We start from the raw sequence: 43,127 nt of genomic DNA, 5'->3' as shown, positions 1-43,127 counted from the left end.
CTAATAATCAGTGGGGGATGAACAAAACCCCCACTGATTAAAGTTTCACTTTATAAGGGATAGAACCACATCGCTATCAAGCTAACTAGACAAAATACCCTCTAAAAAGAGCAAGGCGTTATTCTTTCTGAGAAATCATAGGAAAGGATAACGCCTTTATATCAATTTTAATATAATCGATTCACTTCTTTATAAAAAGTTTGGTTATTTTATTGAAGCTTATTCCACAAACACACCCGTTTGTTCACTTTTTTACTGTTTGAAAGCCATACTTTTTATATTGATTCATTTATTGGAAAAACCGAAAGTTTTAAACTCTCTCTATTACATATTTATTTTTGGAAAAATAGCCTAACTCCAAATACTAATAATACTGTGCCAGTAATACCCTCTATTGTACGGTTCACCTTTTCTTTTCTTAAAAAAGTTCTTAATTGACGTATTAGAGAGATATAAAGTAAATACCATATTGCTGTCAAAGTCGTAAATGTGAATCCCAACAAAAGAAATTGGAAGAAATGACTTTGATTACTCACAATAAATTGGGGTAGAAAACTAAGGAAAAATACAGCCGTTTTTGGGTTTAAGATTGCCGTGGTAAATCCTTGTCTAAAACTTTTAACCGTTCCAATATCCTTAGAGTTTATTTCCACTGAACCTGACATATCTTCTTTTTTAGAAAAGGCACTTTTAATTGACTTTACAGCTAAATAAATTAAATAAAATGCCCCAGCATATTTTATTAATGTAAATAGCATAGCGAATTTCATTAAGATAGCAGAGAGCCCTAGTGTAGCCATTATTGTATGAATCATCATTCCAGATACCGTTCCTAAGACGGTCTTTATCCCACCATTTCTACCATGAGAGATAGTGTTTTTTGTAACTAAAGCAAAACCGGGACCAGGCATCATTATAATAAGGATTGCTGTAAGGATAAATAGCATATAACTTTCCATTTTATGGTATTTCCTTTCTGATTTTTAGTTTCGCTTATAGTATAGCTTTTTTCCTTAAAACATTAAATATAAAAAGTGTGATCAGGATAGTATCATAAACTTTCAAGGAGTTGTAATTGAATTATAGAGGGCTTCACTTGAATAATGTTCTTCTGTAAATGAGCGTTTTAATAGAATGCCAATTACATAAATAATCAGATTTTTATATAAAAGGATAACTCAATTAAATAAATTAAGAGCGTTTTTTAATTACTTTTTCCCGGAACACTCTTAATTTTCTTTCGTTTATCGAGGGTATTAGTATCAACTTGACCAAACATTATCCAAAAACTACATTTAACATTTACGAAAGCATATTCGAATAATCATTCATTAAATTTCTTATCAATCAACAAAAATTAATTATCATAAGGAAGAGGTACGTGAACTTCTATTTAAGAAATTACTTATTCTTGAAAAAAACGAATTAACTCCCCATAAATAATTGTAAAGATATAAAATTCTATAATTCCCTCGGAACAAAAAAGTTGTCTTTTATAGAAACGAAGTTCATTTTTATCGTTTTGGGGTAGTGTATTCTTGTTAGCATGATGGGCATGGAGAGCTTTGAGTCTTTAGCTTGATAGTGATGTGACGCTATCCAGAAATTAATGATTTTACACCCTAAATGTTATTTAACAAAAAAATCTTGAATTCGAGATTTTTCACTTGCTTTTCAATCACTTGAGGTGTAAAGTGATAGTAACGAAAGCGATTGAGTCATATGAAAAACATACACTCAGTTGTTTTCGATTAAAAAACAAAGTAACTTATACAGTAAAAACTAAGATGAATTTACAAAAACATAATTAAGAATAAATTGAAAAGCTAAAAACCATATTAGTTGTGGGAAATGTTATTTTTTTAGTTATCACTTGACTAGTAAAACGAAACGGAGGAATAAACAATGTATGAAATTAAAGGACATCATCACATTTCAATGGTTACGAAAAATGCAAATGAAAATAATCACTTTTATAAAAACGTGCTTGGCTTACGTCGTGTGAAAATGACAGTAAACCAAGATGATCCGTCAATGTACCACTTATTTTATGGAGATAAAACAGGAAGTCCAGGTACGGAATTATCATTTTTTGAAATTCCATTAGTAGGAAGAACATATCGCGGCACGAATGCGATTACTCGAATTGGATTACTCGTTCCTTCAGAGGATAGCTTGCATTACTGGAAAGAACGCTTTGAAAAATTTGATGTGAAACATAGTGAAATGACAACATATGCAAATCGTCCTGCTTTGCAATTTGAGGATACTGAAGGTCTTCGCTTAGTACTACTCGTTTCAAACGGAGAAAAAGTGGAGCACTGGGAAGCTTGGGAGAAATCAGAAGTTCCTGCAGAGCATCAAATTCAAGGAATGGGTTCTGTGGAAATGACAGTTCGTAGACTTGATAAAATGTCGAGTACACTTACAGAGATGTTTGGTTATACAGAGGTTAGCCGCAGCGAAGAGGAAGCAATTTTCCAGTCCATTAAAGGAGAGGCTTTTGGAGAAATCGTTGTGAAATATTTAGATGGTCCTTCTGAAAAGCCGGGCCGAGGCAGCATTCACCATTTAGCAATTCGCGTGAAAAACGATGCAGAGCTTGCCTATTGGGAAGAACAGGTGAAACAAAGAGGCTTCCAGTCTTCAGGAATCATCGACCGTTTCTACTTTAAAAGCTTATATTTCCGTGAATCAAACGGAATCCTTTTTGAAATTGCGACAGATGGACCAGGATTTACAGTTGATGGAGACGTGGAACATTTAGGAGAAAAACTTGATTTACCACCGTTCTTAGAAGACCAGCGTGCAGAGATTGAAGCGAATTTAGCACCTATTGAAGAGAAGTAATAGGAGAGAAAATATAAATTAAAAACTATTGGAGGAATATAAAATGAACCAATTAAAAGGAATTCACCACGTTACAGCGATTACAAGTAGTGCAGAAAAGAACTATGAGTTTTTCACTCACGTTTTAGGAATGCGTTTAGTTAAGAAAACAGTAAACCAAGATGACATTCAAACGTATCATTTATTCTTTGCAGATGATAAAGGTAGTGCAGGAACAGATATGACATTCTTTGATTTCCCAGGTGTTCCGAAAGGAGTACACGGTACAAATGAAATTTCAAAAACTTCATTCCGTGTTCCGACTGATGCAGCATTAGAGTATTGGGTGAAACGCTTTGACCGTCTTGAAGTAGAACATACAGGAATTAAAGAGCAATTTGGTAAGAAAACTCTTTCTTTCGTTGACTTTGATGACCAACAATATCAATTAATCTCAGATGAACTTGATAAAGGAATCGAATCAGGTACACCGTGGCAAAACGGGCCAGTACCATTAGAATATGCAATCACTGGTTTAGGACCTGTATTTATCCGTATTGCAAACTTTAGCTTCTTCAAAGAAGTGTTAGAAAAAGTTCTATTATTTAAAGAGGTTGCGCAAGAAGGGGAATTCTATTTATTTGAAGTGAACGAAGGTGGAAACGGTGCCTCTGTCATCGTAGAACATAATACAGTTCTTCCTGAAGCACAACAAGGTTTTGGTACAGTGCACCATGCGGCATTCCGCGTAGAAGATCGCGCTGTATTAGAAGAATGGATTGAGAGAATCAGTAGCGTAGGACTTCCTTCATCTGGATATGTAAACCGTCACTTCTTCGAATCATTATATGCAAGAGTTGCACCACAAATTTTATTTGAATTCGCAACAGATGGCCCAGGATTTATGGGAGATGAGCCATACGAAACACTTGGCGAAAAATTATCTTTACCTCCATTCCTAGAGCCAAAACGTGAAGAAATTGAAAAATTAGTTCGTCCAATTGATACAGTGAGAAGTACGAAGGAATTTATTAAAGAGTAAAAATAGAGATAATAAGTAGGAGAGCAAGTAGTTTTAGCGGAGTGCTGGAACTGCTTGCTTTTTTATGTGGATAATCATTAAAATGTTTAATCTTTATGAATTAATAAAAGAATTGTCAGTCAATTGTGGAGAAATATTTATTTTTAGGATGATTGGAATTAGTATTTGAATTTTCTGTTATTGTTTATGGAAGAGTACATAACAGATGATTAGGAGGGGTTTCATGATTACATCTACTACAAACGAAATATTGACGCAGCTATTGAATGAATGGTATCTAGAAATTAGATCAAGACGTATAAGTAATGCAGAACGTCTAAAACAAGAAATTGATTTTAAACTTACTAAACTAAAAAAAGAGACTGAAGAAGGTTTGCAGGACCAAAATCTATTACTTTATTATTATTTGCTAGAATTTCGATATAACTATTTAATAGATAATCTAGGCTTATCTCAAGAGAGTTTTAACAAGATAGATTCTTTTAATCAACCAACAGATCATTTTTTAACTTATTATTATCACTTTTTTAAAGCAATACATTCTAGTGAGTTAGGAAATTTTCATCTCGCTAAGGAACATTACGAAAAAGCTGAAAGCTTTCTAAAGTATGTTCCTGATCAATTAGAAAAAGCTGAATTTTATTATAAGTTAGCTACATTTCATTATGATATACAACAAGCTTTGGTATCTATTAAACATGCAACGAAAGCAAAGGATATGTATTCAAATCATGATGGATATGAATTAAATGTAGCTTTTTGTGATAATGTTTTAGGCTTAGCCTGTATGAACTTAAAGGAATGGGAATTAGCTGAAGAGCATTTCACAGCTGCTATGGATCAATTTCAAAAGATTGGTGAAGAAAAATTTATTATTATGGTTCGTCATAATTTAGGATGGATGTATTCTACGCAAAATTTATCTGCATTGGCAATTCGTTATCTTACTGAAGTAGTAGAAAAATCTCCCCAACATTATAAATCTCTTTATGTAAAAGCAAAAGAGCATTACAAGTTAAAAGAGCATGAGATTGCAAATAAGCTTATAGAAAAAGGATTGAAGATCTGTAGAGATTCGAAAATTGAAGGATATCAACACCATTATGAAATTTTAAATGCATTAAATCAAGGTGTAAAAGCAGAAGAATTAGAAGTCATTATTCTTAGAGGAATTACGTATTTTGAAAGAGAAGAGTTATATGATTATACTCAGGAGTATAAGGAAAAATTAGCAATAAAATTTTATGAAGAAAACCTTTGGGAAGAGGCAAGTAAGTATTTTTATCTTAGTAAAAAAGCAAGAGAAAAACTTTTTGATAAGGGGGCTTTAAAATGAAAAAAATGGTGATTAAATTATTAGGGATTGTAACAGTATTTACACTGACTTTAGGAGTATATAGTTCAACAAATCATCAAGAAAGTCCAACAATAATGAAAGCTGAACATGGGGATTATGGTGGCTAAAATAGAAAAAGGGATCTCACAATGAGGTCTCTTTTTTCTTTTTAGTTGTAAAAGAATTGACTTACTTTAAATATGTAACTATAATAGTTACAGAATAACCATTAGTAATAGAAATGAGTTATATTTTTTTAGTATAATTGTAACTGTTCCAGTTACAATTAAAAAGAGAACATAAAATAACCAAAAAATGTAAAAACTTTAAATAGCAACAAGAGAAAGGAGACGGGAACTTTGAAACGGTTTAAGTTTTATATGATTAGCGGTATTGTGCTCGTTTTGTTAATTGTTTGTAATTTCGTCGATAAGCCGATTGCGAAGGTTGGAGAAGTGAAAGATACTGTTATGATGAAGCTGAATACGAAAGAGAGTATGGCGCAAATTGATGGGCAGACGATTTATTTTAAACAAATTGGTGAGGGGAAACCTCCGTTACTTATGCTGCATGGGTTTGGTGGTTCTTCTGATGGGTTTAGTGATATTTATCCGGAACTAGCGCGAGACCATACGATTATTGCGGTTGATATTTTAGGGTTTGGGCGTTCTTCTAAGCCAGTTGATTTTCAGTATTCGTTTCCTGCGCAAGTGAATTTATATTATAAGTTAATGAAGAAGCTCGGATACGATCAGTTTGCAGTGCTCGGCCATTCAATGGGCGGAGAGATGTCCCTTAATTTAGCGTATTTATATCCGGATGCAGTGACGCATCTCGTTTTGGCGGATGCTACAGGGATAGAGTCTTTCCAGCAAAAAGAAAGTTATGAAGTACCAGCGCTATCGACGGACTTACAAACTGTAACTGAAATTGCGAAGTATAATAAAAATGAAGTGAAAAATAGTCGTGATGATAAAGAGCATTATGATCAGCTTACGAAAATGAGAGAGCGCCGCATTGCGATGGAAGCAGATAAAATTAAGGTACCGATTTTAATTATATGGGGACGACATGATAAGAGTGTTTCTTGGAAAAATGGTGAACTGTATCATGGGCTATTTGCGAATAGTACGTTTCATATTATTGAAAAAGGATACCACGCACCGTTTCGTCAGGAACCAATTGAGTTTATGGAATATGTACAAGCATTTTTCGCGAAGCATCCACAATAAAAATTTTAAGCATAAATCCACTTCTTTCCTCATAAAGTGAAACTAATAAGGCTTGTCTAAGGAAAGGAATGAAGTGATTTGGAAACTTTACCATGGTGGGTGTATCTTGTGATTGTCGGGATTGTACTAAGTGGCTACATGGTTTTATATACTTCGAAAAAAGAGCAAGATATGGATAATGAGTTTATCGAAAAAGAAGGCGAAGTGTATATGAAGCGCTTAGAAGAAGAGCGCGAGAAACGTAATCAGGATAGTGATAAAGATTCGGTATTGCTTTAATAAAAATTTTGAAAGACTACCACCTAGTAGAATTTTACAACTAGGTGGTAGCTTTTTTTCTTCTGGGGGAGCAGTATATGTTCATCAAGCTAAGGTTATATTAGTTTAATTTTACATGTATAAGAGAGTCATCATAAACTTTTATTGCTGGTATTTATATATATTTTTACTCATAAGAATGGAACTAGCGGGGATTTTACTGGGGGGGATTAACAATGCATAGGGATGAAACTTCATTACATCCTGATACAGGTGTTACATCTGTAATGTTTGTTGAGCGTTCATTAAATGAAATTCGTTTTTGGTCTAGAATCATGAAAGAGCATTCTTTTTTTCTTCGCTTGGGATTTAGATGCGAGGATACTCAACTAATCGAAGAGGCGAATCAATTTTATCGATTGTTTGAACATATTGAACAAATAGCGCATTCCTATACAAATGAAACAGATCCTGAGCAAATAAAAAGATTTAATGCAGAAGTACAACAAGCCGCAACTAATATTTGGGGATTTAAACGAAAAATTTTAGGATTAATTCTCACATGTAAATTGCCAGGACAAAATAACTTTCCACTTTTAGTTGACCATACAAGTAGGGAAGCTGATTATTTTAGAAAACGTTTAATACAATTAAATGAAGGTAAATTAGATGCTCTTCCTGATGCTATTATTAAAGAAAATGTTTTCTTTTTACGGATTATGGCAGACCATGCTAAATTTATTGGCCATCTTCTTGATCCATCGGAAAGAAAGCTTGTAGATACAGCACGGAATTTTAGCAATGATTTTGATGAATTGATGTATCAAGCAATTGACTTAGAATCTATGAAACCACAATCCCAAACAGCGCCTCTTTTAGATCAATTTTTAGATCAAAATCGCGTGTCGGTTGCATCTCTTCGGGATTTTAAGAAAACAGCACGTGATTTAATTGAGCAATGCAAAATAAAGAGCATCATTCATCCATTATTGGCAGACCATGTCTTCCGTGAAGCTGATAGATTTCTTGAAATCATTGATATGTATGATGTTCATCTTACAAATATTCAATCACAACCTAGATATTAGAAGATAAGGAAAGATAGTATTTTTTCCTTAAGCTGAGAAGTTAACAATTTATTGTTAGCTTCTTTTCTTTGCTATTAAAATTTCCTTTTAAGGACTACATAAATCCCTTTGACCAAATATGTAATTCTTTGTAAAATGATATATATATGGAAAGATTATGAATATACAGGTAATATATGGTAGATAGATTTTAATGAATTATTCGGAGGAAATTTATTAGTTAAGTATATTAACTTGTTTGCACTACATTTTACAAATAAAGGGGTATTAGTAATCATGAAAGCAAAGAAATTAGTAAGTTTAGCGTTACCAGTTATGTTATTGAGTGGTTGTATTACAATTGAAACTGATGGTAAGAAAGCTGAAACAAAGAAAGAAGAGACGCAAAAGGTAGAGAAAGAGAATAAGACTTCTGAAAAAGAGAGTAAGTCAACTGATAGCAAGAAAGAGGATAGCTTATCTGTAGCGAAAGGTGAAGGTACAAACAGTAGTTCATCAAGTAGTCAACAAAGTTCCTCTTCTAATCCTTCAACTGGTAAGGTAACTGGTTCTGATGTTGAAAGGTATAAGGCAGATATCATAAACAGTGCTACTCAAATTGAAGATACAATGAAATTAATTGAAGGAATAGCAGATTCAGACGTAAAATCATACAAACAAAAGAAAAGTGAAGTACAACTAAGTTTAGGTGGAGCAAAGGCAACAACGAAGAAACTGAAGAATTTACAAGCGCCCCCTGAGTTACAGGGAGAACAGGCGAAGATAAAGCAATCGATGGAACTGTATGCGGATTGTTTTCAACTTCTCTTTGATGCATTGGACCAAGAAGACGAAAGTAAAATGCATCAATCAGTAAGTAAAGCACAAGAAGGTTCGAAACTGTTTGAAGAGGCAGCGAAGAGTATCGGTAGTAAAACTAACTAAGAATACATTAATGTAAGGGGTATGAGGTATGAAAGTGAAGAAACTAATAGCTGCTGCAGTTTCAGTTACATTGTTAATATCGTGACTTTATTTCAAACTCGCCTGCTACTTAATATATTTTTACTACATATAGAAAAGAAACCCTAACTTCATTTTTTATAGTGAATTTAGATTAATTACGAAGTAGTAATATTGAAGAATTATGAGATCGTTTTAAAAGCATTTCATTTAGTAGAAGAAGAACCAAATGGATGCTGTTAGCTATCACAAAAAGCCAATGTGCATATGCGAATGGAGACAAAGACAGGCCATAATATAGAAAAAATCTATATTATGGCCTGTTTTTATATGTAATTTGGTTTTCTTGAGTATATGTATTTTTAGATAATCAAATAGATTAACGTAAAAATGAAAATGTAATTGATTTTTACTAGAGAGTAATTCATATTTTAATAATATAATATATAGTTTTAATGTTATCAGGAGGGATGTATTATGAAAAAAGTAAATTTCTTAATTTAACAACGGCCGCCACACTAAGTTTAAGCCTTTTATTCACAGGAGCTGTATCCGCCGCTACTGAAGAAAATTTCAGTCCAAAAAAAATTAGTTTAGATAAAGTTACATCTGAAAAAATTGATATGTATCAACTAAATCAAATTCAAGATACATTTACAAAAAACACTGAAAATCAGGTAACTTTTTATTGGAAAAATACACAAGGTATAGAGGAAGCAATTGATCTATCTGTTCGAACAGATGCTAGAGGAAATATAACTTCCGTAAACGAAGTCGCTACACATGACAACCTAGTTGATTCTCTAGTTAAAAAGAAAAAACCAGGGAAACCAGGGAAAGGTTCGAGTCCAAAGGTACCATATAAATTAAATGGTGGAACAAATAAATCTAACTTTATTAACGAACACGCTTATAATAGACATAAATATAATCCAAAAGAAAAATCTACTTCTAGCAAAACTCAGTATGGTCGAGATGTTGACGTGAAGAAGTTAAGGGAGGAAACAATGCATAATTATGAAAATAAGTGGAGTCAAACGGATAACAAGGGTAACAGAACAACAACTTATGCTAAACAATTTGATGGTAATATAAGCACTTCTGATTCATCAACAAGTCATCATAGGGTTATAATCAATCATTCTGACTCATCAAGAAGTACACAATTCCCATTGTACTTAAAGAACTAACATGAATACAAAAAAATTTCAAACCTATGTGGCGTTGTCAACAAAAGACTGGAGTGCTGAAACATTTGTAAGAACCTTAGAAGAGATTGTATCTTCGGCAAAAGAATATGAAAATGATTATATTGAAGTCCATCAAGTACTAGAAATGGTAGTAACAGAAGTTGAAGTTGAGTATGTAATCATTCTAAATCATACGAGAAACTTAGATGATTTGGGGAAATACCTTAAATAATAATTTTTAAATACTGTTTATAAAAAGGAATGCTGTTCTATTTGGATAGAATGGTATTCCTTTTTGTCGCTGTTAATAATATAAGGGATTTTGATATGGAATTTTAAAAAGAGAGTGTTAATATTGGCCCTCTAAAAAAGGGTGTAATCAGTATGACAAAGGAAAGACTTTTTTTACGTAAAGTCTTTGTTGTCCATCTTCTGTTTTAAATAGTAATGGGTAGTAGACTGTTAGAGCGAAAATTGCCGAATCTATAGTAAAAGTAACCATTCAAAGCCCAATTCATACACTATGATGGAGGATTTTTACTTCATAACCGGATGAAAAAGGAGTGTAATTATGAAGAAACGTACTGTTAATGAAGCGGGAGGGAATGTGCCACAACCAATCCGCAGCGACGGAGCAGGTGCGATTGATTCTGGACCTCGTAATGTTATGCGAGATATTCAAAATCCGAATATGCTTGTTCCGCCTATAACGGATGCAGGGTTAGTTCCTAACTTGAAGTTTTCATTCTCGGACACTTCTATGATTTTGAAACACGGCGGGTGGTCTCGGGAGATTACCGCTCGGGAACTACCAGTTTCGACGACGATTGCTGGGGTAAATATGAGCTTAACGGCCGGTGGAATACGAGAACTTCATTGGCATAAAGAAGCGGAATGGGCGTATATGCTTTTAGGACGGGCACGCATAACGGCTGTTGATCAAAATGGACGGAATTTTATTGCTGATGTTGGACCAGGTGATCTTTGGTATTTTCCGCCTGGTATTCCCCATTCCATTCAAGGATTGGAACATTGTGAATTTCTACTCGTTTTCGATGATGGGCATTTTTCTGATTTATCTACTTTAGCTATTTCTGATTGGTTTGCGCATACGCCAAAAGAAGTGTTGTCGGCTAATTTTGGAGTACCTGAGAGTGTTTTTCGTTCTCTCCCTTCAGATCAAGTTTATATTTATCAAGGAGAGGTGCCAGGTTCGCTTGAAAGTCAGGAAGTTCAATCACCGAAAGGAGAAGTTCCTTTAACATTTAAACATGAATTGTTAAAACAAAAGCCGATTAAGAGGCCTGGTGGTAGCGTTCGAATTGTAGATTCCACAAATTTCCCTATTTCCAAAACGATCGCAGCAGCGCTCGTTGAGGTTGAGCCTGGTGGAATGAGAGAACTTCATTGGCACCCGAATAATGATGAATGGCAATATTATTTGACAGGGGAAGCGAGAATGACTGTGTTTCTTGGAAATGGTACCGCTCGTACATTTGATTATAGAGCTGGCGATGTCGGATATGTACCGTTTGCGACGGGGCATTATATTCAAAATACAGGTACCGAAACATTATGGTTTTTAGAGATGTTCAGAAGCAATCGTTTTGAAGATGTATCGTTAAATCAATGGATGGCACTGACTCCTAAAGAAATAGTGGAGAGTAATATACATGTTGGCCCGCAAGTAATGGATTCTCTGCGTAAGAAGAAGTGGCCTGTTGTGAAATATCCGGGGTTTTCATATAGTCCGAAAAATGATGAGTAAAAATGAAAATTTGCGTTATTCTTTCTGGAGACTGATAAGAAGGGATGGCGTATTTTTTATGCCTAATCTAGTCTTTATTAGTATCCGTTCTTTGTATTATTGTTCGGGAAATTATTATTGGAGCATAGTATAGGGAAGATACATATAAAATAGCGCCATTATAAGCTGTAACGCATAAGTTGCGCAGGAAATGAAACGATAACTAGCTTTACTCTTCATCATTTATTTGAACATAATGGGCATAGAGAGGTGATAAACACAGTATGATTTTTAGTGAGCGTTTAAAAGAAGAAAGGGAAAAAAGAAATTGGTCGCAAAATGATTTGGCTGAAAAACTTCATGTGAGCAGGCAATCTGTTTCGAAATGGGAGACGGGAAAGAACTATCCGAGCATTGAAATTATTATTCATTTAAGTGATCTGTTCGGTATTACAATTGATGAACTGCTAAGGAGTGATGAAGAATTGACGCAGAAAATAATTGAAGATAGTAAGCAATTGGCGTATCCAAAATGGAAGGTGTTTTTTGATAGTCTATTTATGATAGGAGTATTTTTGTTTATTGCAAAAATCGTTGTATGGATGCTAAATAAGTTTGCTGGAGCAAGTATTACAATTGTAGCAGATGCGCCATATGTAATGAATCTTTTGCCCCTTGTATTCATGATTATAGGTGGTATAGGTTCCGATAAGTTGAAGAAAATATATAAATAGAGGAAAGATTTGAAAGAAATCCCCAACACTGGCTGTTCTTTTCACTTAAATTGTGTACTATAAAGGATAGGATGACATAAAGAAGGGGACATTTAGAATGGAATTTCATGAACAGAAAATTTTGCCGGCAGTGAGGCAAATTAAAGATTTGGAAAAGCTATTACATAGTTCGTATGAATATATCGTTATTTTAGATATTCATGTCGGCCAATTGAAGAGTGTTATATCACTTGCGAAGCAATATTGTAAAAAGGTGTTTTTACATGTGGATTTAATTCATGGCTTGCAGAGTGATGGGCATGCGACGGAATATTTATGTCAGGAGTTTAGACCGTACGGGTTACTTTCGACAAAGGCCGGCGTAATTATGAAGGCGAAGCAAAAAGGTGTTGTGGCAATACAACGCATCTTTTTAATCGATTCGAGTGCGATGGAGAAGAGCTGCAATCTTTTAGATAAGACGAAACCGGATTATATTGAGGTGCTTCCAGGAGCAATGACGGATATTATCGCTGAAGTGAAAGAGCGTACTGGTGTACCGATTTTAGCAGGTGGTTTTATTCGTACTGTAGAAGATGTGGAAAGAGCTTTAAACGCTGGTGCGACAGCGATTACGACGTCAAAACGCGAACTATGGAAACATTACCAAAAAAAGTGACGAAAATGTGAAAAAATTCTGTTGACACCGCTTTCATAAGAGGTTAACATTATAGACAAGTTAATAAACGTGACGGAGAAAAGAAGAGATCCACATTTCATTGTTTCTATATAAATTTATATAGAAGCGTGCAAAGCTGTGGGTCTTTTTCTTTTGACAAAAACGAATGGCCATTCATTTTACCTCTATCACATTTGGAAGCGTTTAAATTGATTGTGGAGGGATACTATGTCAGCATTTTTAGGAGAGTTAATAGGGACTGCGTTGTTAATCGTACTTGGTGGCGGCGTTTGTGCTGGTGTAAGTTTAAAGAAATCGTTTGCGAAAGATTCAGGTTGGATTGTTATTACAATGGGCTGGGGCTTAGCAGTAGCGGTTGCAGCGTATGCGGTTGGATCAATTAGTGGGGCACATTTGAATCCAGCTTTAACGATAGGACTAGCATTTAAGGGAGCGTTCCCATGGAGTGACGTACCAGGTTATATCGTAGCACAAATGATTGGGGCAATTATTGGGGCAGTTATCGTATATTTACATTACTTACCACACTGGAAAGAAACAGAAGATCCAGGAACAAAGTTAGGCGTATTTGCAACAGGTCCAGCAATTCCGAACACATTTGCAAACCTTTTAAGTGAAATGATTGGAACATTCGTTTTAGTATTTGGTATATTAGCAATTGGTGCAAATAAATTTGCAGATGGATTAAATCCATTTATCGTAGGTTTCTTAATTGTAAGTATTGGTTTATCATTAGGTGGGACAACAGGATACGCAATTAACCCGGCTCGTGATTTAGGTCCGCGTATCGCACACTTCTTCCTTCCGATTGCAGGAAAAGGCGGTTCAAACTGGAAGTATGCATGGATTCCAGTAGTTGGTCCAATTCTAGGTGGATCACTTGCAGGATTATTCCATCAAGTTGTATTTGAAGGAAAACAAAATGCAGCACTTATTTATGTGATTATCGCAACTGTGATTGTACTAGCAATCTCTTATATGACAAGTAAAAAAAGCGGAAGCAATACAAATAGTAGAAAAGTAGCATAAGGGGGAAACCGATATGAAAAAATATATTCTTTCATTAGACCAAGGAACAACAAGCTCACGTGCAATTTTATTCAATAAAAAAGGTGAAATTGTTCATTCAGCTCAAAAAGAGTTTACACAACATTTTCCAAAGCCAGGCTGGGTAGAGCATAATGCACAAGAAATTTGGGGATCTATTTTAGCAGTTATCGCAACTTGCTTAAGCGAAGCAGATGTAAAACCAGAACAAATCGCTGGTATCGGTATTACGAACCAACGTGAAACAACGGTTGTATGGGATAAAACAACTAGTAAACCAATTTATAACGCAATCGTATGGCAATCTCGCCAAACAGCTGAAATTTGTGATGAGTTAAAAGAAAAAGGTTATAGCGAAATGGTTCGCGAAAAAACAGGTCTTTTAATTGATGCATACTTCTCTGGTACGAAAGTAAAGTGGATTTTAGATAACGTTGAAGGTGCAAGAGAGAAAGCTGAAAACGGCGATCTATTATTCGGAACAATTGATTCGTGGCTTGTATGGAAACTATCTGGTGGTAAAGCACACGTAACAGATTATTCAAACGCATCACGTACGTTAATGTTTAACATTCACGACTTACAGTGGGATGATGAGCTTCTAGACATGTTAACAATACCAAAGAGTATGCTTCCAGAAGTACGTCCATCATCTGAAATATATGGAGAAACAATTGATTACCACTTCTTCGGTCAAAATGTACCGATTGCAGGTGTAGCTGGTGACCAGCAAGCAGCATTATTTGGACAAGCTTGTTTCGGTGAAGGTATGGCGAAGAACACTTACGGAACTGGTTGCTTTATGTTAATGAACACAGGTGAAAAAGCAGTAGCTTCTGAGCACGGTCTATTAACAACAATTGCATGGGGAATAGATGGTAAAGTAAACTACGCATTAGAAGGAAGTATTTTCGTAGCAGGTTCTGCAATTCAGTGGTTACGCGACGGAATGCGCATGTTTAAAGATGCAAGTGAGAGTGAAGTATATGCTTCTCGCGTTGAATCAACTGACGGTGTATACATTGTACCAGCGTTCGTTGGACTAGGAACACCTTACTGGGATAGTGAAGTACGCGGCGCTATGTTTGGTGTAACACGCGGTACGACGAAAGAGCATTTCATTCGTGCAACGCTAGAATCTTTAGCTTACCAAACGAAAGATGTATTATGTGCAATGGAAGCAGATTCAGGTATTGAACTGAACACATTACGTGTTGATGGCGGAGCAGTTAAAAATAACTTCTTAATGAAGTTCCAAAGTGATATTCTAGATGTTCCTGTAGAGCGTCCAGTGATCAACGAAACAACGGCTCTAGGTGCAGCGTACTTAGCGGGTCTTGCGGTTGGATATTGGAAAAACCAAGATGAAATTAAATCACAGTGGCATATGGACAAACGCTTTGAACCAACGATGGAAGCGGAAACAAGCGAAGAGCTATATGCTGGATGGAAAAAGGCAATTGAAGCAACAAAAGCTTTCAAATAATCATAAACAGTGTTATAATGGTGACAAGTTAATAATTCGGTAGGAGATTTGGAGAGACCACAACGCGCTATAGAGGCGAAATCTATAGCGGAGTTTGTGGTCTCTTTTTTCGTTATCAAAGGGAGGAATTACCATGAAATTTTCAAGTAAACAACGTAAAGACGTATTAAACGGAGTAAATAAACAAGAGTTAGATGTGATCGTAATTGGTGGAGGTATTACTGGTTCTGGTATTGCATTAGATGGAGCAACACGCGGGTTATCAACAATTGTGTTTGAAATGCAGGACTTTGCAGCAGGTACATCAAGTCGTTCAACGAAGCTTGTACACGGTGGTCTACGTTATTTAAAACAACTTGAAGTGAAAATGGTAGCAGAGGTGGGTAAAGAGCGTGCGATCGTATATGAGAACGGTCCCCATGTAACAACACCAGAGTGGATGTTACTTCCGTTCCATACAGGCGGTACGTTCGGATCATTTAGTACATCAATTGGTCTTCGTGTATACGACTTCTTAGCAGGTGTAAAACGAAGCGAGCGCAGAAAGATGTTTAACCGTGAAGAAACATTAAATAAAGAGCCTCTTGTGAAAAAAGAAGGATTAAAAGGCGGCGGTTACTACGTAGAATATCGTACAGATGATGCGCGTCTTACAATTGAAGTAATGAAAGAAGCGATTGAGCATGGTGCGAAAGCTGTTAACTACGCAAAAGTAGACAGTTTCTTATATAAAGATGGAAAAGTATGCGGTGTACGTGTAATCGATTTACTAGACGGTGAAGTATATGAAGTTTACGGTAAGAAAATTGTAAACGCAGCTGGTCCTTGGGTAGATACACTTCGTGAAAAAGATAACTCGAAAAAAGGAAAAGTACTTCAGTTATCAAAAGGTGTTCACTTAGTAATTGATCAAAAACGTTTCCCACTCGGGCAAGCAATTTACTTCGATACACCAGATAAACGTATGGTGTTCGCGATTCCTCGCGGCGGAAAAACATACGTAGGTACAACGGATACGTTCTATGATAAAGACGCAGCTGTACCACAAATGACAACAGAAGATCGCACATATATCATTAATGCGATTAACTACATGTTCCCAAGCGTGAAAATTACAGAGAAAGACATTGAATCAAGCTGGGCTGGTGTACGTCCGTTAATTTATGAAGAAGGTAAGAATGCATCTGAAATTTCTCGTAAAGATGAAATTTGGACTTCTGAATCTGGTTTAATTACAATCGCAGGTGGTAAATTAACAGGATACCGTAAAATGGCTGAAATGGTAGTAGATTACGTAACGAACTTACTACAAAAAGAAGGTCATAGCGCATATCCGAAGAGCGACACGAAACATATGCCGATCTCTGGTGGGCATGTAGATGGTTCACACGGATTCCCAGCATTCGTTGCGAAAAAAGCAGACGAAGGTACGAAATCTGGTTTAACGAAAGTACAAGCAGAAGAGTTCGCGAAATTCTACGGCTCTAACGTTGATGTACTGTTCGACTTAGCGAAAAAACATAAAGAAGAAGCGAAAGAATACAACATGCCGCTTGACGTTCTAATCCCGCTTGTATACGCAATGGATTACGAAATGACAGCAAAACCAGTTGACTTCTTCGTACGCCGCAGAGGCGCTGTATTCTTCAACATCCACTGGGTATACGAGTGGAAAGAAGCAGTAATCAACTATATGGCTGCGAAACTAGGCTGGAGCAAAGAAGAACAAATGAAATATACAGCTGAACTAGAAAAAGCATTAACAGACGCTGTAATTCCTGTAGATCAACAAGAACAGGCAGCTGCGTTAGCATAAAATAGAGAACCACCTGAAGGGAAGCCTTTAGGTGGTTTTTTCTTTTTTTATGGAATATTCTTCTAACTATATTGCGTAACGACATATGTTGTTATACGATGTATATAAGGTGGTGGTATTGTTGGATAAAGAAATCTTGAAGGGAAGTATAGATATTTTATTGCTTTCTATCATTGCAAAACGTGATACATACGGATACGAAATAGCTCAAAGTTTAAAGGATGCAAGTGAAGATTTGTATAGTATGGGACAGGGAACTTTGTATCCTGCTTTAAAGAGATTAGAGAAAAAGGAGTTTCTTGAATCTTATTGGAATGAATCTGAGAATGGGATGAAAAGGAAATTCTATACTATTACAGATAAAGGGAAAAAAGAATTGCAGAAGAAAGTGAACTCTTGGGAAAGTGTAACAGCATTAATTCAAGCTTGTCAGAAAGGAGTTATTTATGAGTGAATTTGATGAGTATATTAAGTCTATTTTAGCCTATTCAGAACTTAGTGATATTGAACAGGATGAGTTATTTCTAGAAATGTATGATCACTTGAACAGCTTGAAAGAAGAATATATGGAACAAGGTATGAATGAAAAAGAAGCGATTTATAAAGCGATTCAAAGTTTTGGAGAATCAAAAGTTATTGGCGTAGAGATTAATAAATCGGTATACGAAGTTCCTAGGCCATTAAAGGTGTTATCAAAAGTTTTATGTATTCCTTATATAATCATTTGTTTTATTGTCTTTTTAGGAACGTTTATTTCAACTTCTACATTTGACTCTGTTCGCAGTTTGACAGGTGGTGGGACTGTCTATCATCCCATTGAATTTTGGCAGCAATTTTTACATATATCTGATTTAGAAACGTTATTACAACTTTTTGGAATAACACTTTGGCAAGTTAAAGATTTTATTGCACATCCAGGTCCTTGGGGAAACTCAACTTATTGGTTAAGCGTTTTACAACATATAATATTAGTAGTTCCATTCGGATTTTTCGTTCCAGTGCTGATTAATAAAGTGACTAACTATAAGAAAGCTCGTAAGTGGTATGTTATGACCTTTCTTGTTTGGGAGATATTACATTTACTAACTTTGTCTGATGTTTTTGATGTGTGGCGGATTGCTATAAATATGCTCGGTGCGTCGGTAGGATATCTTTTATTTATAATCATAATGCAAATGGATAATAAATTTAGGGTTATGCGAAAGAAGATATTTGAAAATTAGCTCGCTATTCTGTAGTTTAAATTATACAAACTTAATTTGATGGTAATAGAGTATCGCTGAAAACATAGGTACTATATAGTGAGAGGATTTTTTATATTCGTAATAGGTGTTGTTCCTTGTTTAATCCTACTGTTATGAAGCGGGTACATAATCCGTCTTTATTGGTGCTATAAATGATGAGAGCGGCACAGCTGAACTAGAAAAAGTCTAGATCAACAAGAGCAAGCAGCTGCGTTAGCATAAAATAGAGAACCACCTGAAGGAGAGCCTTTAGGTGGTTTTTCTCTTGACTAAAAATAAATAAAATGTGTTACAATGATGATAGAGTATATAGTATGAATTTTGCATAAAATAAAAAAGACAGAAGCCTGAGAAACTTCTGCCTTGTGTAACCTAACTTGCTATTGTGGTGGTAGTAGGTGCGGTTATAAGACAATTACATTAACGTTTTAGCCGAGAACCGCCCTTACCTTTTCCACGAAGTAGGGTGGTTCTCGCTTTTTTGTATACAGAAATTAGCCACGGACCGACGTATCTTCTACCGATGATAACGCCAGTTCCGGTTAGGATACCGTACACTAATTTAATTACAAGCATCGCGATCATTTTATCACCTCCCCCCTTTTTTTCAAAATGGAAGAGATGATTACCACACCTACTAGTTATAGCTTATTAAGTTACATTTCCATTGTATTATGTTTTAAAATAGGGAACAAGACATATGGATAAAAATTCCTATCTTTAAGCAGAGCATAAGTATCAAGGGACAAGAAGCAAATAAATATACATAAAAAAACGGTATGGACATTACCATCCATATTTTTTTATGTATTTATAAAACTTTTCCATACAGTGCGTCGTCTAATATATGGGAAGGAGGAAATGATGTGGTGGATGAATTAACGATAGAAGCGTTTGAAATAGAAGATAAGGAGGACCTTATCGACGAAATAATGAACAAGTATGGACAAGAAGTCTTACAGCTTGTGTATTCGTATGTGAATAATAAAGAAATTGCGGAGGATTTAACGCAAGATATATTTGTGAAATGCTATAAATCTCTTCATACATATAAAGGGAATTCAAACTTAAAAACATGGCTATGGAGAATTGCGATTAATCATTGTAAGGACTATATAAAAAGTTGGTATAACAAAAAGGTAATCGTTACAGAGGATGAATCTGTGTATATTGGGGTTCAAAATGATAGTGTCGAACAAACTGTCATTCAAAATGCGGAGGATAGTAGGTTGGCTTTGGCAGTAATGAGTTTACCGATAAAATATCGAGAAGTCATTTATCTATTTTATTATGAAGAGTTATCAATTAAAGAGATTGCTACGGTAATAGACGTGAAAGAAAACACGATAAAAACGAGATTGAAAAAAGCGAAGGAGCTTTTGAAGGAAGGATTGGAGGAATAATCAAATGGAAGATCGATTAAAAGGCTTGCGAAAATCAATGGAGAACACAACGTTTAAACATTTGAGTTTTTCTGATCAACATCGAAAGCGGGTGCGCGAAAAAATCAAGCAATCATCCGAAAAGGAAGAAGATATCCTTTTAGCGGTGTTACAACTTCTTATGAATGAAAAAACAGGTTATGAATTGATGCAGTTGCTAAGAGGTAGAGGGATTCAAAAATTCGAAGGTGATGAAGGGTCTCTATACACTTTATTACATCGTTTAGAACAGAACCGCTTTATCCAATCTAGCTGGGATCACGCAGGAGCTAAATATTATCAATTAAATGATAAAGGAAACAAGATATTGCGAAAGGTAGAGAAAAATGCTATGAAGGCGCGATTTATATTAAAAGGATTAGTACAGGAGTGAGAAAAAATTGAATAAAAAAGGGGAGCATTTTTTAAAAGAAGTTACGAACCATATAAAATCAAAAGAAGCGAAGGACTTGGTGGCAACAGAACTAGACTTTCACTTGAAACAGGCCAAGAATATGTGGGTAGAAAAAGGGTTAAGTGAGGAAGTTGCGGAAGATAAGGCCGTTGAACAAATGGGAAGTCCAATCAAGCTTGGCCAGGAACTTAATAAACTACATAAGCCAAAGGTTGATTGGTTCTTAATTGGTTTATTAGTGGCTGCGATGGGGCTAGGATTTTTGCCAGTTTTAGCTTTTGGATATACGAATGATGTAATAATGAATAAGGTGATATTTGTTATTCTCGGTGTTGTAACAGCTTTTGGGATGATGCTGATTGATTATCGGAAATTAGAGAGAAGGGGAGGGTTGTTTTACACAATCGGAGTACTTATTCTGTTAATGCTATACTGTTTTCCGAACGCTTCGTTGACTGGAGAACCGTTAATAAAAATCGGTCCCATTGAAATTGATTGTTTAATAGCAGTACCGTTCTTTTTTCTAGCGTGGGCTTCTTTTTTCAATAATAGTAGGTTAAAGGTTATGCATCTTGTGGTTTTATATTTATTTTCTTTGTATTTATTTTTGATTGTATCAACCCTTTCGTCAATTTTTGTTTATATGACAATGGTATTCGTTATGCTTTGGTGGAGTAAGTTAGGAAAGAAAACGGCGTTGATTATTACGGTTGTACCCATTTGTTTATTTATTATCAGGGCATCGGTATCCTGGTCTTCAGGATACCACTTAGATAGAATTTTAGGGTATTTAAATCCGGAGAGTGATGCAGGTGGTGCAGGATTTATGTATATACGTTTAAAAGAGGTAATGTCATCGGCTGGTTGGTTTGGTACATCTGGAGATACAAAATTCATCCCTGCTGCGGATACTGATTTTGTATTTGCAAGTTTGACTTACTATTATGGGTATGTGCTTGCGCTAATTCTGGTTTCTGTTCTTTCTCTTTTTGTAGCAAGATTAGTAATCATATCTTATAAAATAAATGACCGATATGGTAAATTGCTTCTCATTGGAGGAATGACTCTTTTTGTAGTCCAGTTTATTTATAACGTGGGCATGATTTTAGGCTTATTGCCGATTGCTGCTATATCATTACCTTTTATTAGTTATGGATTAACACCGACTGTATTCCATGCGCTTTTAATGGGGATTGTGTTAAGTGTATATCGACGTAAAGATATGCCATTTAGAATGAAAAGAACACCTTGATGATTATCAAGGTGTTTTAGTTATTAGTTCAAAACTATCCGAATCAGCCCCAAGCACAAAAGGACTAACTTCGCCAACACTATAAAGTTGCAACTCATGCATCGCGCGCGTACAAGCGGTGTAGAACAATCTACGTACGCTCTCATCACTGTATACATCTTCAGAAGTATCATAAATAATAACAGCGTCAAATTCAATACCCTTTGCTAAATAAGCAGGTATCACGACGATGCCTTGCTCATACTCGGCTGAGTTACTCTTCACGAGTTTAATATTCTCGATATGATGGAGTGCTTCGTATGCAGCGGCGCTTTCAGTTGCGGATTTACATATAATTGCGATCGTGTTGTGATTTTGTTTTTGTAGTTCAGCAACTTTAGCAGTAATATGCTCATGAAGTTCGCTGTAATCAGCTACTTTCGTCACTATAGGTTTCTCGCCGTCACGTTCAAAGGCGTGAATGTCTTTTCCTTCTGGTACGAGATTTCGTGTAAATTCAATAATCGGTTTTGTTGAGCGATAGCTACGAGTTAAGTTAATGCCGTTCGTTTCATCTGGTCCGTATAAGCTAGTAAGTGTATTAAAATTCACTGTTTCACTCGCATGGGCAAATATTGCTTGGTTAAAGTCCCCGAGTACCGTCATTTTTGCGGCAGGGAAGAGACGTTTTAAAAACTCGAACTGGAACGGAGAGTAATCTTGTGCTTCATCTACGAGTACATGTTTAATCGATCTATTCGTTTGGAAGCCTTCAATTAATTCTTTTAAAAGTAAAAATGGAGTCGCATCCTCGTAATATAGATTTCCTTCATCGAGCATGTTCACTGTTAATGAGCAAATGTCATCCCATTCTTTCGGTTTTTCTCCAGTAACCCATGATGCATCTATGAAAAGTTGTTTATATATGCCTGTAAAATTGATAAAGCGCAATGTTTGAACGCCTTTACGAAGAGGCTTCAATTTTTTACGGACAATCATACGTCCGAGTACTTTCGTTTCTTTCTCATAATCATTAAAGGAGTTGTCGTCAAACTCGCCTTTTTTCTGCAAGTATTTATAAGCCTTTTGATATTCATCTTTACTAAGTAATTCAATTTCTTCTTCTACCCAAGGCTTTTTCAGTTCTGCTTTTTCAAGTGCATCTATTTGCTTATTTAGCCAATCCGTTAACTTCTCAATTCGACTATGGAAGCGGAGGGAGGAGTCAGTATTGTAAAATTGCTCTGTAATTTCTTTAGCAGAGGCAATCAGTTTTCCTCTAAATTTCATTCCTCTAAATAGCATGCCTGAAGTTTCAAGAGATTGTCTGTACGCTCTAATCATTTCGAAAAATTGAGTGGATGCTTTAAATCGGATGCTCGTATTTCTAATTTTGTAATTTGCGCTATTTGTTTCAGTTAGCATATATTCTAATTGTTCGTAAGGATCTTCCACATCAAATGACTTACTTAGTCTATGATTTAAATATTCTTGGAATGTTACTTGTTGCATATTTTCTTCACCGAGTTCAGGTAGTACGTTAGATACGTAGCTATTGAACATAGAGTTAGGGGAGAAGAGAATAATTTGATCCGCTTTTAGCCATTCGCGATATTTATATAGTAAGTAGGCGATTCGCTGCAGGGCAGCTGATGTTTTACCACTACCAGCAGCTCCTTGAACGATAAGGAGTCGGCCTTCATCGTGACGGATAATTTCATTTTGCTCACGCTGAATCGTAGCGACGATGCTCTGCATATGTTTGTTTGTACCTTTTCCGAGCGCTTGTTGCAGGATTTCATCACCGATTGTGAGGCTCGTATCGAACATGGAATCAATCTCGCCATTTTGAATAATGTATTGTAATTTTTTCTCCACATTACCGCGAATTACGCCGCCTGGTGTGTTGTATTCAGCCGGTCCTGGTGGATAGTCGTAATAAACACTTGAAATTGGGGCGCGCCAGTCATAAATAAGAAAGTTTTCTCCGCTTGCATCAGTAAGGGTAGAAACACCGATATAGATTTGTTCTGCGGCAGGTTCGCCTTCTTCAGTAAAATCGATGCGTCCGAAGTAAGGTGCTTTTTGCATACGTCGCAGCGCGGCAAGTCGATTAAAGGTGTGTTTATGGGTGATTTGTGTAACAGCTAGTGATTGAGCTTGTTGTCTTAAGTTGATAACTGTTTCAAGGTAATCATCAAAAGTATCTGTATTCACTTTAACGTCATCCCAGAAGTGTTTACGGATGTTGATTACTTCTGCCCGGCGTCTGCCAGTTTCGTTTTCCAGCTTATCAATTTGCTGCGTAATCGTTTCGATTACGGTATCCAATCGTTTTTGCTCTAGATCAAGTTTTTTGTTCATACGTAAGCACTCCTTTAAAAGTGAAAAATAGAGGTTGACTGAAGAAAGGTTTTGTTGTACAATTAAGATACGGATAAATACGTTCTGTGTATTTTAGAAAACGTGTTTCTGTACTAATTTAACATAGTTTCTTAATTTAATCAATAATGATGAGATAAACCCTTGGTTCCACGCGTTGTGAATCAAGGTTTTTTTGTTTTTCTGTAAGAAAGAATTGTGATTTTACCGAGGATGATCTAAGTAAAGCGTAGAAAAAATCAGGAATAGGGGATGCTGATGGAAAAATATTTTGAGGAAGCACATCGTTTTTGTTCTCGTAATAGAAAGCACTTAGAAAAGGATGTTATATGTGGTTGTTTTTATTGTTTAGAAATTTTCCATCCAGAAAAAATTACAGAGTGGTGGGATGATGATAACACAGCAGTTTGTCCGCATTGTGGGATTGACTCTATTATAGGGGAAAGTTCAGGATTTAGAATCACAGAAATGTTTTTAAGTGAAATGCATAAAAGATGGTTTTAGTTAAACGAATGACAAAATAAACTTTCGGTAACGAAGATAGTGTAAAACTAACTAAGATTTTACACTATCCATAAAATGAAAAAGACGTTATCCTTTCTATAGAATCGAAGAGTCAATCATGTAATTTCATTTACCCAATCTGTACACAATTTCCCCCTGGAAGAGGGGACATAAAAAAGCTCGGGCTTAGCCCGAGCTTTTCATTATTTCTTTTCGTCTTTTTTAGCGTCAGCTTTTGGCTCTTCGAAAAGATCTTTTAAATCTTTATCGTCAACTTTTACGTCAGCTTTTTTGATTTCTTTCATCATAAGATCGTTCATGAATTGTGCATCTTGTACTTTTTCTTGAGCTAGTGATTTTTTAATATCAGCTTTTGCTTTATCGAAAGTTGCATCTGCGTGATTATCAGTTACTTTGATGATATGGTAACCGAATTGTGTTTTTACAGGTTCGCTTACTTCACCTTTTTTCAACTTTTGAGCTGCTTCTTCAAATTCTTTTACCATTTTCCCTGGTCCGAAGAATCCTAAGTCGCCACCTTTTTCTTTTGAACCTGTATCTTCAGAGTATTGTTTTGCTAATTCTTCGAAAGATTTACCTTGAGCAAGTTCATCTTTCACTTTTTTAGCAGTTTCTTCATCTTTTACAAGGATATGACTTGCTTTCACTTCTTTTTTATAATCCTCGAATTTTGCTTTTACATCTTTATCAGTAATCGATTGTTCAATCGCTTTTTCTTGAGCTAATTGAGCACGTACACTATTTTTTATAGTTTCTTCTTTAATACCTTGTTGTTTCATTAGTGTATCGAATTGATCACCGTATTGTTTTTTCATTTCATCGAACTTTTTATCTACATCTTTGTCTTCAACTTTGTAGTTTTTAATAAGTACTTTTTCCATAACCATGTTGTTTAGTACTTGTTTACCATGTTGTTGTTTCATTTGCGTGTAGAAATCTTCTTTCGTAATATCACCAGCTTTAGAAGTAACAACTTTTTCTGATGATGATGTTCCACATGCTGATAATGCAATTACACTTGTTGCGGCTAAGGCAAGCATCGCTTTCTTCATTCAATAAACACTCCTACTATTATGTATTTTTAATTTATCCTACACCGATGAACTTTAGTTCATAAGAGCCCGATTAAGTCTCACTGATACTTTTGCTTTTTATATTTGTAAAGCGCGCTTAACAGGGCTTACCGTGGCTGAGGATAAAGTTTTGATGAATGTTATTTGTTCTATAGTATAAGCAATATGTACAAAATTTAATATATCATATTTCGACTCGTTTTCATATTGATAAAGAAAAATTAACCAGTACGTGTCAGATTTTGAAAGTGTACCATATTGGGCGTATGCCGCATATACAGAATAGAGGAGGGGATGGGGATGAATTCTCAACTTATTTTATTACTTGTACTGTTTATTTTATTGGTTATTGTAGGTATAATTTGCTTATAGAGGAAAAAAGTGAGGAAGGGGCTTTCCTTCCTCACTTTCCATGAAATATAATTTCTATATAACTAGAAATTAATAAAATTGTTATACATACATTAATAACCCGAAAGACACCGGGCTGGCGGCTCGCAGCTATTTGTTTTCGTTCACACAGTGTATGTGTCATGAAATTCGTGTAAAATATAACAAGAAGTGCGAATGCGACAAAAACAACTGTTATAAGTGTCATGAGGCGAGACCTCCTTTTGGCTAAAATACATATACATATATTGTATCACACGATATTTTGTTCGTGTTACAAAATTCAGAAATAGAAGACTTTGTGTTAGAAAGTGAGGGAGAAAATGGACGTTGTTAGAAGATTAGAACAAGCTGAATACTACGTAGACCTACTATTTAAAATGATTGATGAAGAGAAGTGTCCATTTTATTCTTTGATCATAAAGAAAAAAGCTCGTAAAAAAGATATTGAACGTATACTAAATCTTTGTGAAAAACTGAACGAGCAATATGTAGTGGAGAAAGCAGAAGGGCTTCTTTTGTTCGATGCGCTGTTAAATCAATTTGAAAAAGCGCTTCCACATCAGCTCGAAGTACACGAAACTGCGGAAGCGCTAGCAAAACAAGGTTTATTTAAGCCGCTTATGAATGAATTCTTAAGCATGATTGCGAAAAAATAAATAGATTATTTCTTAACTAACTTTTGATCGGATTCTGTAAAGTTCTCTTCAATATCTTCTAATGATTTCTCAAAAATATCGATAAAGTCTTGTCCGTAAATATTACGCAGGATTGCAATCAGTTCGATATTTTCTGGGAACTTCCCATAAAAATTACGAAGTGCAAGAGCCCCATTAAATACCGAATTATTTTCAGGATCATACTCTTCCATTAAGCGAAGTAGTAATTCTTCCCCTTTGTCTGTAATTTCAATGTACGTATTTCGTTTATCATCTTCCTTTTTTGAGAATACAAGATAGCCGCGTTCTTCAAGCTTTTTAGAGAAGTTAAACGCTGTTGATACGTGCATAACTCCAAACTTAGCAATCTCAGAAATAGAAGCCCCTTTTAAATGATAAGCGATTGTTAAAATATGATGTTCATTAATATTTAAATCGTAAGGTTTAATCCACTGCTGCCAATCTTTCTCTACACATTTCCATAACGCTTTCGATAATTGAGCAATGCGTTGGCTGAAAATCATCGCTTCTTTTACCGAGTAATCTTTTTCTCCACTTTTCATTTACTCACCCACTTTAACATTCTTTTTCATTACTATCTATTATGCCAGTAAAATAAAAATTAATAAAGTCTTTTTGTAAGAATTGTGAAAATTTTTTAACAAAATGACATTCTATACAAATCATGCATAACTATGGAAGCGTTTTATGAGTCGTGAATACATGCGTTGTCCTTACATGTTAATTGATAACATATATTGTAAATGCATAAAAACACGGCATATCTATACGATATGCCGTGTCAAGGTCAATTTATATAAAAAATATTTGTTATATGCAAAAAACTAAGCAGGAATTTGTTTACGCTTTTTCTGGAACAGCTTCTTGCAGTTTCTCAATTGACTTTTGGATGTCCAAAATTTCTTTCTCAATGTGGCGCTTGTTTTGAGAAATATCTTGTTTCCAGTTAGAAAGCGTGTCTTGCATGTCATCTTTTAGTTCTTGAAACACTTCTTTACCTTCTGAAGCAGTTTCAACAATTTGACGCTTTAATAATTTCGTATCAGCTGTAATATCAGCTAAAGTCTTTTTAATATCATTTCCTTTTTCTTTTAACTTGCCGCGCATGTCTTTACCAGAAGAAGGAGTTGAGAAAAGAACGGCTAGTCCAGCAACTGCTCCCCCGCAAATAACACCTGTAATAAAGGATTTAGCTTTTGACATAAAAGGAGACCTCCTTATTTTTTGTTCGTATTCATGATGTGAAAAAATATGCATATCTTTCTTATATGTGCTAGGCACAAACAATCATCCCTGAGCATTTTAGGTGAAGAAACAAGCCATGCGGAATTTGATGACTTCAGGGAAGTGGCTTGTTATGTATTACGCCTTCTTATAGTGTCATTATTTCACACTATTTGCAATTGTACTTGCGATGTTTTGTAAATTTTCCATAGTGTATTCATTTTGGTGTGATTTCCAAACAGCACCGAAACCATCTTTTTCACCGTAGCGTGGAATTAAATGAAGGTGGAAGTGGAACACAGTTTGTCCAGCTTTTTCACCGTTATTGTTAAGTAGGTTAAAGCCAACTGGATTAAACTCTGCTTTAATCGCATTTGAGATTTTTGGAACGACAGAAAAAATGTGTGATGCGATTTCTGGCGTTAACGCAAAAATGTCTTGTTTGTGAACTTTCGGAATAACAAGAGTATGTCCTTTTGTTACTTGACTAATATCTAAAAATGCAAGCACATGTTCATCTTCGTATACTTTTGAGCAAGGGATTTGCCCGTCAATGATTTTACAAAAAATACAATTGTCTGCTGTATGATTCATTGATCTCATCCTTTCAAATATCCTTAGCCGTATTTTACCATAATTACATAAGAGAACAAACACGAAAAACAGGAAGCTGACTCAGCTTCCTGTTTTCTGAAGAGGGATTGAAAAAGCATTATCGTAATTTACGTTTCGCAGACACCTCATTTATTTAAGAAATGCACGGTAAATCGGCTAAAGTTTCTGCCGTAGACACCCCATTTTCAAGTGAAATGAATTGCAATCTTTTTTTAAAATGAAATTGTTTATTTTTTAAAACAGTATATGCTCTTTCGGAGACACCCCGTTTCGAAAATGAAACAAATAATCTGGTTATGTGTAAATTTCATTGTCCAACATGGACACCCCATTTCATGATGACTTCACTATGTTGTTGTACTCATCAATTGGTGGTTGCTTTTTCAATGTGTTCCTTCTTCAATAATTATGATGTCCGCTTTCGGGAAAATATATGCTAATAAATTTAAATTTTTTTTTTGAGTACATGGATACTATGTAGTACAGCATAATTTTTGGTAAGATGAATATAGAATGAATACTAATGAAGAAAGTGGTGTCGTATGAGCGAGTTATTGCGTGTAGAAAATGTTACAGGAGGATATACGAAACGACCTGTATTAAAAGATGTTTCGTTCTCTGTTAATAAAGGCGAACTTGTCGGCTTAATCGGTTTAAATGGAGCTGGTAAAAGTACGACGATTAAACATATTATCGGTTTAATGGAACCGAAAAAAGGAACTGTCACAATTAATGGGAAAACAATTCGTGATGATATGACAGCGTACCGTTCTAGCTTTTCATTCATTCCAGAAACGCCGGTATTATATGATGAATTAACGTTAGAAGAGCATTTGAAATTAACAGCGATGGCGTACGGCGTTGATGAAAAACAATATGAAGAACGTGTAGGACAACTATTACATGAATTTCGCATGAAAAATCGTTTAAAATGGTTTCCATCTCATTTCTCAAAAGGGATGAAACAAAAAGTAATGATTATGAGCGCGTTTTTAGTTGAGCCATCTCTTTACATAGTAGACGAACCTTTCGTTGGATTAGATCCGTTAGCAATTCAATCTCTTCTTCAAATGATGGATCAAATGAAAAAGAGTGGAGCCGGTATTTTAATGAGCACACATATTTTAGCGACGGCAGAGCGTTATTGTGATTCGTTCATTATTCTGCATCAAGGTGAAGTAAGAGCGAAGGGAACATTAGCTGAACTGCAATCACAGTTTAATATGCCAGGTGCAACGTTAGATGATATTTACATCGCGCTAACAAAGGAAGAAGATTATGAATAGCACAGCGTTATGGAAAGAACGATTTCGTCACTTTCTAAACGAAGTTCGTACATATAGTAAATACGTATTTAATGATCATTTGAAATTTATTTTCGTGTTCATCATCGGTGCGGGAGCGTATTATTACCAGCAATGGTTACAAACGTTAACATCTTCCTTTCCAACTGCGCTCGTAATGGCAGTATTAATTGGACTCGTGTTAACAGCTGGATCCATTCAAACGTTATTAAAAGAAGCGGATCTCGTTTACTTACTGCCAGTTGAAGAAAAGTTAAAACCTTACTTCACCAAGGCATTTCTTTTTACATTTATGATTCAGTTATACATAATCGCAATCGTAGCAGCTGCGCTTGCTCCGTTATACTTCCAACAAATGAAGCAAACCGGTGCTGGCTACATATGGATTGTCCTCGCATTTGTCATTGTAAAAGCGTGGAATTTATTCGTCGCGTGGGAAAAGTCATTTTTAACAGATCAAAATATACAAAGGGCTGATTGGTCTATTCGTTTTATCTTAAACGGTTTATTTGTATATTTCCTTGTAGAACGTACTTCAGTTCTTGTTATTGGCGGAATCGTTCTGCTCATGGTGTTATATCTTGCTATCATGCATCAAATGGTAAAAGGAAAGCCGCTAAACTGGGAGTATTTAATTTCTGAAGAAGGTAAGAAAATGATGCTGCTGTACCGAATTGCGAATATGTTCGTTGATGTACCAGCATTAAAAGAAAGAGTATCTCGCCGAAAATGGCTGGATTTCATTCTGTCGATAATCGGCGAAAAGCGTACATATTTATACTTATATACGAGAACGTTTTTAAGATCAGGTAACTATTTTGGATTATATGTGCGTCTGCTCGCTCTTGGAGGAGTTATTCTTTACTTCATTCCATTTTTATATGGACGATTTATCGTAAGTTTTATCTTCCTATACTTAATCGGCTATCAGCTATTAACTTTATGGAAACATCACCGCATGAAAATTTGGCTTGATTTGTATCCAGTAAAGGTAGATGAAAAGAAGAAAGATTTTCTTACTTTATTAAATGCGATTCTAATCATCGGGAGCGTAATCTTTACAGTTATATTTGCACTAGCAACGAAAGATTTCATGATGACAGGAATTTTACTTGTCGTAAGCATATTATTTAGTATCGGTTTCGTTTACCAATACGGGGCGAAGCGCATTGAGCGTTTAAATTGAAAGGAATGAACCTATGATTACATACGAAGAGAAGGTTATAAAAGAATTGGAGCAGTGGAAAGCTACATTCATGAAAGATTCTTCTATGATGACACGGTTCTCCAAAAAAGTGCAGACGAAAGTGCAACAACTCATTCCGGCGAAAGTACAAAAAGTGCTAACAGAGACGATCCGGATGATGGTACAAACAATTAGCGCCGGATCAAACTTTATAAAGCCGAAGCTAAAAGAGACGACATGGTCACTGCAAAGACGTGACGATGAAGTTCGTAAAAAAATGGATGAGTACAAAAAAATAGCAGCGGCAGAAGGAGCAGGGACTGGAGCTGGTGGTATTCTCCTCGGTCTTGCTGACTTTCCGCTTTTACTCGGCATTAAAATTAAATTTTTATTCGATGCAGCAACATTGTACGGATTTGATACGAGCGACAAAGAAGAGCGCCTTTTTATCCTTCACGTTTTCCAGCTTGCCTTTTCAAGTGACGACCACCGAAAAGAAATATGGAAAGCAATCGAAACATGGGATACAGAAGAAGAAAATCATATGGACTGGGAAAAGTTCCAAACAGAGTACCGAGACTATATCGATTTAGCAAAAATGCTTCAGCTCGTACCCATAATCGGTGCCCCGGTCGGCGCGTATGCGAACTATCAATTATTGCAAAGACTTGGGGAAGTAACGATGAATTGTTATCGTATGCGGTTGCTGAATAGGGATTAAAAAGAAGGCGTCCTACATGTGTAATGTAGGACGCCTTTTCTTAGAAGCTAAGTCCGATATAGCTAACTCCAACTATAATCAATACGATAAAAAGTACAATGATTAATGAAAATCCGCTCTTGCCAGCTTGTCCCGCTTCACCGCCGCCATTACCACCAAGTCCCATATGATATCCTCCTTATTGTTATATGTTGCTTTTACTTTATAACTTTCTGTATTTTCCAATAAATTCCTTCTGTAGTACTAACTAAATTGAAAATCATTTCGTTTTGTTTTATAATTTACTTACCGACCGGTAAGTAAAAATAAGTGAGGTACAGTATGACGAAGAATTTACAAACATCGCAGAACATTGTAGAGGCATCATTTAAACTTATGGCAGAACATGGCATTGAGAAGATGAGTCTTTCCATGATTGCGAAAGAGGTAGGTATTTCAAAACCGGCTATTTACTATCATTTTTCTTCTAAAGAAGCGTTAGTTGACTTTTTATTTGAAGAGATTTTTTCTGATTATCATTTTGCAAATTACTTCGATAAAGAGCAGTATACGAAAGAAAACTTTGCAGAAAAGTTAATCGCAGATGGTTTACATATGCTCTCTGAGTATGAAGGGCAAGAAGGAATACTACGCGTTATCAATGAATTTATCGTAACTGCATCGCGAAATGAAAAGTACCAGAAACGTTTATTTGAAATACAAGAGGATTTCTTACATGGTTTCCACGATTTATTGAAGAAAGGCGCGAGACTGGGCATTGTGTCACAACATGAAACGGAAGAAAATGCTCATACGCTAGCACTCGTGATCGATAATATGAGCAACTATATGCTCATGGGATTCCATTTAAAGTATAAAGAAATTTGGATTCGAAATGTGAAAAACGTCATGAAGGAGGAGTAAAGATGAAAATGCAAAAAAACTGGTGGCTCGGTTTTCTTGGATTTATTGGGGTTTATAAAATACCAGGTATGATTGAAGCTTTTCAAGCGGATGGAAGTTGGATGAAGTTAATCGGTTTCATTTGGTTACTTTGGTTCGGATATTTTATTCCAGAGAAGAAAGAAGATTAAATTTCAATTTTCTGTAAAGTTATGTAAAATGTAGATTAAGAGTATTCATATATTAGATTACTAGATTTGGAGTGGTTACATGGATCCATTGAAAAATGAAATTCACCCTGACATGGTCAAGGTGTGGAAAGTTCGTGCTGTAATTGAAGAAGGGATCGGTATACTCGTCATTTTAGCTTACCTTTTCCTTATGATAAAGTTTGATTGGTGGGCGTGGATTTTGTATGTGATGATTGGGCTAACAGTTGTGTTCGCACCATTTTCGTACTTCTTATTCCCGAAACTACGTCAACGTTATTACAGCTACCAACTAAATGAGGAAGAGCTTGAAATTCAGCATGGTCTTTTTGTCGTAAAGCGCGTATTAGTACCGATGATTCGTGTACAGCACGTAACGATTGAACAAGGTCCGATTATGAGAAAATATGGCTTAGCAGAATTACACATTTCAACGGCAGCAACTTCTCACAGCATCCCAGGCTTAACGATGTATGAAGCAGAAATGTTGAAAACGAAAATCGCAGAATTAGCGAAAGTGAGTGATGAGGATGTATAAGAGGCAGCATCCAATCACGATGTTATTAGAATTAAAAATAACAGATTTTATACCACTCATTATTTTCATGTTCAGCTTAAACGGAAAATTTCCGTTTTGGTATTTAATTCCCGCAGGATTTGGTTTACTCACCGTTTTTTCAGCATTTGAAAAATGGTATTACACAACATATTGGGTTGAAAATAACGTATTACATGTGAAAAAAGGTCTCTTCGTGAAAAAGGAGAGCTACTTAAATAAAGAACGTGTTCAAACGATTAATACAAGTTCTAACGTGCTCTATCAAATGCTCGGTTTGAAAAAAATTCAGATTGAAACAGCTGGTGGGGGCGATGAAGCAGAAGTTAGCTTAGCTGGTATTACGGCAGAAGAAGCGGCGGAGCTTATTGCTTTGCTAAATGAGCCAACTCCAGAAGTGAAAGCAGAAGGAACGTTAGACGAAGCAACAGAAAATACAGTAGAAAAAGAAATTGTTACAGAAGAAAAACAAGCGACAGAGTATAAATTAACTTGGAAAGAGATTTTATTAGCATCTGTTACATCTGGTCAATTTGGACTATTATTCTCTTTAATCTTTTTCGTCTATCACCAAGTAGATGAGTACATTCCGAAATGGATAGAGAATGGCGTAAAGTCGTATGTAATGGAACATGATATATATGGCTGGATTTTCATGGTAGCTATTTTGCTCGTTCTTTCGTGGGTTATATCTACAATTGGCTACGCGTTAAAACATGGTAACTTCACAGTAAATCGAAAAAATGATGAAGTCCGTATTTCGCAAGGGTTACTGGAAAGAAAAGAACTCGTACTAAAATTGCACCGTATTCAAGGTATTACGATAAAAGAAAGCATTTTACGCCAACCATTCGGTTATTGTTCTGTGCAAGTAGAAGTAATTCAAAGTAAGGGAATGGATGACGAAAAAGAAAAAGTTACGCTGCATCCAATTATTCGAAAAGATCGCGTGCAACAGTTACTCGCACATTTACAGTTACCATATGAACTGAATACAAACATTATTTCATTACCAAAAGCAGCATTGCGCCGCTATCTCATTGATAGTTTCATTTTCTTCGCTATGTTAGGAATCCCGCTTACTGGAATAAGTATATACTCTGAAAAGCACTTCATCATGTGGGCATTAATTCCGCTCGCGATCCTCATCTTTACACTTGGATACGCAACATTTAAAACAAATGGTTACAGTGTTAACGGAGAACAAATTACACTTGTCTATCGTAGCGTCGGAAAATATACAGGACTTATTAGAAGAAGACATGTCCAATCAATGGAGAAGACACAATCATATTTCCAGCGCCGAGCGGATTTATGTACGTATAAGTTTTCTAGTGCATCATCTAGTTATAAAATAGAGCATACGAGAGTAGAAGATGCGGAGAGAATGCAGGATTGGTATAAGAAGAGAATGAGTGAGGAATAATTTGAGAAAGCTTGCCTATTCTGAAGGGCAAGCTTTTTTGTTATAGGGAAAAGAGTCGTTTAATCCATATATTAGTACAACTACAGCAAACATGTATCAATACGCATGAAAAAAGGTAATATGCTTCTGTTTTGGGGAATATGTGGAATTTTTGATGTAAATGGTATACTAAAATACAAATAGTATTAGGAGGTTATATATGATAAGTCAGTTGAAAAGAGAAGCACTTGATGCATTAAAAGGAAGATGGGGATTAGCGGTAGGGGCAACTTTATTAATTGGAATCCTTATTGGAGCTGTTGAAATGCTAACAACAGGTATTTTCTCGATATTTTGGGGTTGGGAAGAGGCAAGTGATTCACTTACAGTAAGTATTATTGTAATGCTTGTTATTGGTCCATTAACAATAGGTGCCTATTATCTTGTTTTAAATGCAATTCGTGGGACTGATGCTCGCATTGGTCATATATTTAGATGGTTTAGCGATGGAAGTAAGTTGATGAAGTCGTTTTTAACATATTTACTAATGTATGTATACTTGACTCTATGGACATTACTTCTTATTATTCCAGGTATTATTAAATCATTTTCTTATTCTATGACATATTTTATTTTGAATGATCATCCAGAATATACAGCGAATCAAGCGATTACTGAGAGTCGTCATATGATGAATGGACATAAAATGGATTACTTTTTACTATGCTTAAGTTTCTTAGGCTGGTTCATATTAAGTATTCTTACTATAGGAATCGGTTTCTTATGGTTAGCACCTTATTTCTACGCGACATCAGCCGCATTTTATGAAGAGATTTCAAAAGAATATTATAAAAAAGAAGGCACTACTTTTTAATAAAACATATAAACCATCTGTTCCCTATATTCTTTAGGGGGTAGGTGGTTTTCTTTTTTGAGGACTTTGTCTAAAAAATAGGTAAGATTATTTTTAGGGAAAATAAAAGGAGCAACATAAATGAAATATACTTGTCCATGTTGCGTATATAAAGTGAAACTTTAATCAGTGGGGATTTTGTTCATTCCCCACTGATTATTAGTTCTCACCAATCGGGCATTTATGGGCAGCCCGCCTCCCGCCTAACTCCTTTGTTTTAGCTGAATTTTGAGGTGGGGGTCTTACTGTCCAGCAAATAGCGGGATAAAGTAATAAGAAGGACTAAATCGGTAAATTTTATTAATGGATATATTAGGAATGAATATGAAAGTATAGATGTATAGTCAATATTGTGTATTTGATGTTATCATATTGAATGATATGGAAATTTTTAATAGAATAAGTAACTAAAAATTCAAAGGTAATGAAGCTTTTGTTGTATAAAGAAAATACTTAGTAGTAATCAACAATATTAAAAATAAGATTCGTATTTATATAAATTTAGTAGAAATGGGGTTTTAAAAAGGAATGAGTATCAGCATAACGCGGCAAAAGATTTTGGCGGCCGCTTCTCAAATTGTGCAATGTAAAGGGGTTGCTAAATTAACCTTAGAAGCAGTGGCAAAAGAGGCGGGTGTAAGTAAAGGTGGATTATTGTATCACTTTGCAAATAAAGAAGCTTTAATAGAAGGTATGATAGTCAGAGGGATAGAGGATTATGAGGGCGCTATTTACAATAAAGTAGCGGAAGACTCAGAGAGGAAAGGGAGATGGGTTCGCTCTTTTGTAGAGGAAAGATTAAGTAATGAGAGAAGAACAGAAGAGTTGTCTAGTAGTATGATGGCAGCATTCATGTTAAAACCTGAATTACTTGAGCCATTACAACAATCATTTCAGCAACTGCAAAAGAATATAGAAAACGATGAGATAGATTCAGTATGTGCAACAATTATTAGATTAGCAGCAGATGGATTATGGTATTCGGAATATTTAGGGGTTGGCAGACTAAGCCCCGAGTTAAGAGAAAAAGTGATTCAAGCTCTTATTGGTAATTCATATAAATAGAATATACGAACTATATAATGTGAAAACAATTCACCATTACTTATTTAATGTAGTGGTGAATTGTTTTTTTTATTAGAAAAATAGAACAATTTTATAGAGTATTGAATTATAACCGTCCAGACGGTATAGTAATATTTGGTTTAAGAGGAAAATGAAACAAAAAAAGAATAAAAGATATTTTTAGCACACTATTCGAAAGGATAGGCCGCAAAGCTTAGAGTCTACGGTAATACATATTGGTTACTAAGATCGTCTGGTTGCACATTTTTGATGCAACCGGACGGTCTTTTTTTGTTATATAAATATAAAAAATAGGAGGGAACTATGCAAATGAAAAGTACTAAAAGGCATATTTCAATGGTTTCATTAGTTTTTCTAGTATTATTTTCAGTGCTGAATGTGTGGGCTCCAGTTATTCAAGCTGCTGTGATGAAAAGTTCAGTGGACGAAATTAATATTTCTCGTACTGATGGCACGACATCTGAACCGTATCAAGCCTCAGATGGTATGAAAGTAGAAGTGAAGTGGTCAGCTAAAGAAAAAATAAAAAGTGGAGATCAATTCACAATTGATATGCCAAAAGAGTTTCGAAAAGACCTTATGAATATGAGTTTTCCTTTAAAAGATGCTGAAGGAAAAACAGTTGGTACATGTGAGATGAAAAAGGGTCTATTAACATGTACTATGGGTGATTACGTAGAAGGAAAGAATAACATTAAAGGTTCTTTATTCGTAGAATTCTACTTTGGTCTAGAAGCATATGATGGTGTTAAAGAAATTCCATTAGAATTTAACGTTGATGGTCAAATCGTCAATAAAGAAGTAAGTGTAAATAATACGACAGAGAGACCGAAGCCACAGCCCAATACGGAAAATTTATTGAAATGGGGTTCTTATAATCAAGAAAATCCTTCAATTGCTGATTGGCTTGTATATGTAAATGCAACCGGAACAGAAATGCAAGATCTTAAATTAACAGATACATTAGGACCTGGGCATGAGTTAATTACAGACAGCGTAGTATTAGAAGAGGCTGTATTTGAAGATGGTTATGCACCAACAAATATTAAGCCAGCAGATTTATCTAACATTAAAATTAATGCAACAAAGACTGGATTTACAATTGAATTTCCAGACAGTTCAAAAGGCTATATTTTAAGATATAAAACAAAGGTTACAAATCCTGCTGCAAAGCCTCATAAAAATACTGTGAAATTAGAAGGTAAAAATATTAAAACTGAAGAAAAAGTAGGACAAGTATTTGTAAGTGGTGGGGGAGGATCCGGTTCAGGTGACAATAATCCACCTAGCATTGAAAAAAATATAGTTGATGAGAATGGCAAGCTTGTAGAGAATGAGCAGTTAACACAAATGGATCAAGTTATTCAATACCAAGTTGGTACACATATACCGAACGATCCTCCTAAATACACATCTATGGTAATTAGTGATGATTTAGAAGATGTTTTAGAAGTATTAGAGGCAAAGGTGTATGATCAAAATGGCCAAGATATTACTTCTAAAGGAACGTTAAATATAGATAAACAAAGAAGTGAAGTAACATTTACATTTGGTGAGAGTTTTGACTATAAGTCATATGAAGACCAGATAATTAACCTTAGTATTAAGGCGAAAATTAAAAATAATGCAGACTTATCTTCTTACGTAGATAAGAAGATTCCTAATAAAGCAGAATTACATTTTGATGATAAAACATTAACATCAAAAGAAGTAACCATTACGCCGCCTGAAGCTCCAAAAGACGGTACAGTATCAATTCATAAAATAGATGCTGAGAATCCGAACAAAGGGCTAAAAGGTGCCGAATTTGAAGTTCGAAATAGTGCAAATGAAGTTGTTGCAAAACTGAAAACGGACGAAAAAGGTTTTTCAGTACCTCAAACTTTAGCTCCTGGGACGTATAAAGTTTATGAAACAGTAGCGCCAGAAGGATATCAAAAATTAACAAGCCCAGTAGAGGTTACACTTCAAGCTGGAGAAACAAAAACAATTGAAATTAAAAACACTATGCAAAAGGGTCAAATTGAAGTAAAGAAAATTGATTCGGAAAATGGTGAAAAACCATTAGCAAATGCAGAGTTTGATATAGTAAAAGACAGTGTAGTAGTCGAACATATTGTTACAGATAAAGATGGTAAGGCAATCTCTAAACCGTTAGCACCAGGAAAATATATTTTAAAAGAAACAAAAGCACCTGAAGGATACCAATTAAAAGAAACAGAGTTCGAAGTAAATGTAACAGGGGACGGCATATTCCCAATACAAGTGGAAAATGCGATGGTAGACAAAGGTAATGTAGAAATTACAAAAGTGGACAAAGAAAACGGGGCAGTATTAGCCGGTGTCGAATTTGAAGTCCAAGATGAGAAAGATGGCGTAGTAAGAAAAGTAGTAACAGATAAAGATGGAAAAGCAAACGTTTCAGATCTATCAGTAGGAAAGTACAAATTAGTAGAGACGAAAAGCTTACCAGGTTATAAAAAGCTAACAGAACCAGTACCATTTGAAATAAAAAAAGGTATGACAAAAGCTTTAGCAATAAAAGTAGAAAATGAGCAGTTAGACAAAGGTTCAGTAGAAATTACAAAAATAGATAAAGATAGTCAAAAAGTATTAGAGGGCGTAGTCTTCGAAGTGCAAGATGAGCAAGGCAAAGTAGTAACAGAAGTAAAAACAGATAAAGATGGTAAAGCAAAAATCTCTGATTTATCAGTAGGAAAGTACAAATTAGTAGAGACGAAAAGCTTACCTGGCTACAAAAAGCTAACAGATTCAGTATCATTCGAAATTACAAAAGGTATGACAACAGTCCTATCATTGAAAGTAGAAAATGAACAGTTAGATAAAGGTTCAGTAGAAATTACAAAAGTAGATAAAGATAACAAAAAAGCATTAAAAGGTGTAGTCTTTGAAGTGCAAGATGAAGCTGGAACAGTAGTAAAGGAAGTAAAGACAGATAAAGATGGTAAAGCAAAAATCTCAGATCTATCAGTAGGAAAGTACAAATTAGTAGAGAAAGAAAGTTTACCAGGCTATAAGAAACTAACAGATCCAGTATTATTTGAAATCAAAAAAGGCATGACTGAAGTTCTATCATTAAAAATAGAAAATGAAATGGTAGATACGGGAAATGTAGAGATAACAAAGATAGATAAAGATAATAAAGCACCGTTAGCGGGAGTAACATTCATCGTCCAAGATGAAAAGGGTAATGAAGTTACAAAAGTAACGACAGATAAAGATGGAAAAGCAAATGTTTCAGATTTACCTGTAGGAAAGTATGAATTAGTAGAGGTAGAAAGTTTACCTGGTTATAAAAAGCTAGAAAAACCAGTATCATTTGAAATCAAAAAAGGCATGACCGAGGTTCTATCATTAAAAGTAGAAAATGAAATGGTGGATACAGGGAATGTAGAGATAACAAAAATAGATAAAGATAGTAAAGCTCCATTAGAAAAGGTTGTATTTGAAGTACGTGATTCAAAAGGAAAAGTAGTTGCGAAAGTAACGACGGATAAAGAAGGAAAAGCAAACGTTTCAGATTTACCTATTGGGAAGTATGAGTTGGTGGAAGTAGAAACACCGGCAGGATACAAACCACTAGAAAAGCCAATTTCATTCGAAATTGAAAAGGGTAGAGTAACAGCGCTAAAGCTAACAGTAGAAAATGAATTAGTGGATACAGGAAATGTAGAAATTACAAAAGTAGATAAAGAAAATAAAGATGCTTTAGCTGATGCAGTATTTGAGATTCAAGATGCAGCAGGACAAGTAGTCGCTAAAATAACGACAGATAAAAAAGGACAAGCACAAGTTACTAATTTATCAGTCGGCACATACAAGTTAGTAGAAGTAAAGGCACCAAAAGGGTATAAACAATTAGTAGATCCGATTACTTTCCAAATTGAAAAAGGCATGACAAAATCTCTTGCTTTAACAGTAGAAAACGAAATGTTAGACAAGGGAAATGTAGAAATCACAAAAGTAGATAAAGATAGTCAAAAAGTATTAGAAGGCGTAGTCTTCGAAGTACAAGACGACAAAGGCAAAGTAGTAACAGAAGTAACGACAGATAAAGAAGGAAAAGCAACAATTTCCGATTTATCAGTAGGAAAATACAAATTAGTAGAGAAAGAAAGCTTACCAGGTTACAAAAAGCTAACAGAACCAGTATCATTCGAAATCAAAAAAGGTATGACGAAAGTTTTATCATTGAAAGTAGAGAACGAACTGTTAGATAAAGGTTCAGTAGAAATTACAAAAGTGGACAAAGAAAGTGGCGCAGTATTAGCGGGCGTAACATTCGAAGTGCAAGATGAAAAAGATAAAGTAGTAACAAAAGTAACGACAGATAAAGAAGGAAAAGCAACAATTTCAGATTTATCAGTAGGGAATTACAAACTAGTAGAAGTAGAGAATTTACCAGGCTACAAAAAATTAACAGAGCCAGTATCATTCGAAATTAAAAAGGGTATGACAGAAGTCTTATCATTAAAAGTAGAGAATGAACTAGTAGATAAAGGTTCAGTAGAAATTACAAAAGTAGATAAAGATAGTCAAAAAGTATTAGAAGATGTAGTCTTCGAAGTACAAGATGAGCAAGGCAAAGTAGTAACGGAAGTAAAAACAGATAAAAATGGTAAAGCAAAAATCTCAGACTTATCTGTAGGAAAGTACAAATTAGTAGAGAAAGAAAGCTTACCAGGTTACAAACAATTAACAGAACCAGTATCGTTTGAAATCAAAAAAGGAATGACAGAAGTTCTATCATTAAAAATAGAAAATGAAATGGTAGATACGGGAAATGTAGAAATTACAAAAATAGATAAAGATAATAAGGCACCGTTAGCAGGTGTAGTCTTTGAAGTTCAAGACGACAAAGGCAAGGTAGTAACGAAAGTAACGACAGATAAAGCTGGAAAAGCAACAGTTTCAGATTTATCAGTAGGAAAGTACAAGCTAGTAGAAGTAGATAGTTTACCAGGCTACAAAAAATTAGAAAAGCCTGTACCATTTGAAATTAAAAAAGGTATGACAAAATCTTTAACGTTCACTGTAGAAAATGAAATGGTAGATACGGGGAATGTAGAAATCACAAAAATAGATAAAGACAGTAAAGCTCCAGTAGAAAATGTTGTATTTGAAGTACGTGACTCAAAAGGAAAAGTAGTTGCAAAAGTAACAACGGATAAAGAAGGAAAAGCAAACGTTTCAGATTTATCTATTGGAAAGTATGAGTTAGTAGAAGTAGAAACACCGGCAGGATACAAGCCGCTAGAAAAGCCAGTTTCATTCGAAATTGAAAAAGGTAGAGTTACAGCATTACAATTGACTGTAGAAAATGAATTAGTGGATGTAGGAAATATAGAAATTACAAAAGTAGATAAAGAAAATAAAGATGCTTTAGCTGATGCAGTCTTTGAAATTCAAGATGCAGCAGGACAAGTAGTCGCTAAAATAACGACAGATAAAAAAGGACAAGCACAAGTTACTAATTTATCAGTTGGCACATACAAGTTAGTAGAAGTAAAAGCACCAAAAGGATATAAGCAATTGGTAGATCCGATTACTTTCCAAATTGAAAAAGGCATGACAAAATCTCTTGCTTTAACAGTAGAAAATGAAATGTTAGACAAGGGAAATGTAGAAGTAACAAAAGTAGATAAAGATAGCCAAAAAGTATTAGAAGGCGTAGTCTTCGAAGTACAAGATGAGCAAGGCAAAGTAGTAACAGAAGTAACGACAGATAAAGAAGGAAAAGCAAACGTTTCAGATCTATCAGTAGGAAAATACAAATTAGTAGAGACGAAGAGCTTACCAGGTTACAAGAAGTTAACGGAACCAGTATCATTCGAAATTAAAAAAGGTATGACGAAAGTCTTATCATTGAAAGTAGAGAATGAACAGTTAGACAAAGGTTCAGTGGAGATTACAAAAATGGCTGCTGAAAGCAAGGAAGTCTTATCAGGAGCTGTGTTTGAAGTTCATGATGAAAAGGGAAAAGTAGTAGTGAAAGTAACAACAGATAAAGATGGGAAGGCAAAAATCGCAGATCTATCTGTAGGTAACTACACACTAGTAGAAGTAGAAGCACCAAAAGGATATGAAAAATTAACTAATCCAATTCCATTTGAAATTACAAATGGAATGATAAATGCAGTTCAATTAGAAGTATTAAACAAATTGAATCATTTAGCACCACCAGGTCCAGAAACACCAGATCCAGAAAAACCTGGAAC

General features: G+C 35.2%; 43 protein-coding genes and 1 riboswitch. Of the genes, 34 read left to right on the top strand and 9 right to left on the bottom strand.

All coding sequences use genetic code 11. From position 1 onward, the window contains the following. Positions 1-332: 332 nt before the first annotated feature. Positions 333-959, bottom strand: coding sequence for a LysE family translocator (locus RT27_RS03625; protein WP_043935335.1), 627 nt, complete (start codon positions 957-959; stop codon positions 333-335). Positions 960-1,905: 946 nt separating this feature from the next. On the opposite strand from RT27_RS03625, the gene RT27_RS03620 reads away from it, so the two are divergent. From RT27_RS03620 to RT27_RS03540, 18 genes are all read left to right on the top strand, one after another. Further along, on the top strand, positions 1,906-2,850 hold the full coding sequence (locus tag RT27_RS03620) for a ring-cleaving dioxygenase (protein WP_043935334.1): 945 nt from the start codon (positions 1,906-1,908) through the stop codon (positions 2,848-2,850). 43 nt (positions 2,851-2,893) lie between these two features. Further along, the gene (locus RT27_RS03615; RefSeq protein ID WP_043935333.1) at positions 2,894-3,871 is read left to right on the top strand and encodes a ring-cleaving dioxygenase; all 978 of its coding nucleotides are present in this window, start codon (positions 2,894-2,896) and stop codon (positions 3,869-3,871) included. A gap of 223 nt (positions 3,872-4,094) precedes the next feature. Next, on the top strand, positions 4,095-5,207 hold the full coding sequence (locus RT27_RS03610; protein ID WP_043935332.1) for a tetratricopeptide repeat protein: 1,113 nt from the start codon (positions 4,095-4,097) through the stop codon (positions 5,205-5,207). Further along, on the top strand, positions 5,204-5,335 hold the full coding sequence (locus RT27_RS36055; RefSeq protein WP_016082610.1) for a hypothetical protein: 132 nt from the start codon (positions 5,204-5,206) through the stop codon (positions 5,333-5,335). Before RT27_RS03610 ends, RT27_RS36055 begins: the two co-directional genes overlap by 4 nt. A 231-nt stretch (positions 5,336-5,566) precedes the next feature. Then, complete coding sequence (locus RT27_RS03605; RefSeq protein ID WP_016082609.1) at positions 5,567-6,439, top strand: alpha/beta hydrolase; 873 nt, start codon at positions 5,567-5,569, stop codon at positions 6,437-6,439. 78 nt (positions 6,440-6,517) lie between these two features. After that, positions 6,518-6,718, top strand: a complete 201-nt coding sequence (locus RT27_RS03600) for a sporulation YhaL family protein (RefSeq protein ID WP_000449223.1) — start codon at positions 6,518-6,520, stop codon at positions 6,716-6,718. Positions 6,719-6,933: 215 nt separating this feature from the next. Next, positions 6,934-7,785, top strand: coding sequence for a DUF2935 domain-containing protein (locus RT27_RS03595; RefSeq protein WP_000554479.1), 852 nt, complete (start codon positions 6,934-6,936; stop codon positions 7,783-7,785). Positions 7,786-8,061: 276 nt separating this feature from the next. After that, positions 8,062-8,709: a hypothetical protein gene (locus tag RT27_RS03590; protein WP_029442060.1), complete on the top strand. Its 648-nt coding sequence runs from the start codon at positions 8,062-8,064 to the stop codon at positions 8,707-8,709. Positions 8,710-9,197: 488 nt separating this feature from the next. Further along, the gene (locus RT27_RS03585; RefSeq protein ID WP_043935331.1) at positions 9,198-9,917 is read left to right on the top strand and encodes a hypothetical protein; all 720 of its coding nucleotides are present in this window, start codon (positions 9,198-9,200) and stop codon (positions 9,915-9,917) included. Position 9,918: 1 nt separating this feature from the next. Next, positions 9,919-10,149: a hypothetical protein gene (locus RT27_RS03580; RefSeq protein WP_001093032.1), complete on the top strand. Its 231-nt coding sequence runs from the start codon at positions 9,919-9,921 to the stop codon at positions 10,147-10,149. A 339-nt stretch (positions 10,150-10,488) separates the two neighbouring features. Continuing rightward, on the top strand, positions 10,489-11,685 hold the full coding sequence (locus RT27_RS03575) for an oxalate decarboxylase family bicupin (protein WP_043935330.1): 1,197 nt from the start codon (positions 10,489-10,491) through the stop codon (positions 11,683-11,685). A 263-nt stretch (positions 11,686-11,948) separates the two neighbouring features. Beyond that, on the top strand, positions 11,949-12,398 hold the full coding sequence (locus RT27_RS03570; protein ID WP_000577652.1) for a helix-turn-helix transcriptional regulator: 450 nt from the start codon (positions 11,949-11,951) through the stop codon (positions 12,396-12,398). 97 nt (positions 12,399-12,495) lie between these two features. Continuing rightward, positions 12,496-13,056 carry a glycerol uptake operon antiterminator GlpP gene (gene glpP, locus RT27_RS03565; RefSeq protein WP_016082605.1) on the top strand — a complete coding sequence of 187 codons (561 nt, stop codon included), beginning with the start codon at positions 12,496-12,498 and terminating at the stop codon, positions 13,054-13,056. 228 nt (positions 13,057-13,284) lie between these two features. Then, the gene (gene glpF / locus RT27_RS03560; protein WP_001272199.1) at positions 13,285-14,106 is read left to right on the top strand and encodes a glycerol uptake facilitator protein GlpF; all 822 of its coding nucleotides are present in this window, start codon (positions 13,285-13,287) and stop codon (positions 14,104-14,106) included. A 13-nt stretch (positions 14,107-14,119) separates the two neighbouring features. Beyond that, positions 14,120-15,610, top strand: a complete 1,491-nt coding sequence (gene glpK, locus RT27_RS03555) for a glycerol kinase GlpK (protein ID WP_016082604.1) — start codon at positions 14,120-14,122, stop codon at positions 15,608-15,610. Between the two features lie 133 nt (positions 15,611-15,743). Further along, positions 15,744-17,426 carry an aerobic glycerol-3-phosphate dehydrogenase gene (gene glpD / locus RT27_RS03550; RefSeq protein ID WP_029442064.1) on the top strand — a complete coding sequence of 561 codons (1,683 nt, stop codon included), beginning with the start codon at positions 15,744-15,746 and terminating at the stop codon, positions 17,424-17,426. A gap of 121 nt (positions 17,427-17,547) precedes the next feature. Then, entirely contained in the window at positions 17,548-17,880 is a 333-nt protein-coding gene (locus tag RT27_RS03545) for a PadR family transcriptional regulator (RefSeq protein ID WP_000356630.1), read from the top strand. Then, the gene (locus tag RT27_RS03540) at positions 17,873-18,649 is read left to right on the top strand and encodes a VanZ family protein (RefSeq protein ID WP_016082602.1); all 777 of its coding nucleotides are present in this window, start codon (positions 17,873-17,875) and stop codon (positions 18,647-18,649) included. Before RT27_RS03545 ends, RT27_RS03540 begins: the two co-directional genes overlap by 8 nt. 441 nt (positions 18,650-19,090) lie before the next feature. Here the strand turns inward: RT27_RS03540 and RT27_RS35110 are convergent, their stop codons facing one another. Beyond that, the gene (locus RT27_RS35110; RefSeq protein ID WP_082044947.1) at positions 19,091-19,255 is read right to left on the bottom strand and encodes a hypothetical protein; all 165 of its coding nucleotides are present in this window, start codon (positions 19,253-19,255) and stop codon (positions 19,091-19,093) included. 284 nt (positions 19,256-19,539) lie between these two features. On the opposite strand from RT27_RS35110, the gene RT27_RS03535 reads away from it, so the two are divergent. From RT27_RS03535 to RT27_RS03525, 3 genes are read left to right on the top strand one after another with little or no spacing between them, the layout of a single operon-like run. After that, positions 19,540-20,073, top strand: coding sequence for a sigma-70 family RNA polymerase sigma factor (locus RT27_RS03535; protein ID WP_029442066.1), 534 nt, complete (start codon positions 19,540-19,542; stop codon positions 20,071-20,073). A 4-nt stretch (positions 20,074-20,077) separates the two neighbouring features. Beyond that, positions 20,078-20,485: a PadR family transcriptional regulator gene (locus tag RT27_RS03530; RefSeq protein WP_043935329.1), complete on the top strand. Its 408-nt coding sequence runs from the start codon at positions 20,078-20,080 to the stop codon at positions 20,483-20,485. 7 nt (positions 20,486-20,492) lie between these two features. Then, a complete protein-coding gene (locus tag RT27_RS03525) occupies positions 20,493-21,758 on the top strand; it encodes an FtsW/RodA/SpoVE family cell cycle protein (RefSeq protein WP_043935328.1) in 1,266 nt (421 codons plus the stop codon). Positions 21,759-21,764: 6 nt separating this feature from the next. Here RT27_RS03525 and helD read toward each other — a convergent pair whose 3' ends face one another. Continuing rightward, positions 21,765-24,101, bottom strand: a complete 2,337-nt coding sequence (gene helD, locus RT27_RS03520; RefSeq protein ID WP_043935327.1) for an RNA polymerase recycling motor HelD — start codon at positions 24,099-24,101, stop codon at positions 21,765-21,767. 276 nt (positions 24,102-24,377) lie between these two features. Here helD and RT27_RS03515 point away from each other — a divergent pair, with 276 nt between their 5' ends. Next, entirely contained in the window at positions 24,378-24,623 is a 246-nt protein-coding gene (locus RT27_RS03515; protein WP_000417115.1) for a hypothetical protein, read from the top strand. A gap of 203 nt (positions 24,624-24,826) precedes the next feature. Here RT27_RS03515 and prsA read toward each other — a convergent pair whose 3' ends face one another. Beyond that, positions 24,827-25,696, bottom strand: a complete 870-nt coding sequence (gene prsA / locus RT27_RS03510) for a peptidylprolyl isomerase PrsA (protein ID WP_029442070.1) — start codon at positions 25,694-25,696, stop codon at positions 24,827-24,829. A 279-nt stretch (positions 25,697-25,975) separates the two neighbouring features. Here prsA and RT27_RS36195 point away from each other — a divergent pair, with 279 nt between their 5' ends. Beyond that, entirely contained in the window at positions 25,976-26,089 is a 114-nt protein-coding gene (locus tag RT27_RS36195) for a hypothetical protein (RefSeq protein WP_002023459.1), read from the top strand. A 31-nt stretch (positions 26,090-26,120) separates the two neighbouring features. Here the strand turns inward: RT27_RS36195 and RT27_RS03505 are convergent, their stop codons facing one another. Next, entirely contained in the window at positions 26,121-26,315 is a 195-nt protein-coding gene (locus tag RT27_RS03505) for a hypothetical protein (RefSeq protein WP_000172690.1), read from the bottom strand. 115 nt (positions 26,316-26,430) lie between these two features. Between RT27_RS03505 and RT27_RS03500 the strand changes: the two genes are divergently transcribed. Continuing rightward, positions 26,431-26,766: a DUF1878 family protein gene (locus RT27_RS03500; RefSeq protein WP_000383657.1), complete on the top strand. Its 336-nt coding sequence runs from the start codon at positions 26,431-26,433 to the stop codon at positions 26,764-26,766. 5 nt (positions 26,767-26,771) lie between these two features. Here RT27_RS03500 and RT27_RS03495 read toward each other — a convergent pair whose 3' ends face one another. The 3 genes from RT27_RS03495 to RT27_RS03485 form a co-directional block, all read right to left on the bottom strand. After that, positions 26,772-27,329 (bottom strand): HTH-type transcriptional regulator Hpr, encoded by a 558-nt coding sequence (locus RT27_RS03495; RefSeq protein ID WP_000834924.1) that lies wholly within the window; start codon positions 27,327-27,329, stop codon positions 26,772-26,774. A 298-nt stretch (positions 27,330-27,627) separates the two neighbouring features. Beyond that, on the bottom strand, positions 27,628-27,990 hold the full coding sequence (locus RT27_RS03490) for a YtxH domain-containing protein (RefSeq protein ID WP_000030302.1): 363 nt from the start codon (positions 27,988-27,990) through the stop codon (positions 27,628-27,630). 180 nt (positions 27,991-28,170) lie between these two features. Further along, a complete protein-coding gene (locus RT27_RS03485) occupies positions 28,171-28,605 on the bottom strand; it encodes an HIT family protein (protein WP_016082593.1) in 435 nt (144 codons plus the stop codon). Positions 28,606-29,168: 563 nt separating this feature from the next. On the opposite strand from RT27_RS03485, the gene ecsA reads away from it, so the two are divergent. The 3 genes from ecsA to ecsC are packed head-to-tail and all read left to right on the top strand — an operon-like array spanning position 29,169 to position 31,837. Beyond that, positions 29,169-29,912, top strand: coding sequence for an ABC transporter ATP-binding protein EcsA (gene ecsA, locus RT27_RS03480; protein ID WP_001292597.1), 744 nt, complete (start codon positions 29,169-29,171; stop codon positions 29,910-29,912). Continuing rightward, complete coding sequence (gene ecsB, locus RT27_RS03475) at positions 29,905-31,116, top strand: ABC transporter permease EcsB (RefSeq protein ID WP_043935326.1); 1,212 nt, start codon at positions 29,905-29,907, stop codon at positions 31,114-31,116. Before ecsA ends, ecsB begins: the two co-directional genes overlap by 8 nt. Positions 31,117-31,129: 13 nt before the next feature. After that, positions 31,130-31,837 (top strand): ecs operon protein EcsC, encoded by a 708-nt coding sequence (gene ecsC, locus RT27_RS03470; RefSeq protein WP_016082591.1) that lies wholly within the window; start codon positions 31,130-31,132, stop codon positions 31,835-31,837. A gap of 40 nt (positions 31,838-31,877) precedes the next feature. Here the strand turns inward: ecsC and RT27_RS32765 are convergent, their stop codons facing one another. After that, positions 31,878-32,003, bottom strand: coding sequence for a YjcZ family sporulation protein (locus RT27_RS32765; protein ID WP_000522756.1), 126 nt, complete (start codon positions 32,001-32,003; stop codon positions 31,878-31,880). A 155-nt stretch (positions 32,004-32,158) separates the two neighbouring features. On the opposite strand from RT27_RS32765, the gene RT27_RS03465 reads away from it, so the two are divergent. From RT27_RS03465 to RT27_RS03440, 7 genes are all read left to right on the top strand, one after another. After that, on the top strand, positions 32,159-32,740 hold the full coding sequence (locus RT27_RS03465; protein WP_043935325.1) for a TetR/AcrR family transcriptional regulator: 582 nt from the start codon (positions 32,159-32,161) through the stop codon (positions 32,738-32,740). A gap of 2 nt (positions 32,741-32,742) precedes the next feature. Then, on the top strand, positions 32,743-32,910 hold the full coding sequence (locus RT27_RS35105; RefSeq protein WP_000783815.1) for a hypothetical protein: 168 nt from the start codon (positions 32,743-32,745) through the stop codon (positions 32,908-32,910). A gap of 79 nt (positions 32,911-32,989) precedes the next feature. Next, positions 32,990-33,466 (top strand): PH domain-containing protein, encoded by a 477-nt coding sequence (locus tag RT27_RS03460; protein WP_000371358.1) that lies wholly within the window; start codon positions 32,990-32,992, stop codon positions 33,464-33,466. Next, positions 33,459-34,910 (top strand): PH domain-containing protein, encoded by a 1,452-nt coding sequence (locus RT27_RS03455; protein ID WP_043935324.1) that lies wholly within the window; start codon positions 33,459-33,461, stop codon positions 34,908-34,910. The genes RT27_RS03460 and RT27_RS03455 overlap by 8 nt, the downstream gene beginning before the upstream one ends. A gap of 199 nt (positions 34,911-35,109) precedes the next feature. Continuing rightward, positions 35,110-35,763, top strand: a complete 654-nt coding sequence (locus RT27_RS03450; RefSeq protein ID WP_000625399.1) for a DUF975 family protein — start codon at positions 35,110-35,112, stop codon at positions 35,761-35,763. A 567-nt stretch (positions 35,764-36,330) separates the two neighbouring features. Then, complete coding sequence (locus RT27_RS03445; RefSeq protein WP_043935323.1) at positions 36,331-36,867, top strand: TetR/AcrR family transcriptional regulator; 537 nt, start codon at positions 36,331-36,333, stop codon at positions 36,865-36,867. A 172-nt stretch (positions 36,868-37,039) separates the two neighbouring features. After that, positions 37,040-37,132: riboswitch (cyclic di-GMP riboswitch) on the top strand. A gap of 59 nt (positions 37,133-37,191) precedes the next feature. After that, on the top strand, positions 37,192-43,127 hold a 5,936-nt coding region (locus RT27_RS03440; protein ID WP_043935322.1), incomplete at its 3' end, for a SpaA isopeptide-forming pilin-related protein.

It is taken from the genome of Bacillus sp. L_1B0_5, from assembly GCF_000836715.1.
Taxonomy (GTDB): Bacteria; Bacillota; Bacilli; order Bacillales; family Bacillaceae_G; genus Bacillus_A; species Bacillus_A thuringiensis_S.
Note: the sequence above shows the minus strand (reverse complement) of the source record. Positions and strands in the feature narration are given on the sequence as shown.

What these genes read in the sequence shown, in the direction of transcription:
- RT27_RS03625 (WP_043935335.1), bottom strand. Translation starts at nt 959, where the DNA reads ATGGAAAGTTATATGCTATTTATCCTTACAGCAATCCTTATTATAATG.
- RT27_RS03620 (WP_043935334.1), top strand. Translation starts at nt 1,906, where the DNA reads ATGTATGAAATTAAAGGACATCATCACATTTCAATGGTTACGAAAAAT.
- RT27_RS03615 (WP_043935333.1), top strand. Translation starts at nt 2,894, where the DNA reads ATGAACCAATTAAAAGGAATTCACCACGTTACAGCGATTACAAGTAGT.
- RT27_RS03610 (WP_043935332.1), top strand. Translation starts at nt 4,095, where the DNA reads ATGATTACATCTACTACAAACGAAATATTGACGCAGCTATTGAATGAA.
- RT27_RS36055 (WP_016082610.1), top strand. Translation starts at nt 5,204, where the DNA reads ATGAAAAAAATGGTGATTAAATTATTAGGGATTGTAACAGTATTTACA.
- RT27_RS03595 (WP_000554479.1), top strand. Translation starts at nt 6,934, where the DNA reads ATGCATAGGGATGAAACTTCATTACATCCTGATACAGGTGTTACATCT.
- RT27_RS03590 (WP_029442060.1), top strand. Translation starts at nt 8,062, where the DNA reads ATGAAAGCAAAGAAATTAGTAAGTTTAGCGTTACCAGTTATGTTATTG.
- RT27_RS03585 (WP_043935331.1), top strand. Translation starts at nt 9,198, where the DNA reads ATGTATTATGAAAAAAGTAAATTTCTTAATTTAACAACGGCCGCCACA.
- RT27_RS03580 (WP_001093032.1), top strand. Translation starts at nt 9,919, where the DNA reads ATGAATACAAAAAAATTTCAAACCTATGTGGCGTTGTCAACAAAAGAC.
- RT27_RS03575 (WP_043935330.1), top strand. Translation starts at nt 10,489, where the DNA reads ATGAAGAAACGTACTGTTAATGAAGCGGGAGGGAATGTGCCACAACCA.
- RT27_RS03570 (WP_000577652.1), top strand. Translation starts at nt 11,949, where the DNA reads ATGATTTTTAGTGAGCGTTTAAAAGAAGAAAGGGAAAAAAGAAATTGG.
- glpP (WP_016082605.1), top strand. Translation starts at nt 12,496, where the DNA reads ATGGAATTTCATGAACAGAAAATTTTGCCGGCAGTGAGGCAAATTAAA.
- glpF (WP_001272199.1), top strand. Translation starts at nt 13,285, where the DNA reads ATGTCAGCATTTTTAGGAGAGTTAATAGGGACTGCGTTGTTAATCGTA.
- glpK (WP_016082604.1), top strand. Translation starts at nt 14,120, where the DNA reads ATGAAAAAATATATTCTTTCATTAGACCAAGGAACAACAAGCTCACGT.
- glpD (WP_029442064.1), top strand. Translation starts at nt 15,744, where the DNA reads ATGAAATTTTCAAGTAAACAACGTAAAGACGTATTAAACGGAGTAAAT.
- RT27_RS03540 (WP_016082602.1), top strand. Translation starts at nt 17,873, where the DNA reads ATGAGTGAATTTGATGAGTATATTAAGTCTATTTTAGCCTATTCAGAA.
- RT27_RS35110 (WP_082044947.1), bottom strand. Translation starts at nt 19,255, where the DNA reads ATGATCGCGATGCTTGTAATTAAATTAGTGTACGGTATCCTAACCGGA.
- RT27_RS03530 (WP_043935329.1), top strand. Translation starts at nt 20,078, where the DNA reads ATGGAAGATCGATTAAAAGGCTTGCGAAAATCAATGGAGAACACAACG.
- helD (WP_043935327.1), bottom strand. Translation starts at nt 24,101, where the DNA reads ATGAACAAAAAACTTGATCTAGAGCAAAAACGATTGGATACCGTAATC.
- RT27_RS03515 (WP_000417115.1), top strand. Translation starts at nt 24,378, where the DNA reads ATGGAAAAATATTTTGAGGAAGCACATCGTTTTTGTTCTCGTAATAGA.
- prsA (WP_029442070.1), bottom strand. Translation starts at nt 25,696, where the DNA reads ATGAAGAAAGCGATGCTTGCCTTAGCCGCAACAAGTGTAATTGCATTA.
- RT27_RS03505 (WP_000172690.1), bottom strand. Translation starts at nt 26,315, where the DNA reads ATGACACTTATAACAGTTGTTTTTGTCGCATTCGCACTTCTTGTTATA.
- RT27_RS03500 (WP_000383657.1), top strand. Translation starts at nt 26,431, where the DNA reads ATGGACGTTGTTAGAAGATTAGAACAAGCTGAATACTACGTAGACCTA.
- RT27_RS03495 (WP_000834924.1), bottom strand. Translation starts at nt 27,329, where the DNA reads ATGAAAAGTGGAGAAAAAGATTACTCGGTAAAAGAAGCGATGATTTTC.
- RT27_RS03490 (WP_000030302.1), bottom strand. Translation starts at nt 27,990, where the DNA reads ATGTCAAAAGCTAAATCCTTTATTACAGGTGTTATTTGCGGGGGAGCA.
- RT27_RS03485 (WP_016082593.1), bottom strand. Translation starts at nt 28,605, where the DNA reads ATGAATCATACAGCAGACAATTGTATTTTTTGTAAAATCATTGACGGG.
- ecsA (WP_001292597.1), top strand. Translation starts at nt 29,169, where the DNA reads ATGAGCGAGTTATTGCGTGTAGAAAATGTTACAGGAGGATATACGAAA.
- ecsB (WP_043935326.1), top strand. Translation starts at nt 29,905, where the DNA reads ATGAATAGCACAGCGTTATGGAAAGAACGATTTCGTCACTTTCTAAAC.
- ecsC (WP_016082591.1), top strand. Translation starts at nt 31,130, where the DNA reads ATGATTACATACGAAGAGAAGGTTATAAAAGAATTGGAGCAGTGGAAA.
- RT27_RS32765 (WP_000522756.1), bottom strand. Translation starts at nt 32,003, where the DNA reads ATGGGACTTGGTGGTAATGGCGGCGGTGAAGCGGGACAAGCTGGCAAG.
- RT27_RS03465 (WP_043935325.1), top strand. Translation starts at nt 32,159, where the DNA reads ATGACGAAGAATTTACAAACATCGCAGAACATTGTAGAGGCATCATTT.
- RT27_RS35105 (WP_000783815.1), top strand. Translation starts at nt 32,743, where the DNA reads ATGAAAATGCAAAAAAACTGGTGGCTCGGTTTTCTTGGATTTATTGGG.
- RT27_RS03460 (WP_000371358.1), top strand. Translation starts at nt 32,990, where the DNA reads ATGGATCCATTGAAAAATGAAATTCACCCTGACATGGTCAAGGTGTGG.
- RT27_RS03455 (WP_043935324.1), top strand. Translation starts at nt 33,459, where the DNA reads ATGTATAAGAGGCAGCATCCAATCACGATGTTATTAGAATTAAAAATA.
- RT27_RS03450 (WP_000625399.1), top strand. Translation starts at nt 35,110, where the DNA reads ATGATAAGTCAGTTGAAAAGAGAAGCACTTGATGCATTAAAAGGAAGA.
- RT27_RS03445 (WP_043935323.1), top strand. Translation starts at nt 36,331, where the DNA reads ATGAGTATCAGCATAACGCGGCAAAAGATTTTGGCGGCCGCTTCTCAA.